Raw genomic sequence first — 57,671 nt, 5'->3', positions numbered from 1 at the left:
CCCTTCGCGGGAGCGCGTATGCAGCGATCGTTGCTGCGGCGGGAGGGCGTATACGCCGGTCGCCGCCACATCGCGACGCTGATGAAGCGCATGGGGATCGAGGCGGTCTATCGTCGCCCGAACACGAGTAAGCCGGCACCGGGTCACAAGATCTACCCGTACCTGTTGCGCGGATTGAAGATCGAGCGGCCCGACCAGGCGTGGGCAATGGACATCACCTACATTCCGATGCGGCGTGGCTTCGTCTATCTCGCGGCGGTCGTCGATGTGTTCAGCCGACGGGTCCTGGCCCATCGCGTCTCGATCACAATGGAGGCGGCCTTCTGCGTCGAAGCGGTCCAGGAGGCGTTGGCGAAGCACGGCAGGCCCGAGATTTTCAACACGGACCAGGGCAGCCAGTTCACCAGCCTCGAGTTCACCGATGTGCTGCTGGACGCGAAGATCGCCATCAGCATGGACGGCAAGGGCGCCTGGCGCGACAACGTGTTTGTCGAGCGGCTCTGGCGCACGGTCAAATACGAAGAAGTTTATCTCCGCGCCTACGACAGCGTGTCCGAGGCGCGAGCGTCAATTGCCAAGTATCTGGCCTTCTACAATCAGGGACGCCCTCACTCGAGCCTTGACGGGCGCACGCCCGACGAGGCTTACTTCGGCACGCAAGCTATGGTGATCGCCGCATGACCGTCGCCGACGATTTTGTCGTCGCTCTGGTCGGGCTACGCCCTCCCGACGCAACGACAAAATCGTAAGGCCCCGCGTTCAGCATAACCCGGCAGGAATCCACTTAAATCCCGCGGGGCGCTGTCCAAACAACCGGCGCCAGCTCTTATCTGAAGGTCGATGCGGACACCGGCGAGCAGGTCGCCAACGAGGACATCGTCAAGGGATACAAGGTCGATACCGACACCTTCATCGAGGTGACAAAGGAAGAGCTAGAGAACGTGGCGCTCGAATCCACTAGGACCATCGAGATCGACGAGTTCGTCGAAAAATCGGAGATTGATCCGCGATACCTGATCCGCCCCTATTACCTGCGTCCGGACGGGAAGGTGGGGCACGACGCCTTCGCCGTGATCCGAGAGACCATCCGCGAGATGAACAAGGTAGCCATCGGTCGGGTTGTCCTGACCAACCGCGAGCACATCATCGCGCTCGAGCCGCTCGACAAGGGCCTCGTCGGCACGCTGCTGCGCTACCCCTACGAGGTGCGCGGCGAGGCGGAATACTTCGACGAGATCCAGGACGTCAAAGTCACCAAGGACATGCTCGATCTCGCCAAGCACATCGTGAACCAGAAGTCCGGGCGGTTCGAGCCAGAGGTTCGAGGACCACTACGAGACCGCCCTGGTCGAGCTCATCAACCAGAAGCGCGCCGGCAAGCCGATCACGCCGAAGGAGCGCCCGCGCGCGAGCAACGTCGTCGACCTGATGGAGGCGCTTCGGCGCAGTGTCGGCGGCGCTGCGGCCGAGACGAAGGCTTCGAAGAAGCCGGCCAAGAAGCGGAAGGCGGCGCCCGGCCAGAAAGAAATGCTCATGCCGATCGCCGGCAAGAAGCCGAAGGAGGCGGCGGCAAAGAAGCCGGCGGCCAAGCCGCAGCGGAGGTCCGCCTAGGAGGCGGGTTTGAGCGGCTTGGCGGCGGGGACGAACTTCTTTTCGGTCACGACCGCGCCTTCTCCGCCCGTGGCGATCTCCATGATGTCGAGCCCGGATTTCTGAATCATCAGCTTCCAGACCTCGTTGAGGTCGTCGTGCGCGTTGATGATCATATCTGGCGAGCACAAGCGCTCCCAATCGCCGCTAAGGTCGATCTTCTTGCCTTTCTGACCGTCAGTCTTGTCGATGAAATCCTTCTCGACTTCGATCGTCTGTGGCTTCCTGTGAGCGAGAGTATCGCGCAGCCGCTTCATGGCGCCGATGGAGCTGAACGGCCGCTTGGACCAATCCGGCGTGATCTTGAGCTTCTGGAAGACCCTGTCGATCTTCTTGTGATAGTCGTCTCTTTCGTTCCAGAGTCCGACGAGCCGGTCACCCATGAAGTTCAGGTAGGCCTCGAACGAGAACGCCAGCATCGTGCCGGCCGCCATGCAGTCGAACGTCAGCGCATCCGTGATCCCGTTCTCGACCTTCTTCTTGACGATCTCGGTGAAATAGAAGGCCGCGCCGTCCAAGTCGTTGTGGATGTTGATACGCTTGGTCTGCTGGACCTTCTTGTGAAACTTCTCTTCCATCCGATCGTCCTCTCCGAACCTTTGCCTTGCGGATTGTACCTCGGACGCGGCGCTCAAGTCCCGCCTGGGCACTCCGGGCAGGTGTCGCCGATCAATTCCAGCACCTCGGCGATCGCGATGGCTGCGGCCTGGGCGGAGATGCCCGCCGGCGGATCCTGACGAGCGACGGCGAAAGCCCGCTCGCGAGCATCCGGGTCGCCACGATCCTGCATCCAGCCGTGCTCCTCGCATTCGCGGATGGCACCGGCCTCCTGCAGCACGGAGATCGCCCAACCGCGCAGCGTTCGGATGGCCGGTCGCTTCTCCCTCGTCATCAGCATCGAACTCGCTCCTGCCCGGGACGAATCCTTCGCGCCCCTCCACCGTTCCGCGCGCTTAACACAGGCCAGGGATTCGACATCGCGGTAGCCCGCCGCTTGTCCACCTGTTCCGCTGTCCTGTGCAAAACCCCTGGTCAGGCCGCGACCTTGTCTTCCTTTTCGGCGCCGCGCATGACGATCTTCAGCGCATCGTCAGGCAGGGGCCGCTGCAGCGCCTTCGCCTCGTCCCACGGTGCGCGCATCCAGACCTCGCGCTCCTCTTTGGTGGTCAGGATCACCGGCATCGCCTTCGAATGGATCGGTTCGACGATTGCGTTCGGAGCCGTCGTCAGAAATCCGTAGACCAAGTGAGGTCCGGGGATCGGCTTGGACTTGGTCCCACGGTCCCCTTTGAACGTGGTCCAGATGCCGGCGAAGCAGAACAGCGGCCTGCTCTCTTCGAGCGCGAACCATACGACGTCCTTCTTCTTGGTATCGGGGTTCGTCTCCGGAGCGTACTCCGCGAAGCTGTTCGCCGGCACCAGGCAGCGGCTCTCCGGCTTCAACCAGCCGCGCCAGTGCGGCGAGGTCGTGTTGCGGATGTTGGTGACCGGCGGCCCGCCGGTCCGCGGCGGCGGAGGCATGCCCCAGCGCATCAGCACCATCTCAAGTGCATCGTCGCTGGTGTTGCGGATCACCGGCGCCGGATAATCCGGGAAGACGCCCGGCATCGGCGGTAGGTTGCCGACATACTGGTTCATGCGCCTGAACAGGCCAGCGATCGCCGCCTGGTTCGTGGTTATCGAGTAGAGATTGCACATGTCAGCGTTGTTCCCCGGGGTACCACGGCTCGAATTCCAAGGTCTTCTCCTTGCGCAGCCGTACGATGTCGGCTGCCGGCCGGCGACCTCGCAGCGCCTCGCTGCAATGCCTGCAGCGGAGCGAAGCCTCGAGCTTCCAGATCGGTGTGTCGGGCTTGCGTCTCACCTCGTTGACCGCGGTCAGATCGATCAGCGAGTGGGTTCTGCAGCGCCGACACTTGACCTCGAGATAGCAGAACCCGCCTTTAAGAGCCTCCCCGATGGTTGGCGACGGCTGTACCGGCCCGCCGAGCCCGATCCTTCGGTAATTCCAGGCCTGGCAGGTCTCGGCGGCGGCCTCCTTCAGTTTTTCGGAGGCTTCCTTTCTTGCGGAATCCGCCCTCATCTTGGCGGCAGAAATCCGCCCGACGAAGAGACGGTCGGGACTCCGCCGCCCCACCGATCACTTCTCGGGTTCGGGCCGGCTCCGCGGCAGGTCCGTGATCAGGCCGGTCTCGGAATCGATGATGCCGACCACCCTGCAGACGCGGGTGAATTCGAGGACGACGGTCTTGTTGTCGAGGGCGCTCGGCTTGGCGCAGGTGACGGTGCGGAGATTGGCACGCAGGCGGATATCGGTCATCTAGAACAAAGGCAAGCGAGGCGGATCGGATATCGTCCGCTCGCCGGGCTGCTGTCTTTCGGCTCACCGATCTGGCATGTTCAGGCGGCTGGCTTCAGGGCTGACTTCTTACCGTCGATGCTCTCGCTCTCGGGCTTCAGCGAATGGAACGGCACGAATTCCTTCGCCTGCTCTGCGAAGAAGTGCGGCCGCAGGATGGGCAATTGCTCGCGAGCCTCGGTGAAGCCGCGGTTCTTCATCTCGGCGATGCGCCGGGCGTTGTCCAGCGTGTAGCGGCCCAGCGGGGCGGTCTGGTCGATCCGCCAGATCGCTTGCCGGTGATGGACGTCGCCGGTCACGATCTTCGCCGTGCCCATCGCGCTGTGCGACTGGCCCGCCATGAATAGGCGCGCCATCGACGTGACCATGGGCAGCTTGCCTTTCCACCGTGGTGGCGCCTTCACGTCGTTGATTGTGCCGATGCTTAGAATCTTCAGCCTATCCGCCGGCAAGTTGAGCATTCCGATGGCCTCGATCGACGCGACGCCGATCGGGTTGTTGGCCCAGACGCCGCCGTCCACGAGCTCGATCGCGTCCTCGGTGGTGTGCGGATCCAGGAACGTCGGGGCCGCCGCCGTCGCCATAGCCGCGTCCACCGCCGAGACCTTGTAGTCAGTCTCGAGCCGCGGATGATGGGCGGTCTTGTATATGTAGACGCGCTCGAGCATCGGATGCCATGCCGGCACGACCAGGCGGGTCCGGCTCTCGCCGAGCCGTCGATCGCCGAGCACGCCGATGAGCGCGTCGTGCAGCGGTTTGGAGGAATACTTCGAGGCGCAGAGGTGGCGCGCCCCTCTCCAGCGCTGCAGCAGGAAGTTCGCGATGGCGCCGTGCTGCTGATCGAAGATGGCGGGGCCTTGCTCCTCGTAGAGCTTGAGGATTTCCTTGGCCGTCAGCCCGAGGCCGAGCGCGATCGCGATGATGCCGCCCGTCGACGTCCCCGCGATCAGGTCGAAATACGATGCGAGCGGTGCATCGAGATGGTCCTCGAGCTTCGCGAGGAAGGCCGCGGGGAAGACGCCGCGGATGCCTCCTCCGTCAATGGACAGGATCTTGTAGGCGGGCGGCATGTCGTCGACGCTCATGCGAGTTCTCCTATTGCGTTTCCGAACGGCGTTTCGGCGGGCGGCTGCGCTCTTGGTCGTGCTCCCGCGGATGGACTCCGCCGCCCTTCCATTCGCCAGACGCCAACCAGTCCTCGAAATACCAGAGCCAAAGCACGCTCCACGGCACGATGGTCTGATCGATGCGCATCCACGGTTGCCACTCCGAGCTGCCCGGCAGGTAGAGGCACAAGCGCGTCGGGTTGCGATAGACGTGGGGCAGGTCGCGCCCGTCGGCGAGCAGCGCGAGATCCGGCGTCTCGACGAACGTGCGCGGCGATCGCTCCTGCGCCATCTCGATGCGCACGCGGTAGATCCTGCTCAGAGGCGAGGGAGAGGCCTCGAATCGCCACGTGAAGCTGCCCGCCCGCAGCACGCCGTCGCCGGAGCTCAAGGGGTTGGCTCGCAGGTTGACGTACTGTTGCGCCGCGGTGAGCGGCTTCCGACGCCCCAATCGCATGCTTCACCGCGGGTCGCCAAAGAAGGTGTTGCCACGGACGGGTGTGGCGCCGGCGGCCGTGCCCACGATCAGCCCCGCCGGCTTGGTGACCGAAAGGCGATTACCGGTCCGGGCCGTGCTGACGCGCGCGGTCAATGCATCGAGCGCGGCGTTCGCCGGCGCGCGCCCCACGACGTCGCCCAGCAGGCGGCGGACATCGTCGAGACCTCGCGCAGCGGCCAGCTTCTCGACGTCGGCGACCAGTTTCGCATGCCACTCGAAGAAGGCTGTGGCGCGCTCCGGATGCTTGTTCCATTTCTCGCAGAAGTTCTCGCCGACGGTGGTCTGGTTCCACAGGTACCATTCCACGCGGTTGCCGTTGACGCGGGTCTCGATCGAGTTCGGCATGCGGCGCAGCAGGTCGACGATCAAGTCCAGCTCGTGGTCGTAGACGAAGTTGCCGACGCAGAACTCGTAGGCCCGCGAGGCCAATGTCGTGACGATGATCGACAGCGGTGCCAAGCCGTCGGTGTCGTCGATGAACTCAAGGTCGCGGTGCCGCTTCGCAATCTGCACGGTCCGGCGCAGCAGGCCCTTCAGCTTCATTTCCTCGGGATAGGGCTCCACCGAGTCTTTGGCGATGGTGCTGTCGAGGATTCGTCCGAAGGCCGAACGGATGCGGGCCTGCAGCTTGGCGCGCCGCTCGAACTTCGCGCGGTACCCCATCGGGTTGGACGCTTTCCAGGATTTCAGCGCTTTGTCGGGGACGAGCTCGCCGCCCATGGCGCACCCGGGGTTCGGGATGCTGGGCGTGATATCCAGGTGGAATTCGTTGGCATAATCGAGCCGCCAGCAGCGCGGCATTTCCACCAGTAGCGGAGCGTAATGTCCGTTGGCCCTGAGGCGGTCGCCGATGCGGTGCTTGAGCATCGCCGGCGAGATGACGGCGTCGATATCGGGAACGTGTGCCACCAGATCCACGTCGTATTCGGCGGCGCCGATCGGCTTGACAGTAGTTCCGATCGCCACGGACCCCTGAAGCCGGATCGCGATTTCGGCCAAGAGCGGGTCTTGGGACTTGGCCAGCCAGTCGCCGACGCCTTCGTAGCGTTGCTGCGCGACCTCGCGCTGGTACGGCGACGGTTCGAGGTGCTGGCAGGCTTCCTCAATGAGGTCCGCCAGTTGCGACTGGCGCAACTGCGCACGTTCTGATAGGTAATTCATTGTTTTACCACCGGTATTCGAGTTGTTGCCCCGGTCGTTTCTCAAAACCGGTCGCCTCACACCTGCATGCCGGCCAGCCGGGTCTTTCGGACTCGAATTTTTTTGTCCGAAAGAAATTTTTGGCCGGCATAGGATGCGTGAAGCTATGGATCACGTCGGCGTGCCTTCTCCCAAAGCATCGGCCTCCGCGCCTGAGCACCTCACATACGAGGAGGTGGCGTCGGCGCTGGATGGGCTGACGCCGCTCGACCTCGCTCGCCTAGACGCCATCGAACGCCGTTACCTTGGTGGGACCGACTTTGCCGAGGGCGACCTGCTGCAGGAGGCCATGTGTTCCGCGCTGTTCGAGGCGAAGCGCTGCCCGCGGACCACTAGGTTCATGGCCTTCCTGGTCCAGTCGATGCGGAATATCGCCGGCCACCGGCGCGATCGTCTGCAGCAGCAGGTTCCGATAGAGGACGGGCCGACCGGCGAGCGCAAGTCGAAGGTCGAGCTGAAGGATTCTGGACCGAGCCCAGAGGATGCGGCGATCCGGGCGGAACAGGAGCGGCGGGCATCGGAGATCTGCGCGGCACTCAACGTGCACTACGGCGCGGACGAGGAGATGAGCATGGTGCTATTCGGCTGGGAAAACGACATGCGGGGCGAAGCGCTGCGGGATTTTGTGGGTGTTGACCAGGCTCGCCTGGATTACGTGATCAAGAAGATCCGGCGCATTGCCCGTCGGGAATATCCGAAGGGGTGGCTCCTATGAGCAGAGATCCGACAGACCTCGAGAAATTGTCGAAGCTCGACCAGGCCATCGACGACAGCATCCTTGAAGCGTCGGAAGCCGATCTGCGCGAGGATTTCAAGGAAGCGGGCGACGATTTCGACAAGGCAGTGTCTCGCGCCAGCCGAGCTCTGGAACAGGCGAAGGCGCGTACCGCTCGCATGCGCTTCAAACGGGCTCAGGACGAGTCGAAGGCTTATCGTGAGCAGGAGAACGTCAAGAGCTTCGATCTCGCGAAGGCACGGCGCCGACTTGACGGGATGCGATCCGGCGAAGTTGAGAACGCGATGATGGCCGCACGCAAGGGCGGGAAGCTTTCGCAACGCGACGAGGAAAACCTGTTGAAGGACTTGGCGCAGCTTGAGGCGCTCGAAAACGACGACAAGGAAGAAGGGGAAGAATGACCCCGGCGGAGCGCCTGCTTGTCGGACTCGGGATCGCAGAACCCGAGGATATCGACCTCGAGGCCATCGCGTGGACGCAGGGCGCAGTGGTCAACTACAGGCCGATCGACAACTGCGAGGCGACGATCGTGGGTTCGAAAAAGCGCGCCGTCATCTCGGTCAATAGCCTCAGCATGCGGCAGCGTTGCCGCTTTTCCCTCGGACACGAACTTGGGCACTGGCACTACGACCGCGGAAAAGTTCTCTTCTGCGGCAAGAGCGACGTCTGCAATTTCAGGAATGACGCGCTCAGTCCGGAGCGGCGCGCCGACGACTTCGCCTCCGATCTGATCCTTCCGAATTTCATGGTGCTTCCGCGGCTTCGGAAGATGAAGCGCCTAACCTTGGCGGCCTCTAGGGAGTTGGCCGACGAGTTCGACGTCAGTCTCACGGCTACTCTCGTGAAGATGACCGCGTTAAATCACTTTCCCATGGTCATCGTCTGCCACAACAAGCGGGAGCGCGTTTGGTACAAGGCGTCACCGATGATTCAACAATGGTGGCGGCCTGTCAGGGCGTTGGACGATCAGACGTTCGCTGCCGACATGCTGGTCCGCGGCGCCGCCGAACAGAACTTTCCCCGAAAGAATCCAGCCGATGCCTGGTTCGATTTCAAAGGAAGCGATCGGTATGAAGTGGAAGAGCAGTCGTTCCTTCTGCCGGACGAAGAGATCCTGACCGTGCTAACGCTGCCCCGCCAAGCTATCGCTTGACGGTGGTCGTCGCTCTTTGATCGCCAGGACCGGCATGGACCGACGGTCGCGTCGCGCAACACGTCGGAACGCGCTAATCCGGTATGCTCATTCCCTCCACGACGATGTATCGACTTTTATCGTTGTGTCAGCGAAGTCGAAGTCCTCTTTCGCCGCCGCTGGCGCCGAGGTCGTGCATTCGAAGGGAAAGCTTTCCTTGAAATCCACGGGGTCATGTTTGCCGCCGGCCATTAGCGTAACGCTGACCGATCCGGTAAAACGGCATCGGATCCTATCTGCGTCCAGCGCCAATATCTCAGGATCGTCGATCAGAACGCCTCCGGTTTCGTATTTTCCTGAGATTTCGTCGAGTTCACTGATGCTTTGATTTATAAATGCGTCTGTGGCGGCGCCGCTCAGCGCTCGCGATAGGGCAGTCGCAACACGATCCTTCATCTCGTCGATCGTTTCGAACAAATCGTCGAGCGCGACCAAGGCGTTCTCTGCGAATTCTTCAATCTCTTCTTCTGTCTTCAATTCAGTCTCTGGTCGGACATGGGTCCGCTTGTTCAGTTCCTGGAAGGCGGGGCCTAGACCCGAGTGAAGCGTTCCGGGTTTTATACCGAGCTTGTCTTTGAGGAAGGCGTCAGTCAGCCCTCCACGGCAAGTGTACAGCGCACGCTGTCTTCGCGTGGGGCCTTCGACGTTCTTATCCTGCTTGAACCACTGGCAACGCATCACGTCCGCATCGGGTGCCATCAGTTCGAGCACGTGTGCCGTCAATTCGCGAAACGAACTTGCGGATTGGTTGGCGCGCGCGGGATTGTTCTCCTGAGTGAGCACCACCAGCGCTCCGCCAAGCTGGCGTCTGGAAAAATCATCAGGGAGGCGGCTTCTGACCTTGTTGATCAGCTCCTGGCTTGGCAACGCTTTGCTCTATCGTGGTCTAGCTTGGGGGTGCTGATCCGCGAGTAGTGATGCCGGATTGGAGCCTCAACTCGTGCGAATCTGAAAGTTCTCGATACTCTCCAGGATGTCGAACTGAGTTGGCTCGCTCGCCTTGTCCGGTGACTTCGCCCACAGGTAGGCCGAGCCTTCATCGAGTTTAACAGATTCCACTTCGAAGCCGCCGCGCTCAACTAGGGAGACGAGATCGTCAGGCGGAATAAGTCCGTAAAAGGAATAACCGCGAAGCGAGTCCATCAAGAAGCCGTTGTCGTACGGCTTGCAATTTGGAAGCTTCCGCATTCGCGTGAAGTCCGAGTTGCGGTAGAGAGATACGAACAGGCAGGAACAACCCGGCTTCAGTTTGGTGCTCATCAACTGAACGATGCCCATCCTAACGTTTGCGGAAGGAATCACCGAAAGTACATTGATGCAAAATCCGCGATCGTACTTCCGACCAAGGGAGGCGAACTGGTTGACGGTGTATGCGTGGACGTGGTTTGACTTCCGTACGTGGTCGCGGATTGTTGTTGAACGACCGCGGATCATCTGAGTCCTTGAAAGTTGGACTTCGGAATCTACAAGGGCGAGCTCGTCGGTGGTCTTCGCAATTACCCGCTCGTAGCGGAGCTTGCCGCAACCAAAGTCAAAGCTGCTGTGTACCGGCTTTAGCCGGGCGATCAGTTTGTTCAGGTAGGATGAACTCTGAGCCTCCGGCTTGGCCGCGTTTTCGCTTCGGATGACAATATCTCTCCCGATCTTGTACCTCATTAATTCGCCTCGAATACCTGGCGGTTTGCGTCGTTCGCCTCGGCGTTGCCGGCGATCTGCTGTACCTCGGGCTCAACCCTTCGTTCCAGCTTGGCGTAGCGGAAGTGCATGAACAGCAGAAACGCCATCGAGACCGACCAAAATAGGATGAGCAGCCAGGTGGAAGCCGCGATGGCCGAGACCAAAGCGCAAGTGGCGAATATGACGAGACCTTCAAGCGCGACCCAATAAAGGGTCCAAGCCTCCAGCGCGCTATCAATGTCGTGTTTGTCGACGAGCGCGTTCTCCTTCGTGCTCGATGCATACTTGTAGAAGGTGTCCCGCATTAGATGCGAGCGATCTCGTTTGATGTTGGCGACCTGACGAGCGTTCATCTTGGCGCCTGACGTGAGGGCCAAGGGTAGAAGGATGTTCGCGTGATCGAATCGAGCGCGAATTCCGAAAAGATCAGAAATGAGGTCGTGAAATCTCGTTGTGCGGCTAAAGAGCATGACCGCAAGAGCGATCACGACGTTTACGACGCTCACCGTGGCCAAATCAACGGAAGTAATCTGCGGCAACTTCGCCAGAGCGGCGAACTCTTTGAGGCCGGGTAGCTCCTCCAGGCGCTTGAAGACCCCATCAATCCACGGATCGTACCTAAGTAGAAACGTGCAAATAAGCGCCAACCAGAAGTCCGCGACCGCAATCGTCCAAAGCATTTCTTGGTAATTCTTCGGGGCTCCGAAGAAAGGCGTCAGAACACGAAAGAAAGAATCCATTTTTGTCCGGAGGTTGCGCAAACAGATCAATAAACGGGGTAATTGATTCAGAAACCGTTAGATTGGTCAATTAGCAAGGGGTCGAATTTCCCCCGCTTCCTCTATCGGCCAGCTAAGCATGGGTTAGGTGGCTTCCCTTGCGAAGAGCACCAGAGAAGGGAGTGAGCTGGTCCCGCAAATCTGAACAGTGCGATAAGTTGTCATTCGGCCTGCAATATTGCCCCCCGCATTGCCTCATCGAAAATGTTACCGAACAATTCCGCTGATGACTGGGGCGGCGTTACCGAATCAGGTCGGTGGCGCCAATGGCGAGCGGGATCAGCATGGGCGCAAGGCGCGAGGTGTTGGCCGCGGTGGCGAGGCGCTACCGTGCGGCTGGACGAGTTGAGAAGGGACGGATCCTTGACGAGTTGACAGCAACGACGGGTTGGCACCGCAAGCACGCGGTGCGAGCACTGTCGGTTGCCGGAAGGGACAGGCCCAGACCACCACTGGACGAAGGGGCAACGAGCCCAACCGAACCAGCGACAAGTCGGCGACGCAAATACGCCAGCGTGCGCGACGCGCTGATCGCGCTGTGGGAAGCCTCCGATCGCGTCTGCGGTAAGCGCCTCGTATCGATGATCCCAGTGCTGTTGCCCGCACTCGAGCGGCATGGCCGGCTGAAGCCAACGAGCGCAGAGCGTGCGCTGCTGACAACTCTGAGCGCGGCGACGATCGATCGGATGTTGATCGACGTTAAAATTGCGGCTGCTGGGGGGCGCCGGCGGCGAGTCGGATTCTACTCGGCGATTCGACGCGAGGTGCCGATCCGCACTTTCAATGACTGGGCAAACCCGCCGCCAGGCTTTTGCGAGATCGACATGGTCGCGCACGGTGGGACCAGCGTCGCCGGCTCGTTTATCCAGACTTTGACCATGGTGGACATCGCAACAGGATGGACGGAATGCCTGCCCCTGGTGACACGCGATGGCAGCCTCGTCGTGGAAGCGATGACGCGAGCACAGGGCCTGTTCCCGTGGGTGATCTGTGGCGCCGACTTCGATAACGACAGCGCGTTCATGAACGACGTCGTCGTTCCATGGTGCCGAGCACAGAAGATCGAGGTAACGCGGTCACGTGCCTACAAAAAGAACGATCAGGCTTTCGTGGAGCAGAAGAACGGTGCGGTGGTCCGGCGGCTCGTCGGATACGGGCGCTTCGACGGGGTCGAGACGGCCCGCGTGATGGCACGTCTCTACGCGGCGGCGCGCCTGCTGGTGAACTTCTTCCAGCCGTCATTCAAGCTCAAAGAGAAGCGCCGCGAGGGTGCCAAGATCATCAAACGCTATCATCCGCCTGCCACACCATACGAACGTGCACTGGGGCACCCGAAACTCCCATCAGCGGTCAAGCGCCGTCTGCGCCAGACGTATCGGACTCTCGATCCCATACAATTGCTTGCCACGATCCGCACGGCGCAGGAAGAGCTCGGCGAACGGATCGGCAAGCGCGGTCTTGCGAAGGTTCCCACCGTATCGCCGGCTGATCCGCTCTCGTTTGCCCGATCGCTCGGCACGGCGGCAAACACCGCCGAAGTGCGGGCCACGCACCGCCGGCCGAAACGGCGATATAAAAAGCGTATTCGCATGCCCTCGAAGCTCGATCCCCATCTCGCGATCATCGAGAACTGGCTCGCCGTCGAGCCACAGCTCACTGCACTGGCCATCGTGGGCAGGCTCGCCACGATCGATCCTTCGATGTTCAGCGACAAGCAGCATTCGATCGTTCAGCGCCTGCTTCGGTCCCTCCGGCGGAAGGTGGCGGAGACAGCCATCGTATCCATGCCCGTGGATGAAATACGGCCCGAGGCTGTGGACGGCGCTGCGTGTGATGAGCACTCCGCCCCGCCCACAGCCTCTCCACCGAGCTGGCCGCGGCTCGAGACCGAGACCTTCATCCCGGGTAACATTACTTCCTGAGGCAATACGCGGGGTCAAATTTGAACGCCGATTGACATGCGAGGCTGCGGTTCGGTTGGACGTAAGCGTAGCTCTGCGGCCCTTTTGAATGGCGCTTGACGCCTATTTTGTTCGCGTGGCGCGTCGCCGCGGTTTCCATGTGTCGGACAACGCGTTGACGGCGGCCTCGAGGGCCTTCCGGTCGATCACGTTGGGATCGAACCGCTCCGGGCCCCAGCGGCGCATATGTTCGTGCTCCGGATGAGCAGGGTCGCTGATGGCGTCGAGGTATTCGGCATAGCCTGGCGCACCGCCGACGTCTTCCGGAGGACAACGACCGGCGGCCTCGAGCAGGAAGGGCAGGCCCTCCGTCGTGGTGTTGTCGAACCATTTTTCGAGCTTGATCACATGGTCCCAGCTGTCGCCGAAGTCATAGAGATAGTGGATCGTCTTGGCGCCGGTCTCTCGAACGATATCGCAAAGCCGCGCTTTACGGGCATCCATGGGCTGGTCGCCGTGATCATTGTCGGGGTCGGGAATCCCCCAATGTGCCTCACCAGCGAAGAACTCGAAGAGGTGACTGTTCGTCCAGCCGAATGCCTCCTGAAGCGTCAGATGCAACCGATCAAGGCGCAGGGTGACGGGTACGACAAGGCGACGCATCACCTCCGGCTTCACATCCTTGAGGGTTACCTTGATCCGGACCGCGGTCGTGTTCAGGCTCATGCCGCCAGCCTCGGATCGTGTGCATGCATAGTATAGGTCGACGCCCAGGGAAGCAGTTCGTCCAGTCGCGCCGCAGGCCAACCATTGACGAGCTTGGCGAGAACGTCAGCGAGCCAGTGCTCGGCACTGACGCCATTGAGCTTACAGGTCTCAATGAGCGAAGCCAGCAATGCCCAATTCTCGGCGCCCTCGTCGCAACCGGCAAAAAGGGAGTTCTTGGCGTTGAGCTTGATCGGCCGCATCGCACGCTCGACAGCATTCGTGTCCATCTCGATGCACCCGTCATAAAGATGGAGCGTCAAGCCGTCCCAATGACGCAGCGCGTAACGCAGGGCCTTCGCCGTGTCGCTCTTCTGTGCAAGGTGATCAAGCTTGGCCTCAAACCACTGCTTCAAGGCTGTCGCCAGAGGTCGGGCATGCGCCTGCCTGCCGGCGTAGCGCTCGTCCGCAGATCGGCCGCGGAGTACCTTCTCGACCGCGTAAAGCTGGGCGATGCGCTCGAGGGCCTCGCGGGCAACCGGAGCTGGCGCCGGCGCAGCCTCCCGCTCGATCTTCACAAACTGGCGCCGCAGATGCGACCAGCTTGCGTCAGGATAAGTCCTGGAAAGGAGGAAGAATGTGACCTGAAACCTTTCAACGTGACCCAGAGGGTTCGACGCCCTCGCGGCAAAGGCGGAGCCCGCCAGCCGGAAGCGAGTCTTGCATGGGTTGTGTTTCGGCATGGAATAAGGACCCCGTTTCGGGGTGATCGGCATCCAATCGGGACCCCGGGATAAGGGTCCACAGTGGCTTCCATCGAGTCATGGAAGCCGAGGTTGGGATGCTGGTGGTGGAGACGATTGGTAAGATCCGTCGCGCCTACTTTGTTGATGGTCGTCCGATCAAGGCGATCTGCCGAGAACTTGGCGTATCGCGGAAGGTGGTTCGCAAGGTCATTCGTTCTCAAGCGACGGAGTTCCGGTACGAGCGCGAGACGCAGCCGCTCCCGAAGATGGGTGCCTGGAGTGCCGAGCTTGATCGGTTGCTGGCAGGGAATGAGAGCAAGGCGGCGCGGGAACGGCTGACGCTGATCCGGCTATTCGAGGAACTCCGCGGCCTGGGTTATGCCGGCGGCTATGATGCGGTTCGTCGATACGCCCGACGGTGGACCAAGGAACGCGGCACCTCGACAGCGTCGGCTTATGTGCCGCTGAGCTTTGCACCAGGCGAAGCCTACCAGTTCGACTGGAGCCACGAGGTGGTCCTGCTGAGCGGCACCACGGTGATGGTGAAGGCTGCTCATGTTCGGCTCTGTCACAGTCGCATGCTGTTCGTGCGGGCCTATCCGCGGGAGACGCAGGAGATGGTGTTCGACGCCCACGACCGGGCATTCGCCCTGTTCAAAGGCACCTGCACCCGCGGCATCTACGACAACATGAAGACCGCGGTGGAGACGATCTTTGTCGGTAAAGGCCGTCTCTACAATCGCCGCTTCCTGCAGATGTGCAGCCACTATCTGGTCGATCCGGTCGCCTGTACGCCAGCGTCGGGCTGGGAGAAGGGGCAGGTCGAGAACCAGGTCGGGCTGGTCCGGGAGCGCTTCTTCACGCCGCGGCTGCGGTTCAAAAACCTCGACGAGTTAAACGCCTGGCTGCTCGACAAGTGCATCGCCTACGCCAAGGCTCATCGCCATCCGGAGCTGACCGATCAGACGATCTGGGACGTGTTCGAAGCCGAACGCCCCAAACTCGTTCCCTATGCCGGCCGCTTCGACGGCTTCCATGCGGTGACAGCATCGGTCTCGAAGACCTGCCTGGTGCGCTTCGACAACAACAAGTACTCGGTCGCAGCCAGTGCAGTCGGACGACCGGTCGAGGTTCAAGCCTATGCCGATCGCATCGTGATCCGTCAGGATGGACGTATCGTTGCCGAGCACCCGCGATCCTTTGGCCGCGGCGATACCGTCTACGACCCCTGGCATTATGTGCCGGTGCTCGCCCGCAAACCCGGCGCCTTGCGCAACGGTGCTCCCTTCAAAGACTGGGTGCTGCCGGCCGCGATCGAGCGGATCCGGCGCAAGCTGGCCAGCACCGACGATGGCAATCGGCAGATGGTCGACATCCTCACCGCGGTGCTGACTGACGGTCTGTCCGCGGTGGAAGCGGCTTGTGCCGAAGCGCTCAGTCACAGCGTCCATTCCGCCGATGTCGTTCTCAATATCCTGGCCCGTCAACGTGAACCCGCCCCACCGGCCAACATCATGACGCCGGCCGCACTGACGCTCCGTCATGCACCGATCGCCGATTGTGCCCGCTACGACAACCTCCGGAGGACCATCTGATGGAACGAACCCAAATCTTCGACCTCATGGGCGAACTTAAGCTCTACGGCATGAAGGCTGCCTTCGACGAGATCATGGCAACTGCCGTCAAGCGCCAGCACGAGCCTCAACGCATTGTCGGCGACCTGCTCAACGCCGAGATCAACGAGAAGCAAGCCAGGTCGATCAAATACCAGCTCACCATTGCAAAGCTGCCGCTCGCCAAGGACATCGCCGACTTCCAGTTCGACGGCACGCCGATCAATCAGACTCTCGTCAATGATCTCGCTGGCGGCGGCTTCATCGCCCAACAACGCAACGTCGTGCTGGTTGGCGGCACCGGTACAGGCAAAACCCACCTGGCCATTGCCATCGCCAGAAGTTGCATCCGCGATGGCGCCAGAGGACGCTTCTACAACGTCGTCGACCTCGTCAACCGGCTCGAGACCGAGACCCGCAACGGTCGGCAGGGACGGCTCGCCGAGCATCTGACCCGCATGGACTTCATCGTTCTCGACGAGCTGGGCTATCTGCCGTTCGCGCAATCCGGCGGTCAGCTCCTGTTCCATCTCATCAGCCGGCTCTACGAGCGCACCTCCATCATTGTCACCACCAATCTTGCGTTCGGCGAATGGCCCAGTGTGTTCGGTGATGCCAAAATGACCACCGCGCTACTCGACCGATTGACCCATCACTGCGACATCGTCGAGACCGGCAACGACAGCTGGCGATTCAAAAGCCGCGACGATGTTCAAACAACCCGCGCTCGCGCCGTCTCCGGTCGAGTCGCCCGGGGGAATTTCACCCCCAGGCGCTCACGAATCCGGACGTGAAGCTCGCGCTTCATCCGGCTTCTATCATCCAGCCGTTGGTCTGATGCCGACTTTCCACAGATACAGCAGGCTTGGCGCTCGTTTTGCGAGACGTCCTAGCCAGGATATGGCCGCAGTTTTCCGGCGCTTGAACCTTTTATATTTCCCCATCACCCACCGGGTGAGCACCATGTTGACGTGACGAAGGACGTTGACGCACTCCGAGCGGTAAAACCGCCCGTAGTAGTTCAGCCATCCTCTCGCGACAGGGTCGATCAGTTTGGCTAGGTCTTCCAGCGTTTGGTTGCTCCTGCTTGTCACCCGCCATTCGCGGATAGCCTGCCGGATTCCCTTGGCTGCCTTGCGGCTGATGGCCGGTGCGAAGCTGACAAACTTCTCACCCTTGCTGTCCCGAGCTTTGCGCGGCCGGAACGTGTAGCCGAGGAAGTCGAACGTGATTTGCTCGTACCCTCCGCTCCGATTGTTGTCCTTGCAGTAGACGATCCGGGTTTTCTCCGGGTGGAGTTCCAGACCGCACTCGGCAAGGCGATTACGGATCGCTCCCAGTACGGCTTTGGCCTCCTCCTCACTCCAGCAATGGACGATCGCATCATCAGCGAATCTTTCGAAGCGCAGGTGTGAGAAGGTCCGTTGCATCCATGCATCGAAACAATAATGCATGAAGAGATTGGAGAGTACGGGCGAGACGACAGAACCCTGAGGGGTTCCTCGTGTTCGCTCGTCGCGGGTCCCGTCTTTCCGCTCCACGGTGGCTTGCAGCCACCGTCTGACGTAGAGACGAACCCAGCCCAATTCCACATGGTGGGCTACAGCTTTTTCCATCAGGTCCCATGGAATCGTATCGAAGAACGACTTGATGTCCAAGTCTATGACCCAATCGAATTTCCAGCAGCGCTCGCGCGCCTTCCCCACCGCATCGAGCGCAGAGCGTCCGGGCCGATAGCCGTAAGAGTCGGGGTGGAAGACTGGCTCCACTTCCTTTTCTATGACCATCTTTGCGACCGTCTGGGCCACTCGGTCTCCGACGGCGGGAATGCCGAGTTTCCTGACACTCTTGCCATCGGATTTGGGGATTTCCACGAGACGAACAGGCGGTGGAAAATACGTCCCCGACGACATGCGATTCCAGACCTTGTAGAGATTCCTCTTCAGGTCCTTTTCGAACGCCGCGACGGAGACGCCATCCACGCCCGCGGCCCCTTGGTTTGCTTTGACCTGTTTCCAAGCCTGCCAAACAAGGTGCTTGGAGATATCATACGGCTTTGCCTCGGACATCAGTTCATCCCCATTGCGGGTTGGCTGTTGTCGTTGGCCAGATGATCGGGTCCCTTCGCTCCACCTGCATTACCAGGCTTCATCACTACTGCGAACCCGTCCGCCCCTGCGCCGTGCATCGGTACTCTCCCCTCAGCGGTGCTGCCGCTTTCAGGTTCTCCCTTGGCATCACGACACAGGTTCCCACGTTCCGTGTAAGAGCCTGCCATCAGGATCGCGCCGCCTCTACACCGGTCGTCACCCATCCAGTAACCAGGCTCCCGATAGGCTTGCTCCCAAGGAAGGGTTGAACCCTTGGTTTCGACAACGTCTGTACTGGTTTTCGATGCTTCATCGGCGGTTCGCTTCCGCTCGCCTTCCTGAGGCTTACCTGACGGGCTTGCGCCCGCCTTTTCCAACAACGCTCACCACCTCGACCGTTGTGTCGAAGCAGCTTGTGGTGGTTTGGACTCTGATCCTGCAATCCGAGCCCGAGGGGCCTACCCTCATCTCTTGCACAGCAAGGCTGCTTGAAGGCTTTAGGTCAATTGATCTACCTCCTTCTTCGCGCCGTCGTGGCGCACCAACCCCGACCAGCTCCGACGACCCGAGCGCTACCAGCAGAGCACGCCGATCAAAGGGGGCCCTTTTGGATGCCGATAGGGGGCGCATTGCCTCATCGAAAATGTTACCGAACAATTCCGCTGATGACTGGGGCGGCGTTACCGAATCAGGTCGGTGGCGCCAATGGCGAGCGGGATCAGCATGGGCGCAAGGCGCGAGGTGTTGGCCGTGGTGGCGAGGCGCTACCGTGCGGCTGGACGAGTTGAGAAGGGACGGATCCTTGACGAGTTGACAGCAACGACGGGTTGGCACCGCAAACACGCGGTGCGAGCACTGTCGGTTGCCGGAAGGGACAGGCCCAGACCACCACTGGACGAAGGGGCAACGAGCCCAACCGAACCAGCGACAAGTCGGCGACGCAAATACGCCAGCGTGCGCGACGCGCTGATCGCGCTGTGGGAAGCCTCCGATCGCGTCTGCGGTAAGCGCCTCGTATCGATGATCCCAGTGCTGTTGCCCGCACTCGAGCGGCATGGCCGGCTGAAGCCAACGAGCGCAGAGCGTGCGCTGCTGACAACTCTGAGCGCGGCGACGATCGATCGGATGTTGATCGACGTTAAAATTGCGGCTGCTGGGGGGCGCCGGCGGCGAGTCGGATTCTACTCGGCGATTCGACGCGAGGTGCCGATCCGCACTTTCAATGACTGGGCAAACCCGCCGCCAGGCTTTTGCGAGATCGACATGGTCGCGCACGGTGGGACCAGCGTCGCCGGCTCGTTTATCCAGACTTTGACCATGGTGGACATCGCAACAGGATGGACGGAATGCCTGCCCCTGGTGACACGCGATGGCAGCCTCGTCGTGGAAGCGATGACGCGAGCACAGGGCCTGTTCCCGTGGGTGATCTGTGGCGCCGACTTCGATAACGACAGCGCGTTCATGAACGACGTCGTCGTTCCATGGTGCCGAGCACAGAAGATCGAGGTAACGCGGTCACGTGCCTACAAAAAGAACGATCAGGCTTTCGTGGAGCAGAAGAACGGTGCGGTGGTCCGGCGGCTCGTCGGATACGGGCGCTTCGACGGGGTCGAGACGGCCCGCGTGATGGCACGTCTCTACGCGGCGGCGCGCCTGCTGGTGAACTTCTTCCAGCCGTCATTCAAGCTCAAAGAGAAGCGCCGCGAGGGTGCCAAGATCATCAAACGCTATCATCCGCCTGCCACACCATACGAACGTGCACTGGGGCACCCGAAACTCCCATCAGCGGTCAAGCGCCGTCTGCGCCAGACGTATCGGAATCTCGATCCCATACAATTGCTTGCCACGATCCGCACGGCGCAGGAAGAGCTCGGCGAACGGATCGGCAAGCGCGGTCTTGCGAAGGTTCCCACCGTATCGCCGGCTGATCCGCTCTCGTTTGCCCGATCGCTCGGCACGGCGGCAAACACCGCCGAAGTGCGGGCCACGCACCGCCGGCCGAAACGGCGATACAAAAAGCGTATTCGCATGCCCTCGAAGCTCGATCCCCATCTCGCGATCATCGAGAACTGGCTCGCCGTCGAGCCACAGCTCACTGCACTGGCCATCGTGGGCAGGCTCGCCACGATCGATCCTTCGATGTTCAGCGACAAGCAGCATTCGATCGTTCAGCGCCTGCTTCGGTCCCTCCGGCGGAAGGTGGCGGAGACAGCCATCGTATCCATGCCCGTGGATGAAATACGGCCCGAGGCTGTGGACGGCGCTGCGTGTGATGAGCACTCCGCCCCGCCCACAGCCTCTCCACCGAGCTGGCCGCGGCTCGAGACCGGTCTGGGTCCCGGGTAACATTACTTCCTGAGGCAATACGCGGGGTCAAATTTGAACGCCGATTGACACCAGCCCCGCTGCGAATTCTGCGGCAACCGGGTGTTCAAGGCGGTGAACGATACTCTTTGGGGAGGCGAGCCCGAACGGGAACGCGAATAGTCGTCACGTGTCTGCTCCGGTCCAGGACGATGTGTCGACCTTCACCTCGGTGTTGTCGGAATCGAAGGTTGACCAGCCAACCAGCCGCCGCAATGGATGCGCCAATTCTTCAGGCGGTCGTCGGAAAACTCTTCGATGATCTGTACGACTCGCTCCTGTCAGGCAGAATTCCACTTATCGTCCTGTGCAGATTTCCGGGACCGGCTCTGTCGGCTACTTGCTACTATGCGCGATCGAGAGCGAACGACCATTTCTGGTAATGGGTGGCACGACCGGTAACGATGTTTTCCTGGAATGACACAGAAAAAGCAATAACGGCGGCTGTTCGTCATAACCATCCGCGCTCGCCGAACGCGGCAAGGTCAACACCCGGCGGAGCATACCATCCACCTGAGCCATAGCGGGCGCCCAGCTTCATAGCGATCTCTTTGTTTCCATAAGGAATCCGCAGCGGCGTCCCTGCCGCCGGATTTGGTTGGGCGGGCATTGATGCATCGGCGGCAGCAGCAGCCTTTCGTTTTCGGGCAATCTTCCTCGGTGCCGTCGATTGAGGTGCAATCGATCCCGGCGGCCGGAAGGCGGTCTTGCGACCGCTCTTGCGGCGCCTCGTGCCTTTGTTCGAGTCAATCCACGCGGCCATTGCAGCCGAGTTGCCCTTGGCCTCGTCGGGAATGACGACGCCTTTCCCGAGCGCGATCTTCTTGGCGTACAACAACTGCGCTGGACTAACTGATTTGGGTTCGAGCTTCCCAGTTGCTTCACCATCGGTTTTCTTGGGCGCGTGCTGCTTGAGAAACGCGCCGCAGATTGATATCGACGTCTTGTAGCCGGGCGGCGGTTTGATGCCGCTTTGCCGGGCGAGGCTGTCGGCAAAGCGTTTCATCGCAGGCGTGGGTGGATATGCTGCAGCGCCGTTGCCGACTGAGGCGCCAAGCAGGGGAGGCCCTCCGGCGGCTGCGCCCTCCTTGAGTTTGCCGATGATGCGTTCGGCAACATCACACACGGCATCGATTGCGCCGACCATCTCCTGCTTGCCGACTACGACATCGTCGAGCAGGCATTCAAGTTGCGCCGTCACGCCCGGATCAACCAGCGCCGGATCTGCCTGTTTGAGAATGCCGAACAGCGATAGGCCGGCCTCGGTCGGCACGATGTGCTTTCCCTGGGCAATCAGAAAACCCTGCTTCTTCAGCCCGCCGATGATCTCGGCTCGGGTCGCCGGCGTGCCAATGCCCTTAGCTTCCTTCAGGCGATCCCGAAGAACCTCATCGTCGACAAAACGCCAGGCATTCTGCATCGCCTCGATCAGCGTGCCTTCGTTGTAACGCGGCGGCGGTCGGGTCTCCTTGGCCTCAATTTTGGGGTCCTGCAGCATTGCGGTCTCGCCGTTGCGCAGCGGCGGCAGCAATTGCGCGTCGTCGCCCTTTTCGTCGGCGGGTTGCCACTCCGGAAATGCTGCTCGCCAGCCGAGATCGATAGGCTGGCGGCCGGCGGCACGGAATTCGAAGCCGCGCACGTCGAGCGTTGCGGTTGTCTGCCGGTAGCGAAAGTCAGGCATCAGGGCGGCGAGATAGGCCCGAGCGATGATGTCGAATAGCTTCTTCTCGTCAGCCGACAGACGAGGCCAGACGTCCCGTAATTGGTCGATCGTATTGACGTTGGGAATAACGGCGTGGTGACTCGCGCCTTCCAACCCCTTGTCGTAAAACGTGCCGCTCGCGCCTCTACGGATAACCGGCGGCACGGGCACCGGAATCGCGCTGAACGATTGGCCCGCCTGCAGGCCGGCCACGATCCGCGGTACGTCCGATATCAAGCTCTGCGGCAGGTAGCGCACCTCGGCGCGCGGGTAAGTGATGATCTTCTTGCCCTGACCGTCATAGAGCTCCTGCGCCACCTCAAGTGTCTTGCTCGCCGACCAGCCGAAGCGTGAGCCGCAGAGTTTCTGCAGCGACGGCAAATCATGCAGTTTAGGCGGTCCTTGACGCTTATCTTCGACGCGCACGGCGAGCGTGCCCTCGAAGCCTTCGGCTGCTTTGACGGCGTCCTCAGCAATTTCGTGTCTAACGATCCGGTCCTGCGGCGCGTGCCGCATCTGGAATTGGCCTTCCGCTACCTTCGCGGTGACGACAACTTCAAAATAGGTGAGGGGCACAAAATCGCGGATTTCCAACTCGCGCTTGCACACAATGGCCAAGGTCGGCGTCTTCACTCGGCCGACGCCGATCACTCTCCGCGTACCTCGACCCAGGATCACGGTCGCAGTGCGAGTGAGTGATAAATTGTAGATCTGATCGGCCTGCCGGCGCGCGACGGCGGCGGCGTAAAGGCGGGCGTATTCGGCATTTGGCTTTGCCCGGCCGAATGCGTCACGGATGGTTTGCGGGTCCTGCGCGGTGAACAGTACCCGCATGACTTCGCCGCGGTATTTGTAGTGCTCGAGAATTTCCTGACCAATTAGCTGACCTTCGCGATCGCAATCGGTGGCGAGCCAAACTCGCTTGGCGGAACGCAGAGCCTCGCGAATCGCTTTGAGCTTGGCGGCTTTGTTTCCGCCCGTTGCCGGGCGAGTGTCGTAAAGACCTTCGGGCCGCAAAAGTATCGGTGACCAGCACTTCCAGACCGGCACAACGTCCTCCGGTTCGAGGAGGTCGAACAAATGGCCCTCGGCCGGGAGGACATCTCCGTAGCGAGAACCAACCGCTGCGCGGACGTCTTTTGCCTGGCTGGTTTTCTCCGTAATGACGATCTGATCAGGCACGTCGCGCTCGTTCGGTAGAACAAATTCGAGGAGGATGTTATATGGAACATATAGTGAACATCGAAGCCTCGCAAGCTAGGTTTTGAAGTGTGTCCCCGCCTTGGTCACTGACGCGCCGCGTTTATGTGAATCGGCGCGGGGTACCATGAACGCTGAGGAGAACCGTGTCTGATAACGGCCACCGATCACAAGCTCGTTGGCGGCATGTGCCGCGATGACCTCGTCGTCCTGCCGGACTAGCTAGACCCTGAGCGGGAGTTCGCGCGGCTAACACAGAAAATCGAAAGCGCGCGCTAGGTTGCTGAACCGGCCGCGTGCGCGACCGCCTGATCCGTCGCAATGGACGCCCGGTTCGCCGCCTCGTGCCGGGCCTTGGCGTCGCCGTCCATCGACCAACTGGTAACGAAGGGGGCCGGACGCCTGAATAATTCTTCCACACATAATATTTACATATGCATTATAGGCACTGAGTCGATGAGACCTGCTGCCTCCGGCCGCCAATATTTCTAATCCGAGCCAAGTTCCTTTAATCCGCAGTAAATGACTAGAATTCTTTCGTTTTAAAGTTTGCACTCCATGGGATGGGGCGGAGATGCACGTCGTTTTTGGATGGAAGCTCGACGGCCCATGTCATCCGCAAACAGCAAATGGGTCGTCAGCCGCAATTGGCCAGCCTGTGGTTGGCCCAAGCGGCTTTCTTAACCTGCTCGAATCCGCCCTCGGCTTGGTTGGCCCCAATACGCCGGCAGCAGTTCGCATTGCCAGATATCAGGGGCGTCTGCGTTCGCACGATGATGGATCACGCTTCTATTCCGGCTCCTTCGTGCGGGATGCCTGGGCAACAGCGAAACATATACTGGCCTGGCGTGACGAGCTCTATGCGTCCGGCTGGCAAGGCCAGCAGATCGAAAGCGCAGGACCGCGCCTCGAAACGATGGCGTCGCTCGAGATGGCAGGGAGCCAACCTCTAGGAAGTTGTCCAGGAGAGAGAATTCACGCCATCTTAGAGGTCCTAACCAACGGGCACGACCTCCCGGTCGAAACAATCGATGTCGTTTCGTCCGAAGAACGGCTCCCATTGATGTGGCGACGCTTGTTAGCCCGTCTCCGCGCCAGCGGAATCACTATCCGCGCGTTGGAGCCCTCGGTGAACACGGGCGACTCCGATCTCGTAGCCATCCAATGCGCGCTACGCGGCGACAAAGCGGAAAAATTCGTTGGAGATGGAAGCCTCGTCATTCTTGACGCCGACGATGAGTGGCAAGCGGCCGATGCCGTAGCTGCCTGGCTCTCCTCAGGAGACAATCGGGAAACAGTCATAGTCCGCGGAAACGGATGCCCAGCTCTTGATGCCGCCTGTCGCAGATTGGGCCTTCCCCGTCCGGGCTGGACCGAAACATCGCCTCAACGCAGCGCACTTCAGGTGTTGCCGCTAGCGTTAGAGATTTTGTGGGACCCACTCGAGCCTGCGAGGATTCTGGAATTCCTAAGCCTGCCACGATCTCCCCTTCCCCCATTTGTGTCTCGGCGATTTGTTCGTGCCCTGATGGACGAACCGGGCATCGGTGGAGAGCGATGGATAGAAGCGTGGCAAGACTGCATCCGCGACCTGACCGGCTGGCGGCGTGCCGACGGGCTGGATGATGCTGCCATCGAGAGCGAAATTCGGAAGGCACAGGACGAATGGAAGTTCTGGCTCGAACCGCAGCGATTTCGTCGATCCGACGGCATCCCCGTTCAACGGGTCCAAGACGTATGCCATCGCATCGCTCAATGGTCCGGGGGGGGGGGGGTGCACAACGCGATAGAGACTACCTTTTCCTGACGGCTGCAGCACATTCCTCGGCGCTCAGCGAATCGATCGCAGCCCTAGGCGTGTCTCACATCCCTGCAATCCAACTTGGCCGCATCATCGATGCGGTAACCGCCGAAGGCGCGTCGGCGCCGGCAGCAACCGAGGAGGCTGCTCCTTGGTCGGTTGTTGATGCCCCCGGTCAGGTTTGGGGGACAGCCGACACCGTGGTTTGGTGGGGATTCTCGGGTGACGTCAGCTCGCCGCCTCGTCAGCCTTGGTCGAGCGCCGAAATCGCAGCACTGGCCGCGGTCGATGCCCATGTCGAACCGATCGAAGACGCCGTCCTGCGCGAGGCCGCCAGTTGGCGCCAAGCGCTCCTAGGAGCACGGTCTCGGGCGATCCTCATAATGCCTCGCCGTCTTCGAGGAGAAACAGCGACGCCGCATCCATTGTGGCACGAAATATTTGCGCAGCTCGAGTTGCTGCAGGCCGTCACTAAAGCGCGAATTCCGGCTCAGGCCATCGCGATCGGCGAAACAGCTCGGCTCGGCGATCGCGAGATCAAGCGTCAAGGAATTAGCCCGCTCGCATTACCGACCGCGCGACGCCGATGGATCGTCCCCGCTTCGACGATTGCCCGCCGACCTATCGAGTCAATCACCAGCATCAAAACGATGATCGAATGCCCGCTAGCCTGGGCGTTGAACTATGGCGCACGTGTTCGTCCTGGCGCCCTCAACGTCTTGCCCGATGATGCGAATCTGGTCGGCATACTTGCCCACGCCGTCGTCGAGAATCTTTTCGCCCAACGAAAGACTTGGCTTCCGCAAGAAGCCGCGAGCGCGTCTGCAAAAATGTTTGATAGCCTTGTGGTCCAAACGGCTGCGCCTTTGCTGCGACTCGGCTATGCCGTCGAATATGAGAGAGCCAAGGCGCGCGTATCCGATTCGATTCGTCTGCTTGTTCAGATGATTTCCGATGCTGGCTTGACCGTTAGGGGATGCGAAGAAGAAGTGGTTGTCGCATTTGCCCCAGGTCAAGACTTCGAAGGTTATCTGGATCTCGTCCTGGAGGATCCGAAGGGAAGATCGGTCGTCCTCGATCTCAAATGGGCAACGCGAGACAAATATCGTCGTGAAGAGGTTCAGGAAGGGCGCGCCCTTCAGCTGGCTGGATACACCTGGCTTGAGGAACAGGCCGGGCGCACTCCGTTGGGAGCCGGGTACTTTATGCTGCGACAACAGAGCCTCCTCTTCACCAGCCCCTATCCCTTCCCCGCCGCCCACCATGTGCCCGGCTCAGATCTTAAGCAGACATGGGCGGCGTTACGTGCGGCATACGACCATCGTATGGAGCAGTTGGAGCGCGGTGATGTTCTGGTAAGGGGCGTTGAGGCTGGAACTGATGATACAGACGTTGATCCCATGCCCCAGGTCGAACCCGGCTGCAGATTTTGCGACTACGGCTCACTTTGTGGCGCGTCGATCGAAGGAGGTCGGCGATGACCGATATGGGGCCGATCTCCGTTGTCAGTGCTGGAGCTGGTACTGGAAAGACATGGCGACTAAGTACGGAATATGTGAACGTCGCCCAGAACGGCGCGTCTCCGGCGCGCATCATTGCGACGACTTTCACCATCAAGGCAGCCGCCGAGTTGGTGGAACGAGTCCGCGCTCGCCTTATTCAAGAGGGCTACGCCGAAGCGGCTCAAAGCGCGCTAGCCGGACTAGTCGGCACCGTGAACAGCGTCTGCGGCCGCTTGGTAAGTGACTTCGCAATCGACGGGGGCCTTTCGCCGGTCGCCGAGGTAATCCCACCGGAGATGGCCAATTCTCTTTTCGGTTTGGCAACCGAGGAAGCGATCCAACAATTCTCGCCAAAGATAGACCCGATCGCGGAACGCCTGCGGCAAGACGACTGGCGAAAGACCGTATTGGACATCGTCAATCTGGCGCGTGGAAGCGGCTTGGTACCAACGCAATTTGCCGACTTTGCCCTTAAATCTTGGCAGGGCATCGAACCACTTCTTGCCCCGGTCGCCGCCAATGAAACCGCGGCCGATCTTGACCGCGCCTTGGTCGAGGCCATTCGGAGTTGCATCTCGCAGATCGACGCGGGCGGCGACGTGACCAAGACAACAAAAGACGCTTTGACAACGCTACGCCGGATCGCGTCTCAGATGTCGAATGGACGTCCCTTGGCGTGGGACGCATGGGCGCGGATTTCAAAGCTCAAAGCTGCGAAGGCATCCGAACCCTTCCTTCAGACGGTTAGGGCGATTGCCGCGCATCATCCGACGCATCCACGTCTGCACGCCGACCTTCGCGAATTCATCGATCTCGTTTTTTCCTGCGCGGCAGATGCGCTTGATCATTTCTCGGAGTTCAAGCGGGCTCGCGGGCTCCTCGACTTTACGGACCAGGAGGCGCTCGCCCTTGAGCTCCTTCGACAGCCCGAGGTGCGCGCTCGGATGCGGGAGCGATTCGACCTTTTGATGGTCGATGAATTTCAGGACACCAGCCCTATACAGCTGGCGGTATTCCTAGAGATGGCAAAAGCCGTCAAGCGCTCGCTTGGGGCGGCGATCAGAAGCAAGCCATCTTTGGCTTTCGGCAGACCGATCCTGCGCTCGTAAATGCGGTGATCGAGAAAATTAGGCCGGCGACAGGGGGCGCCGAGGAATCCCTCGATACGTCACGGCGCTCGCGTCCCAGTCTGGTCCGATTTGCAAATGCTGTCTTCGGCGCGGCATTTCCGCCAAAGGGTGTCCCCGCCGACAAAGTCGTAATCCCGAACTTCCATCGGCCCGAGCCGCCTGGCTTCGGGGCGGCCTTGCACCATTGGAAGTTAGATGGGAAGAACTGGCCGTCCGCGCTGCAAGCCCTGGGCGGGCGTATTCAGTCAATGCTGGCATCGCCAGCTGCAACCCCGGTAATCAACCGCGCGGACGGAACAAGCCGACCACTGAAGCCGAGCGATATAGCCATCCTTTGTCGTCAGAATGAACGCTGCAAGGCCGTTGCCGATGTGCTTGGCGCCTTAGGCATCCCCGCTGCGATGCCGAGAAACGGTCTCCTCGATACAGTGGAGGCAGTTCTGGCAGTTGCAGCGTTGCGCTACTTGGTTGACCCCGCGGACTCGTTGGCTGTTGCCGAGCTTGCCCATTTCAACGAAGGCAATGGCAACTGGCTGGCCGTCTGGTTGACGAAGGGCGCCGGTGTGGTGAAGTCCCAATGCGAGGCGATCGTCGCTCTCGACGAAAAACGCGACAACCTCGCCCATCTGACACCTGCGGAGGCGCTAGAAACAGCAATCGCTGCGGCCCGCATCGACCAGCTCGTCCACCGGTGGGACCGCCCGGGCGAGCGGCTAGCGAATTTAGATGCGCTCCGTAAAGTTGCGCTTTTGTACGAGGATGCCTGTCGAGCCACGCGTGGCGCCGCCACGGCTGCCGGGTTGGTCGCGTATCTCTCGAAGGGCTTGGAGAACGGCGGTGAGCGTCCAGCCTTTGAAGGTGACGATGCCGTGCGCGTGCTCACCTATCATCGCGCCAAAGGCCTGGAATGGCCAGTCGTGATCTTGCTTGACCTCCAAGATGGAGCGAAGCGCTCGCCCTTCGGAGTTTACTCGGAATCGCCTGCCGGCGGATTGGATCCCTGGAACCCATTAGCAGGACGTTGGATTCGATTTTGGCCGTGGCCGTATGGTGACCAGGAGAAGGACGTACATCTCGACGCCACGGCGTCTGCCAGTCCACAGGCTCAGGCTCGAACCGAAGCTGAGCTCGCCGAGCTTGTTAGACTCCTCTATGTGGGGATGACCCGGGCGCGAGATTATTTGGTATTCGCTACCCGACCATCTGCGTCATCGTCTTGGATAGACATCCTGACGCGAGCAGACGGCACGCCCGTCCTGACGCTGCCGGCAACAGATGGCGAAACCCAGGTGAATGTCGACGGCGAAACCTTCACCATGGTGGTGCGGTCTGCAGGTCTTACCCCAGCAGCCGCTGTTCAGGATGAGGCTCCTGCTGTCGCCTGGTTCGCTCCACTCCCTCTTTCGGGAGAGCCGCCTAAATTTCCTCCAGCGCGGCTGTCGCCGAGTGCTGCCTCGCAAGACAATAACGACCATCGCGCCCCTATCGCCGATACACCGATCGAAATCGGACGGCGCTTGCCCATCAGCGGTAACCATGACATGCGCCTCCTTGGAGAGGCGGTTCACGGCTTCCTCGCGGCCGACCGCATCAACCGACCATTAGCAGAGCGCGAGGCCATGGCGAAAGAAGCACTCGATCGCTGGGGCGTCGGCGGGGCCTTATTACCCGCGTCACTAATCGAAGCCAGCAAAAGACTCGACCGCTTTATCACGGATCGCTGGCCCGAAGCCCGGCGGCATCATGAGCTGCCTGTGTTCAGCCGTATCGGCGATCAACGCGCTAGCGGCCGAATTGACCTGTTGCTTGAGACGGCTGAGGGTTTCGTGATCATCGATCACAAGTCATTCCCGGGTGCGCCAGACACCTGGGTCGAAAAGGCGAAGGAATTTTCGCCTCAACTCGCCCTGTACAGTCAAATGATCGCCCAGGCGACGGGAAGCCCCGTGTTGTATAGCTTCATTCACATGCCGATTGTGGGCGCAGTTATTGGCATAGGATCGAATTTATCGCCTTTGATCCAAGCAAGCCCGACGAGCATTTTCTAACGTGTCGGGGCGACGCAGGTGGTCAAAGTTGAAGCATTTTATGCTTGTCGAGGAATGGCTGACCGAGAACGCGCTTGGTACTTCGTAACTACACATACAGGTTCGAGGCCAAAGGCTCCGGCGTGGGATGTACCAAAAACGAGCGTTCTAACGGATACATTGCTAAATCGACCAGTGCTGCTGAAGGAGCAAAATGAACAACGCACCAACTCAAGGCGGATCAAAGGCGACTTGGTTCGTGGGGGCAACTTACGGCGGTACAGAAGATCAGATGCCACGCTTCTTGGCGGAGGGGATCTGGGAAAACGGTTACGAAGACAGGTACCTCGAATTGGTGCGATCTATGCGCCCCGGGGACCGCATCGCGATCAAGTCGTCGTATACGCGCAAACACGGTTTGCCCTTTGATAATCAGGATAAAGCCGTTTCCGTGATGGCCATCAAAGCGATCGGCACGATCACCGAAAACCTGAATGATGGAAGGCGGGTCCGGGTATGCCTATCTTCGCTCACAGGTTGGCCGCGGAGATCCCCTGGCAGATCACGCTCAGGGTTTGCTCTTGCATCCGTCCATCTGGGGAACCTTAGACGAGACGGTTGTCATTCAGGGTCACAGCATAAGGTTCGCGACGGTGGATCTGACCGCATCCACGGGTGAAATTTGATCTCAGCTGCTTCGCGTGTGCGAGCCATCGCTTCTCAAATAACGATTGGCCTCTCGGGTCTACAGTTGTCTTGTGGTGTCCAATGGATGGCGAGGACAGCGCTAAATTCCGCGTACGTACCCCGATTTCGGTATGCATCCAAAAGTGGTGAAGCTATAATTTTGCTCCGGGAGAGCGCGCATGCAAGAGAAGAAAGAGCCAGGTCAGTCAACCGCGGAGTTCTTAGCCGGACTGGCCAAACACCTGTTCGAAAAAGAAGGCGTGGATGTTGGCCTCGCCGACATTCTTGGAGCACATCTCCTACAGGCATCCCCAACGCCAGATGCCGTGGCTAAGGCGAAAACGGCGATAGTCAAGCTCGCGGGCAACCGAGCAAATCCTCCGACGGCGAAGGAAACAAATGGCTGACGCGCTCTATTTCATTCAGACCCTTGGCCTCACTGGATTTCGGGCTTTCCTACAACCGAAGACGTTCGATTTCAGCAAGAAACGGTGCCTCGCGATTTTCGCGCCGAACGGCAATGGCAAATCCAGTGTAATAGACGCACTGGAGTTCATGTTCTCGAAGGACGGGACGCTCGATCGGCTGGGCCTTCGGACGATCAACAACAATGCGGGTTTTGTCGCTCTGGCGCACAATCTCGCTGAAGAGGCCAAGCTCGCGCCGAGCGTTACCATTGGCTTCGCCACCGGCGGCACTGTTACGAGCGGAAGCCGGTCGGCTGCTGGTGCGAAGCGACCAATGCCGGCCATCGTCGTGACGGTGAGTGGATGCCTCGCGGTCAGTCCAATCATCCGGGGACACGTGCTGAGGACATTCGTGGAGGCCCACACCCCCGAGCAGCGCTACACTGACGTTGCGACCTGGTTGCAGCTTGGGCCGCTGGTCGAGGTTCAGAAGAACATCCGCGCGCTGCGATCGCAGATTAAGGCCGCGGCCGATGATCGGACCGCGCAACAACGTGTAGATGGGCAGCTCGCCAAGGAGACCGCCAACGCCGTCACTGCGTGGGACGGGCCGGAGGTTCTGGTTCACGCCAACACCGTCCTCCTTGCGCCTCTCGACAAGGTACTCGTGCTGAAGGCGTTAGATGTTTCCGATCCTGCCTACGTTGAACTGACCAACCGCGCGAAGGCAGAAGAGCACCAGGTCGGACTCGCCGGTCTGCGCCAAATCAGGCAGGCTGCGGCGACTCTCTGGAACGAGGTTCTCGATGAGGAGAGCGGCAAAACCGTTGTCGCTGGCGCTGTACCGATGTTTGAGACCGGTGCGGCTGATCTGTCGAAGGCGGTAAAGGCCGAGGTGGACGAACGCGGAAAAGCTGCAAGCTCTGCCTTTCAGACTTTGTGGAAGGCTGCAGAGCCGTTTTTCACCGAAGGCGGCCCGAGCCCGGAGGCATGTCCGATCTGCATGACTCCAATCACCGAGACCAAGGCCGGAAGCGCAGATGGCATCCGCGCGCATGTGGCCAAGCACCTCGAAGAGTTAGCCGATTATGCCGCCGCTAAGTCGGCACTGAATAGCGCCAACCTAGCGGCGAACAAAGCTCATACCCTGTTGGTGGCGGCGTTGCCGGGGATTGCCGGTCTTCTCGGGGATGCGGAGGGAGAGCTGAAGGCCAAGCTTGCAAGCTATCGAGCCGCCGTTGAAGTCTGGTCGTCCGGGGATCCGCCTGCTTCCGCCGCTGTCGTTGCGGCGATATCCGCACTGCTAGGCAAACTGGGAACGAAGATAGCTGACATCGAGGCCAAGCAGGGTGATCAAACCTACGCCAAGGCCAAGGTGAAGATTGACCGCTTGCTGGAGTTGCAGGCCGAGCGGTTGCTAGCAATTCGGACTCAGGAGGAGTTGAGAAGCCTCTCAGAGGCCTTGACGGCGCAAGCGACGACGATCTCAGGCGAGATCCGCAAGAAGGTCCAGGCGCTGCTCGATAAGCTGCAGACGCCGATGAACAATATCTACAAGGTAATCCAGGGCGCAGGAGCAGCCCCCATCCGTCTGGAGTTGCCGGCTGAAGACGATACCAACCAGCAACGGCTCAATTTGGTAATCGACTTCGCGAAGAACCGGCCTGGAGTTCAGCCGGGTGGGTATCTCAGCGATTCCCAGATTCATTCGGTGGCGCTGGCGCTACGGCTGGCGGCAATCAAGCAGTTCAACCCCTCCGCCCCGATCATCGCACTCGACGACATCGTCACTTCGTATGACGCGGATCATCGCCGCACGATCGGTAGCCTTGTCGCTGCAATGTTCAGCGATTGCCAGATCCTTGTCACCACGCATGATGAGCGCTTCTTCAATTATTTGAAGGATCAGCTTGAGGCAAAGGACTGGCATTTCACGCGCATCATCGGTCTCGATCCAGCGTATGGGCCGCGCTTTGCAGATCACAAGGTGAGCGACGAGATGATCGAGACGCGCTGGGCCGAAGGTCAATTCGCAGCAAATGAGATGCGGCAGGCCGAGGAAGAATGGTTGCTCGGAATTTGCCGTGACTTCGGCGTGAGCGTCCGGATTCGACCTCTGGAGAGAGCCTATTCCTATGAACGGAGCGAACTCGCTTCGGCACTCGCGAGTTTTCTCAGGGATGCGAAGTTGGATCCCAAACCCATCGCCGGCATCAACAACCGCTTCCTGACCAGTCTACAGAAGGGTGAGATCGAGAATTTTGGAAGCCATTTTCAGGATGGCCCCTACGGCGATGGCTCGATCGGCGATGAGCGTGCAAGGTGGGATGAATTCAAAGCGTTCCGTAAGCAATTCGCCTGCCCGAAATGTGAGCGCACCAGGTTTCAAAGGCCATTCACTCTCAAGAAGCCGGTCTGTGCGCATGCCGGATGTGAGGCGCAGTTCGAGTTCCTTGCCGTCGCGCCGTCGGCGCCGGTCGCGAAGGGAACGGTATAGAGATGGGAGCGTTCTGCAGCGCGCGGCTTCCACACGCAGGCCGACTTTCAAGGTGACGTTGAGCCGCTATCGTCCGGCCGAGCGTGTGAGCGATGATTGATCCATGCCGAACGACTTCGTGTTGAACCGCAAAGCGTTTTCAAAGTAAGAGAAAATATATGATCCGTATCTTGCACACGGCTGATTGGCATCTCGGCCAGATGCTCCGGGGATTTTCCCGCGAGCATGAGCACCGCAGAGTTTTCGAGGGCCTTGAAGCGATCGTCGTCGAGCATGATGTAGACGCGCTCATTATTGCCGGCGACGTATTTGAAAATCAGAATCCTTCCGGAGAGGCGCAGCGGCTTTTTTACGACACCCTCGTGAGACTTAGTCGCGCTAGGCCGCGAATGACAACTGTGATCGTCGCCGGCAACCACGACGCCGCTGGTCGGCTGGAGGCGCCTCGGCCTTTGCTGGAGGCGTTTAACATCCGTGTGGTTGGAAATGTTCGGCGGCCCAATGGTCGGATCGAGGCGTCGCGTCATTGCGTGCCGATCACGGATGAGACCGGCGCGGTTGCGGCTCATGTCCTCGCGGTCTCCTACCCCACGGCCGCCTGCCTTCCCAACTTGACGCGGTTGGATGGCGAGGCGGGTTCGCCGATCGTGGCCGGCGTGCGCTCCCTTTATAGCGAACTGCTCGATACGTTACGCCCGCAGATGGACGGTTTGCCGTTTATCGCTACAGGCCATCTTCACGTCGCCGGCGGCATCGAGTCGGAGGGCGCCGAGCGGCGGATATTGGTGGGCGGTCAGCACGCCGTGCCGCATGATGTGTTCCCAGTGGAAGCGAGCTACGTGGCGCTCGGCCATCTGCACAAAGCTCAGGCCGTTGGACGAGATTCGGTCCGCTATTCGGGTTCACTCATTCCGTTGTCGGCCACGGAGCAGCCGTATCATCATGGCGTAACCCTTGTGAAGCTCGACGGGGCGCAGGCTGTGTCTGAAGATATCCCCATCAGCAGACCAGTTCCCTTCCTTCGACTCCCAGAGGCCGGCGATATGCACCTGAACGAGCTTGGCGATTATCTCAGTGCCCTGGATCTCCAGCCAGATCTGGCGATGGACGAGCGACCATTTGTCCAGATCCGCATCGCTCGCGAAGGGCTTTCACCTGGGTTTCGGGAGGAGATCGACCGAATTGCCGAGAGCTTTCCCGTCCGCATCGTCGATGTTCGCGTCACCGCGATGCCCGACGAGCTTAATAAGGCGGTGATCGCCGATCCCTTGATCAGGCTAGCGGACCGGGACCCGGAGGATGTGTTCAAGCTTGCGTTCGAACGTGCGTTCGGCGTGGCGCCGGAAGCTGCGCATCTCGAGGTCTTCCATCGTGCGCGTGCGGAGGCCTGACCCATGCGCATCCTTGCAATCCGGGGCGCAAATCTGGCTAGTCTTGCGGCGCCGTTCGAAATCGATCTGGCGGCCGGCCCGCTTGCCGGTTCGGGCCTATTCGCGATCACAGGCGAGACGGGCGCCGGGAAATCCACTATTCTCGATGCGCTGTGCCTTGCGCTCTATGGCGAATATCCACGTGTCTCTATCGGCCGTCGGGAGAATGCTCCCGATCCCAGCGGGGAGGCGATCTCCATTCATGACGGCCGCGCGATCCTGCGCCGCGGGGCCGGCGGCGGATATGCTGAGGTGGATTTCGTCGGACAAGATGGAGAGCGCTACCGCGTCCGATGGGAAGCCAATCGTGCGCGCGCCCGTGCAAATGGACGGCTCCAAAATGAACAGCGTGCGCTATTTCGCCTTGATGACGGCAGCGCCGTGGCAACGGGTAAGACCCAGGTTCGCGAAGCTGTAGAAGCGCGGACTGACCTTACATTCGATCAGTTCCGGCGAACTGTGCTTCTCGCCCAGGGCGAATTTGATACGTTCTTGCTCGCGGCCGAGAGCGAACGTGCCGAATTGCTTGAGAAGATAACCGGTACGGAGATCTACGCCGCAATCTCGGTTCGTATTCATGAAGGCACGGAAGCGCGTCGGAGAGGTGTCGAGCAGCTTGAGCAGTCACGCAGCGACATCGGCCTTCTCGACGACGATGGCAGACAGCGGCGACTTGAAGAGCAAAGCCAGCTCGCTGAAGCCATCGCCCAAAAGGTTGCAGAGCGCGATCACGACATTGGGCGACTGGATCATTTCAAGCGTGTCGCTACCGCCCGAAGCGATCTCAATCAGGCGGAGGTCCAAGCAGCGGTTGCGGGATCGGCGCGTGAGGCCGCTGCGGATGAGTATCGTTCCTTGGCCGAACTCGATTTGGTCGAACCGCTCCGTCCATTGTCCGTAGATCTGGATAACGCCCGGTGGACTGCTGTCGCAGCCGCGACAAGGCTCGGCGAGTTGCTTATCGCGCGCGAAGACTCGCGGGCGATCGACGAGGCGGCAGCGACTCAACTGTCGGACGCGACCACGGCCGACGGCGCCGCGGAAGACATCTTCAAGCACTTTGGTCCCCTCTGGAGCGAAGCGGAAAAACTCGACGCGGAGCTCGCAACGGCCCGGATCGAGTTCAACGACGCGACGGAGAAATCGCAGCAGGCTGAGACGGTCCTTCGGAATCACGTGGATGCGCTCGCAGCAATTGATCACACTCTTGCCCAGACGGCCGAATGGCACCGCATAGCAACGGCGCAACTGAAGGGTCAATCTAGTTGCGCCCTTCTTGCCGATCGCCTCGACGACGCGACGGCCCTGTTAGACAAGCGGGTCATACTGAAACGTGACGGCGCCGCGGCGGCCTTCGGCGTAGCTGAAGTCGGAAGGACCGTGGCGAGCTTAGAACTCGAAATAGCGGAGCTTTCAGAGAAGCTCGCTGTGGATCGCGATCGAAAAGAGGGCTTCACTCGTGACATCGGCGGCCGCCGAAGCAGTCTTGCTGCAATCGACGAAGCTGTGCTGTACGAACGTGACACGAGCCTGCAGCGCGTTCTTGATGCCGTTCGTGAGGCGAGTGCTGTCTGTGGGCAGCACATTCGCGCATCGGCGGATCTGGCTCGCGGTGTTTCGGCGCTTGCCGCCGCAGCGCAGGAGGTAAGCACGGCTAGCGGCCAGATCGCTGTCGCTGAGTCCGAACAACTCCGCGATCGAACGGCCCGCGCCGAAATCGAGCCGCTCGCTGACCTTGCCGACGAAGCCGTCTCGCCGGAGGCGGCCCACTTGCGCAGTATGTTGGCCCCGGATGCAGCCTGCCCCGTGTGCGGCAGCACAGATCATCCCCATCTTTTAAACCCCAGCGCGCTGAACGACATGGTCGCGGCGATCCGCCGCCGTCGCCAGGAACTAGATGCGGCGCTGGACGCGACAAGCCTGCGCGTTAGCGTAGCCACACGCGCGCTCGCTGCAGCCGAGGTGCGGCAGTCCGAGGCAAAGCGAGGAATTGACGCCGCGCGCAGCCAAGTGTCTGCGGCCGAGGATGTTTATAGTGGGCAAAGATCGTTGCTGCGAGACCTCTGCGCAAAGGCGGGATTGGTGGCTAGTATGCCGATCGTACCGGACGCGCAAGGAGCGTCCGAATTGGCGGCGCTAGCAGTGACAGCAAGCGTGGAGCGGACCGCAGCCAGCGTTCCGCTTGCAGACGCCAGACGTCTCCGGACAGAGATTGATGATTTGCAGCGAGAGCACGACGTGCTCGGTGTGATGATCGAATCGATGATCCGGAACATCGAGGAACGGCGATCGAGACTTCATGCCGCGCAGTTGACGTTCAAGGAACACACGGTTCGGGGAGCGGATATTGCTGAGCGTCTCGGCTCTATCGATCGCGAAATCGCCCCATTTCTCGCCGCAGCGGATAGAACAGCCGAGCAGCTCGACGCCGATCCCGAGGGCGTGGCCGCCTGCCTCTCGACGGTCGCCCATGAGTACGACGCCTTGCGTAAGCAAGTTGGCGAGCTCGATCTGACGTTGCAGCGATTAGCGCCTGATCGTGCAGCCGCCGCCGCTTCGCTGGAACATGCCGGAAAACAGGTGACGGAGTCGGCAGCCCGGCTTAATCAACGTCGTTCTGTTGTAGACGAGAAGATGCTTGACCGGACCAAGCTGCTTGATGGCGAGGCGACGGCCAGTCACCGTACCCGTATCAACGAATTCCGTCGAACAGCTCGCGAAGCCCTAGCAGCGGCGCGCGAGGCAAAATCCACGACCGCCGCCGCGTTCCAAGCGGCCTGCGCCCGCTGCGAGGAAGCCGTCTCTGCATTGGAGGTCGCGACGCTGCGTCGCGCGTCGGCCGAAGATGCTTTCAACGCCGCCTGTCAGAGTGTTGAACGATCGTCTGATCAGGTTGCCGCGCTCATTTCCACCGATCAAGCCGTGTGCCGAGCGCTGCGGGCGCGAATTAAAGAGATAGACCGGGCTCTGATTGATGCCAGTGCGGCGGTCCTGACGCGCCAGAGCGACCTCAGCAGGGCTCTTGAAGAGTTCGACGAGACAACCGACGCGGAGGCGTTGACCGCCGCCGTTGCAGTGCTGACGACGGCAATCGGGGGCTTGCACCAACGCGCCGGAGCGCTTTCAGCTGTGCTGTTGCGAGACGACGAGGCGCGCCGCGCTGCCACAACCCTGTCGGTAGAAATCGACACAGCGAAAGCCGAGCTAGCGATTTGGCAATCCGTCAGTGATGCTGTCGGCTCGGCCACTGGCGATCGCTTTCGTCGATTCGTACAGGGCATCACGCTCGATCATCTAATCCAGCTGGCCAATGATCACCTCAGCGCATTAAGCCCACGGTATCTGCTTGCGCGAGGAGCTGCGTCCGACCTAACGCTGCAGATCAGCGATCGCGACATGGGCGACGAGCTCCGTGCGACACGAAGCCTCTCCGGTGGCGAACGCTTCCTCGTCTCTTTGGCGCTTGCGCTCGCGCTCTCGGGTCTTGAGGGCCGTGCATCGTTTGTCGATACGCTGTTCATCGATGAAGGCTTTGGATCGCTCGATGCGGAGACCCTCGATATGGCGGTGGACGCGTTGGAAACATTGCAAGGGCGCGGCCGGAAGGTGGGCGTCATCACGCACGTCGCCGCCATGATCGATCGTATTGCGGTGCAAGTGCGTGTCGAGAAGCGTGGTGCAGGACGCTCCGATATTCGAATCACGGACGGATTGCGCGATCAAAGTGAGAGATTTAACGGATAGCGCAGCGCGAAATGTCTCATCTGTACGAAAGTCCGCCGTGTTCTATTGGGCGGTGAGAAATTTCACTGGTCGGATGGTTTCATCAATGAAGACGGCCGCAGTAAGCCCTCGCCCGTAGACCGCACCTGTATCAATATTCAGACGGTTTGGGCGCTGGTCCGGGACGCCGTTCTCGGTCGGTGTGTGCCCGTGGACAACGAGACGGCCGAAGTCCTCGGTGCTTGTCAGAAACGGCTTCCGAATCCAGAGGAGGTCATGCTCGTTCTGTTGATCGAGCGGTCGGTCGGGGTGAACGCCTGCATGCACGAAGAAGCGCATCCCGTCGTCGTCAGCTCTTGCCGTCCCCGCCGCAGGCCGGACGCTATGTGTGGATCTCATCCGAGTCCCTCCGCCGACAGCGCGGAGCGCTCTACGCCGAAAAAGATGGTTTGTTCAGGGGTATCAAGGAAAAGTTGGCAAGCTCCAACCATGTCGCCCCAACCAAGTCAGCGCCGCTGAAAAAGCGAACGACACCAAGCCCGCCCAAAGCCGAGGCCGCCCCCGGGCGGCACTGATGGACCGGAGATACAGAAACGCTCCCTTTCCGCATCGTACAGGCAAGCTTGCGCCTTAGCCCTAGCTTCGCTGCGCGAGTTCGTAGACCCAGGGCGAATGGTGATGCTCCTGGAACACCAGGCTCAGCGATTTCCTAGGACGTGTGACGCCGACATAGAAGCGTCGACGCGCCTCGCGAAGACCATGTGGCGTCTGTTTGTCTCTGTTGTTCGGGAGATCAGCGGAGTTGACGCCGTACATGATAACGGCGTCGAATTCCCGTCCCTTCGCGCTGTGCAACGTAGTCAAGGTGGCGCGTCCAGCGCCTTCGACGCGTCCGGCGAAGTGGTTGAGCGGCATGTCCAAATCGTTCGCTGGATCGGTGTTCGAGACCATCTCGGAGCAGACATCCCAATCCTGTTCCGAGTTGCGCGTGATCGCTTGCCACGGTTCGATCAACTCATGTTCGCATCGTTGAAGCCAGACGTGCGTGGTTTCTCTGTTACCGATGGACGAATTCAAGAAAACGATGAGACGGTCCGATAGCTCCTGCACTTCGTGCTCGCTCGCAGTGCGTCCGTAGACGAGCGCGGAGGCGCGTGCGAGCAAGCGGCTGTAGGAAGGATCGGCATCCCGCCATCCGCCAGTCGCCCAGCGCGCGCAGTCCTCTATGAAGCAAGCAAGCCGCGATCCTCGTCGAACCAGTCCCTTAGGATCTGCTCGGACGAAGGGAATGTCCGCCTCTCTCAGGGCCTCAGCGACCTTGTCACCATGCCAACCCGCCCGATACAGGACGGCGATCTCGCCCGGCGGGATGCCCTTCGCGAGAATATTCGGAATGATGGTCGTGGCGATGGTCTGCGCCTGCTGATCCAGACCGAGCGGGACGGCGTAGAACGCCAACTCCCCGTCGGGCGCCCCGTCGATTTCCCGATAGTCGCGCTCCTCGCCGAGTGCACCAAGCGAGGCCCTGATGATTTTCTTGCCGGACCGGTAGTTGAAGCGCAGTCGGATCGTTCGGACATCCGCGCGCTCCGTAAGGCTCGCCAAAAGCTCCGGGTTGGCGCCGTTGAATCCATAGATCGATTGGTCTGCGTCGCCGACCGCGAACAATCGGATACCTCCGCCGAAGCAGAGCAGCAGGACGAGCTCATGCAGCGCGTGACCTAGCCCGTCCTATTCGTGAGAGTGCTTTTTTTAGTCCGATTGATGTGGCCGCACATCTGCTCTGACGAGGCGCGCGGGATTGCCTTCGGCTTTTCACCGCCTGACCGACCCGTACTTTGCAACGCGCTTGAGGTGTAGGTTGGGCGAACGGGGGGCGGACGCCCCGCCGGTCAAGGACCGAGAGGCAGCAGCGCGCCTGGCAAGCCGCGGATCAGGTCGGCTTCGGGACATGCCGCGGCAAACGCAAGGCGAATGCGGCTCGTGGTCTCGACCACACGGGCAGCGAGTTTCAAGAGACGAAGACGCAGCGTCGCGAACTCGGCTGTGGCCAATTCCCGGGCTTTGGGAATCGCGTCGCGCACGGTCAGCATCAGCCAATAAGCGGCGGTGTGGAGAACGAGGCGGACTTGATTGGCGAGCGCCGAACGGCAGCTGGTGCGATCGGAGGCGAGCTGTGTCTTATGCAGCTTGATCAGATTCTCGGCTTGGCCGCGCGCGCAATACAGGCTGTCGTAGATCCACTCGGCCGAGCCGACATCGAGGCTGGTGACGACGAAACGGATGTCGAGGCCGAGCATCGTCGCCTCAATACGGGCGACGGTACGCCGTTCGCGATCCCAGGACTTTGCCTTGTGGCGCGTCTCGGTATAGCCACGCAGAACCGGCAGGTTCTCGATGGCGCGTCGCGTGCGGATGTCGTCGGCGGCCTCGTCGAGTTTTCTGGCGAGCGGCTTGGTGCCGGACAGACCGAAGATGTAGTCGATGCCGTTGGTCTCGCACCACGCCATTGCCTCCGGCCGGGCATAGTGCCCGTCGCCACGGAACGTAATTCGCGTGTTGTGCCACCGCGTCCGGATATGCCGGATCAGGCGGCGCAGGTGGGCACGCACCTCGACGCCGCCCGGCGTCTTGCCGGGCCGCAGCACGACCGCCACGGGCCGGCTCTTCTCCGTGTCGTAGACGTGGATCGGCAGGAAGCAGCGTTCGTCATAATGAGCGTTGAACAGCGAGAGCTGCTGATGGCCGTGGACGACATCGCAGGTATCATCGATGTCGAGCGTGACGGATGCCGGCTCGCGCGGGTAGCTATCCATCCATGCGTCGACCAAAGTGTAGGTCAGTCGGATCACGTCGCGCAGGCGCGGAGCATTCTCCAGCCGCGACAGCGTCGGTTGGGAACACAGATCGCGACCCGTGTCCGGCAGCCGTCCGCAGGCCAGCTTGAATGCGGGATCGGACCGCAGATGATCGAGGTCGTCGGCGTCCTCGTAGCCGCAGCAGATCGCGAACATGCGCGCGCGGAACATATCGACAAGGCTGTGCACGACCCGCGTCGGATCGCGCCGATCCGGGAACACCCGGGCCAAATTGTCGGCCAAGCCGAGACGCCGCTCGGCCATCGCCAGAAGCATCACGCCCCCGTTCGAGGTCAGCCGACCGCCATCGAAGGCAGCTGTGACTTTCTTGGCGTGAACGGCTGGAAACGAGAAGGGCAGAATCGTATCATCGGTCATGGCGGGCCTGGCGTTCGCGGTTGAGGTGATGGGGTTGGCTTTGCAACCGAATCCTACGCCGCATCAGCGCTTTACACCACGCTCGCCAGCCTCTCAGGCGCACTCTGACGAATAAGACGGGCTAGATCCTGATATTCGTCGACGAACAATACCGGGAAGCGCGCTCTGATGGCATCCCCTATCCACCCGTATTCCTTGATCATGCGGTAGGCGAGGAGCGGCATATCGTCGTAGTCGATGAGCCCTCGATTTCGCAGTTCCGCTTCGTAGGCCTCGATGAAGTTCGCCAGTTCGGGATTCTGCCCCCTCCATTCCGGCCGGCTGCGATCGACGTCGCGTCGCCGCTTCTCGACGGCGAACTGCCAGCGCCGATGCGGATCTTCGGCGCCACCGATCACGGCGGCATGGGCTGCTTCCACAGCGGCGCGTGATTGCGCCCGCGTCGCGACTTTGAAGTCCGCGGGTAGGCCGACCGGAACGCAGCGCGCATAGGGCGAGATGACCTGGCTCAACGCGAACCCGTGGACCGTACCGATGAAAGCGCGGTTGCCCGGGCCAATTCCGAGCGTCGACAGACGGGCCTCAAGCTCGGCGACGCACTCGTTGCTGTAGGTGATGCAGGCCACGCCGCGGGGATCGACTACGTGCTCCACCAGGGCCCGAGCCATGGCGGTCGTGAGGGTCTTGGTCTTGCCGCTGCCCGGGCCGGCCAAGACCACGCAGTGCCCGGTTTCGCGCGCGGCGGCGAGCTGCTCGGGGTTGCCCTCGAGTTCCTTGAGCGCTCCGACAAGACGGCGGGGATCAGACACGGTTGGCCACGTTCGTGATCGCGTCGGCGATGTACTGCGGCGGAGGAAGACCGATCATCTTCCTGCTCAATCTCGAGCCCAATCGACCCTTGCCGATATCGGCGATCATGGCGAGCAGCTGCGTCGGATCCACCGCTGACGTGCCGGCGCGCCAAGCGGCAATCCGGTTTGTTCGCGTCGAACCGAATCCCTGTTGGTCGAGAATGTCGAGGAGCGGATGCAGAAGCGCTGGCGTGCTGGCGATCGACACCTCGAAAGTCCGATCGTTCAGGAAGACGCCCGAATTGGCCGCTGCCGGCGCGAACTCAGCAAAGGTTTTGGTCTCGAACTCCGCAAGTTGAACCGGTGTCAGCTCGGGTTGCCGACGCACCTCGAGCATGTCTTGCCAAAGAGCGATCGTCCGTTTTCGGCCCAACGGTGGTTTCGATCCGTCCAGCGGATCCCAATCGGTGATCACGGCATAAGGCAGGCTTAAGGACTCAGCGAGCTTGACGTAAGGGCTGAAGTTGACGCCCGCTACGTTGCAGACTGTGATCCCGAGTTCGTCCAGCGGCCGGCCCATCGACTGCGCGAACACTGGAACCAGGGCTTCCTCCGCGTCGCCTTCGACGAAGAGCACGCCCCGGGCGAAAAGTAGCTCCGCGCGGGTCGCGTTCAGATAGCTCTCGAGATCATCGAGTTGGTCCGCGCCGACCGGGAGTGCCGCCAGCGAAAACGCTTCCGTTGCGCCGTTTCGACCCCTCAGCTGTATGATCGACCGTAAGGGAGTCACCGCCGCCAGCGTCGGCGAATGGCTCGTCACGATCAGCGCCTGCGTGGGATCGACGCCGCCGAATAATTTCTTGAACACCGATCGCTGAAGTTGCGGATGCAGGTGCGCCTCGGGCTCCTCGATGCACAGAAGCGAAAAATTCCGGTCGTTCTTCTTGCGGCGCCAAGCGAACTCCGCGAGTTTCAACGCGAGCAACGCCACGTTGGCTGACCCCAAGCCGGCCTCGGCTATCCCCCGTCTTCCTCCATCGATGAACATCGCGATCGCCCGGAAGAGCCGCAGCGGATCGGAGGGAGCAAACCTAAGCCTGGCATCGATGTCGTGCGCCTTTCCGGACAAGTGAAGGATACCCGCCCTCAATTCGTCTTCGAGCGCCTTGATCGTCGGAAAGCTCTCCAACGCCTTCGTGGCCTTGTCGAGCTCCGCAGCCACCCCGCCCAGATCGGCCGACGGAATGGCGAAGACGGCCTCCTCCAGTAGATGACGGAGAGGCGAATTGCGCCAGCTCGCCAGCTGGGTCTCGGCGTCGCGCAAGGCGTCCAGAACGTCGATCGCGACCCTCCGGCGTACTCGGCCGGGCACGGCGCGGGTCTCGTCTCCACCTCCGAACACGACGAAGTCGAAGTCGGCGCTGGTCTGCGGGACGCCAGTCACTCCGGCCTTCTTGCGGAAGACGTAGCTCAGCCGGACAGTCGTCGGATCGAGAGGCGTTCTGAAGTCGGTCAAAAGGGCGACGAGCGCCGGATCTCCCATGAAGTCGGCGAGCTCGAGGTGTACCTCGATCGGATCGTCGTAGTTCGGAGGACCGCCGTCCCAGAAATCGGACAGCCTGAGTTGACGGGCCGCGTCCGGCAAGGTCGGATCCAGAATGAGTCGGATCGCGAACAGCAGGTTGCTCTTCCCGACGCGATTTTCTCCCAGAACCACGACGTTCCCGGAAAGCGGGACGTCGATCGCGCGGAAGTTTCTGAAATTCCGGATGCTGAGTTTGGCGAGACGCATGATTTACTCGGCGGTCAGGTTCGTCTCCTTCGGCACCTCGTCGGCGCTCGTGCGCAGCAGAGACCGCATCGCGCGCGCCGCCGGCGTGAACGCCCTGTCGTATGAGAACGCGTGCCAGTCGATGTTCTCGCGGGCGCCTAGCTTGTCCTGGTGAAGCTTGTCCCTGACGCCCTTGACGCTGTCGACGTCCGCGGCGAGGCCGAGCTTCTTCTCGGGGTCAAACCTTTTTTCCAGGGACGCCTTCCACTGCTCGATGCCGATGCGTTCGGCCTTAGACCCGTCCAATCCGTTTTCCCTCAGCCAGAGCGCGGAGCCGAGACCCTCGCATACCGAGAACGTGCCGACGCAGAATTCGAAGTCGAGCATGGGGAAGTAGGATTCAAACAGAAGCCTGCCTCTCTTAGCGTGCGGAACGATCAGTGCGGCTTTCATCTCCAGCGCGACCAAGACGTGCTTGAGATTCGAGATCAGACGCAACCGCACGTCCTCATCAAGGCCGTCGGGCAAACATTTACGGATCCAGGCTTGCCAGGCCGTGGCGGTCGACAGGTGCACATAGCCCGAGGCCTCCTGGGACAATTCGATGAGTTGGAACAAGTTCGTCTCCCTGTCTGCTCGTGAAGGTTTTTCGGCACTTATCCGCAGCGCGTCTCCCCCGGCTACGTCGCCGGGCCCGGGTCTTCCTTTTCGCCGCTGGCGACGATCCGCAGCGCGCCGTCCGGCAACGGCCGCTGCAGCACCTTGGCCTCGTTCCACGGCGCGCGCAACCAGACGTCGTACTCTTCGGCTGTCGTCAGGATCACCGGCATCGCCCTTCGGATGCACTCGCTTCACCTCGGCGTTCGGCTCCATCATGAGAAACGCGTAGATTTCGGCGGTAACCTCGCCTTCCCTTGCCCTCGTCCTGGCGAGAAGACCGCCCTTGTCAGCGGCCGTGGTCAACTGCGTCAGACTTCGGCTGGGCACCACCGAAAGCACCGAATTGTCCGATATGGTAGAGATTCGCATCGATTTGCCGAGTGGCCCGACGAACCTCGAAACGACCATGAGCGAAGCCAGAATCAGGAGTCGTTCGCGCCAGGCGATCTTGGCGGCAGAACCCCGCTGCATCTATTGCGATGGCCCACCTCAGACGCTCGAACACATGCCGTCCCGTGGCATGCTGCGGGGCAAGGAGCGCCCCAGCGGCATGGAGTACGCCGCATGTAGCGCATGCAACAACGGCACCCGCGGGGCGGATGCGGTGGCCGCGCTGATGGCACGCATACACCCCGACAATGACGTAGGCAGCTGGCAAGCCGAGGAGATGCGCAAGCTCGTCTCCGCGGTCGATGCTCACGCGCCTGGCGTCAGGGACGAGATGAGCCGGCCGGACAAGGCGCGCTCGGAGTGGCTTCGGACAACCGATTTCGGGCTTCTTAAACGGGTCGTCAGAGTTCATGCCGACGGCCCCCGAATGAACGCAAATCTTTCAGTCTATGGCGCGAAATTGGCGATGGCGCTCTATCGTGAGCATGTCGGAAGCGCCCTTCCGCTTCACGGCCGGGTCTGGTGTCAGTTCGCGTTCAATGGCGGCATGACGCAGGAGCACCTTGATGCTCGCCTGCGCATCGTGCCGGTGCACGAAACCCTACGGCAGGGCCGGAAGAACGTGGCAGACCAGTTCGCCTATCGCTACAATTGCGACGCGCGAACGGTCGTCGCGGCCGTCGTCCAGTTCCACCGCGGCCTCTGGTTCACCGTGTTCGCTTCCAGCGACGTCAGGATCATCGAATTGTTTAACAAGCCCGAGTTTGTCGGCTTGCCGGCCAGCGCCTTGGTGAAACCGGGCGAACTCTTGAACGTGCTGCGTCCGACGATCGTGGCGGCCTGAAGGACTGAGATCGCAATCGACCGCGTCGGCAAAACGAGCATGACCGCTCGGGAGAGGCGCGAAACCGACGAGCAATACCGAGCCCGATCTGCGGCGTTCAAGCAGCTGATGGAGAACCTTCGCTCGACCGGCCGTCGGATCTAAAGCTCGCCGACGCTTGGCCCTGTTCCGTCAGTACGTGACGCGAGGGGGCATCGAGGCGGCGAGGTCGCTCGTCTATCGTATTCGTCGTCGCTCCGACGGCCACAGATATTTCGTGCAGATGGAGCCCTTGCGGTACTCGACCTGATCGAACGTGCCTCCGAAGCTGGAGACGTAAGCCTGACACTGGGCCAAGGCGTTCAAGGGTAGGATATGCCCGGACGTGCCGACGACATCGGCGACGATGTCGACTTCGATACCGTGCTCGCGCGTCACCGTTTTGATTCCGACGTTCGCCCCCCTGGGTAGGACCTTGACCACGCCGGCGATCGTCGTTTGCAGAGCCGCCTTGAACGCGTACGGGTCGGCCATCATTTCGTGGTCCGCGTCGGAATGGACGGTCGCGATCGTGTAGCCATGCGCTTTTGAGGAGTACGCGAAGTTCTTTACGATCTCCGAGGCGATCGAATGAGGGCGGAAAGGTACGACCACCAGCGCGAACGGATCGGCGTCGGCGACCGCGATCATACCGCCCAGAACGTTCTTCAGATGGTCGGAGTTGTTGACGATCGCCGCGCAATAGCTTCGCTCGTCTCCCTTGAGAGACTTGCTTTCGAAGAGCAATCGGGAGGCCGCCGCGATTGAACTGACCGAGGTCATGACGTCGGGCGTCAGTTGCTTCACCATTCCGGCGAAGTCGTACTGCGGAGCGTCGGCGTAGAACCGGGCGAAGTCGTCGCGTGCCCGGGAAACGCCCGCATGTGGCGCGACGAGAGATCTCGCTTCGGTCAATTCGTGCGCGAGAACGCTCTCTCTCTTCTCGAGTTCGTCGATCCTGCGCCGATACATGTCAACGTCGACAGCGAGCCAGAACGTCCGGTCTCCCTCCGACGCCTCGATCACGCGACGTGCGCACCCGTCGGAGTCGGTCAGCTCGCCGAATTCCTCGTCCTGAATCCTGGCAGCCAGGCTTTGCCGCAGGATCTCCACCGGCATCTTTTCGAGTCCGTCCTGCGAGGCTTGCAGCAGCCGGGCGAAGGCTTCGTTGCATCTGACCGTGGAGCCGCGCATGTCGGCGAGCGCCATCGGATACGGGATCCAGTCGCAGAACGCCGGCGGATCCTCTCTACCCTGCCTCTCCAGCTCTTGACGGCCGGAGATAGCTTTCCGTCCCTTGTCCGTGATCCGGATGGTGGCTTCGCGTCCGACCGGGATCCTGTCGATGAGTCCGAAGGCCGCGAGCTTGGAGAGGACGTGCGAAAGGTTGGAGTCCTTGAGGCCAGTTTCCTTCGCGAGGTCGGCGCGTGCGGCCTCGCCCCGTCGCTGCTGCAGCAGATCGAGGACGAGCAGATGGTTCTTGCCAAGTTTCAGCCGTCCGGCTTGGTCCGCGGCATTCGCGGATTGTTCAAGCATGTCCGAAAGCGTCGTCAGTCTTTCGGATATCCCGGATCGATGGACGCGCATGAACTGACGGACGCGCAGCACGAGGTCCATCCATCGGTTGAGATGGGGGCCGCTATCTCCGCTCGAAATGAACGCCCATACCGCACTGCGCAAGGCGGCGTAGACTGCCTCGTGCGCGACTTCGACATTCTTTTCCTTATCGGACAGAAGCGCATAGCAGCTTCGGAGACGCGGAAACACCTCGTCCGGATCCGCCTGAGCCGATGACACGCCATCCAATAGGCGGTCCATCTCGCTTGATCCAGTCGCGTATGTCATTGATTTAGCTCACCTTAGCTGCCGCGTAGGGCATTCATGGCAGCAAACGCTTGAAGAAACTTTAATATAGGAGACCACTTCCGTCCGCCAAGGTGTAAAGTATCTTCAAATATTGTAAATGCCCCATCGTATCCGCATTTCGGTCTGCGGGACCGTCAGCCTAGTATCGTCTCGGCGGCAGAGGACATATCCGATCGGCGGATCTCCGACGCAGCGTTCGTCGAAGAACTGCTGCACCACCAGAGTTCTCGTCTTTCGTACGTCGACGTACTTCTTGGACCGGTCGATATGACCTTCCATAGTCGTCCCGTTGCCGCACGAGGGAACGAGGAAGTAGTCGACGTCCAGATCCTCGTAAGGTGGATCTTCGCCGGAGACGCAGTAGTCCAGGCAGATGCCGAAGGCGATCGTCGCGTCCGGCAGGATGAGCACGGGAAGCTCAATGCCTAGTTCGATCGATTCCGCATCGTTCGCACCGTCGGTGAATTGGAATAGCTTCCGGTGTTCCCCGATCTTCCCGCCGTACCCGTTCAGAATCGAGCAGATGTTGAAACGCTGCCCGCCGACCTCTTCATGCAGCGAGCCAGGAACGAGGAAACTGAGGTCGGACCGCCAGTCTCCGCCGCCGATCCTGGTTTCAATCTCGCCGAGCGTCTCTCTCGTGACGGTGAGCTCCGGGTAGACGACGCCGTCGCACCCCGAATTCGAGGCCGAAGCGAGATCGTCCCGGATAACGTCGATCTGATTCCCTGCGGTGACGCCCTTGACGAAGAAGCCGCCAGCATCGTGACCGAGATCAAAGCTCAGACCCTCGAACAGACCGGCGCCGAGCGACAGGTCGCGCTGCGCGATCATCCGGTCGCGGGCGCGCGGATCCTCGAAGAACAGCGGCTTTACGCGATAGTCGCCGATGTTCAGCGGGAAGATGCTGGATCGGCGGAGACCGCGCTTGCGGAAGGTCTGGCGGGTCTTCGCGATCCGGTGGCGGGGCTGCCGCAGGAGGACGAATCCTTCGCGGCCCTCGTAGGTCGCCAAGCACTGGGCTTCGCTCCGTATGGGCACACCGTCCATCATCTCGTGCAGCAGGTCTTCGACACATCTCAGCCGGACCGCGAGGGCGTACAGAAGCTCCTTCCGCTGAAGCTGATTGGCCGCCGTCAGGGGAATTCCAGAAAAAAGCCCATTCGTACTCAGCCCAGCGGCGTCAGCTACGAGCGTGTCTTCGTCGAACCGGCGAAAGAGGTCGCGCGTCGTACCCGGGGCGCCATCCATGGCTCGCCAGAGCGCGTAGAGCGCGTTCCGCGTCGCCACGATGTCGGCTCCGACGTTCTCCTCAGCGAATTCCAGCGCGCGCCGGACTTCGTCGAGCCATTTCTGCTGTTCGGTGGCGGGGGTTGGCATCGGCGGAAACAATGGTTGCGGACTCTCTCGGTAGCAACCTACATCCCCGCAGGTCAACGACGAGTGTGGGATTTCGACGGTAACGCGCTTTCGGAGATCGGATCGAGCCATCTTGTCGGGGATTCGTCGTTCACGGAGCCTCCGCTTGTTAGCGGAAGGCATTCGCCAGCTCGACCACCACGATGATGACCGGTGACCGCATGCTGCCGGCTTTCGAGATGCTGATCATCCGGGCACGATCGGGTTTGATGGATCTTCCTTCACGCCCCGCGCGACGATCCGCAGCGCCCCGTCCGGCAGCGGGCGCTGCAGCTTCAGCGCTTCGTCGGCCGGCGCGGTCATCCAGGTCTCTACCTCGTCGGGCGTTGTCAGGATCACCGGCATCGCCTTCGGATGGATGGCGCCGACCTCGGCGTTCGGCTCCGTCGTAAGGAAGGCGTAGAGGTCGTTGACGGTCTCGCCCTCCTTGACCTTCCGCACCGACGTCCAGTTGGTCCAGATGCCGGCGAAGCAGGCGAGCGGGCGGGTCTCGTCGAGCGCGAACCAGATGTCGCCGCCCTCGGCCTTGTTGAACTCGCTGAACGAGTTGAACGGCACCACGCAGCGGTGCTCCGGACCCAGCCATCGCGTCCAGTGCTTGGACTTTACGTTGCGGATGTTGGTGGTTCCCGAATCCGGCTCCATCCGGAGCAATTCCTTGAAGTCGACCGCCTTGCCCTTGGCTTGCAGCTTCTCCGCGCGCTTCTTGGTGGCGTCCATCAGCGCCTTCGACGACGACGGCATGCCCCACCGCGCGGTCGCAACCTCGCGCCCCTCGGCGCCCGTCCGGATGATCGGCGCCTTGTAGTCCGGAAATACGCCGGGCATCGGCGCGAGATTGCCGACATACCGGTTGACGACGCGGAACAGCGCGCTGATGGCGGCCTGGTTGGTGGTGATCGAGTAGAGATTATGCCGACTTCTGGATTATGCCGACCATTGGCTCAGGACGGGCTCTGACGGTGGCGATCGCTGCTTTGGAGTCGGCATAATCACAGTGCCTCCAGAAATGAGAGAAGCTTGTCATTCGGTCGAAAACGACCGGGAGTGGCTACCGCTGGATCTGTCGCGGCCAGTGCGCGTTCCTTGATTCCCATATCAGCGTGTAGGTAGATGTGGGTGGTTTCGACCTGCTCATGGCCGAGCCAAAGTGCAATCACCGAAGTTTCAATTCCCGCCCGAAGCAATCGCATCGCGGCGCTATGACGCAACACATGCATGCTGATGGTTTTCTGTCCCAACGACGGACAGGCGCGGGTGGCGATCTGAACGTATTTGGCGAGCCGATGTTCGACGGCGTCACGGCTCAGTGACGTCCCCGATCGGGTGACGAAAAGTGGCTCCGCCGGCTGACCGGCGCGCTCGGCGAGCCAAACACGCAGGAGGGCGACCATGCCCGAGGTAATCGGTGTGATCCGCAACTTCCGTCCTTTCCCCATGCAACTGACGTGGGCGCCAGTGCCGAGATGAACATCGCTGAGGCGAAGGCCGATCAATTCTGACGCACGCAGGCCCGTTTGGGCCGCGAGCGTAAGCAAGGTATGGTCGCGCCGCCCGGTCCAGGTCGAGCGGTCGGGTGCGCGGAACAGCGCATCGAGTTCCGGTTCGATCAGGAAAGTGACGATCCTCCGGTCGAAACGCTTGCGCGGAATGGCAAGCACGCGTTCGATTATGGCGGCATGCTCGGGATGTCGAAGCGCTGCGTACCGGAACAGCGAACGGACGGCGGCGAGTCGAGCGTTGCGAGTGCGCGCACTATTCTCCCGCTGCTTCTCAAGATGGTCGAGGAAGGCGCCGATGAGCGGCGCATCAAGATCGTCGATGTCTAGCTTCGATGGTTCGACGTCTTTCCTCTCGGACGCGAAGATCAGCAGCAGCCGCAGCGTGTCCCGGTAGGCCGCAAGTGTATGGGGACTAGCCTGGCGCTGGCGGATCAGGCGTTCCGTGAAGAACGCTTGCAGGGTTGGGGCAAGTGCGGTCATGCGGCACCTCCGAGGTGCCGCTCCAAACGATCACCAACCAGCGTCAGCAACTCCGGCGCAGCTGAAAGATACCAGTATGTGCTGACAGGATCGACGTGGCCGAGGTAGGTCGACAACAACGCGATCCGGTTCCCCGGCTCCCGGCCATCTCGATATCCATCAAGGATGGTGTTGACGGCAAATCCATGCCGCAGGTCATGCAGCCTCGGACGGCATGAGGCAGAGCGCGGCTTGAGGCCGGCGACCTCCACAATTTGACGAAAGACAGGCTGGACGCCCATGTAGCCGAACCTGGTGCCAACCGTAGTGACCAGCAGTGCGGGCGTATTCGACGAGTTTGCCGGACGGTCGTCTCGACGCAGATAATCAACCAGTGCAGCCACGGTGCTCGGATGCAGCGGCAATTGGCGAGACTTGGCGAACTTTGCGTTCCGAATGGTGAGTAGTCCAACGACGGAGTCAAAATCGTCGCGGTCGAGGCCGATCGCTTCCCCAACCCGCATTCCGGTCACTGCAAGCAGAGCGATCAATGTCCGAAATGTCGCCACTCGGTGCGGCGTCCGCAGCGTCCCGGCTGCGGCGAGGAGGGCCGCGATATCCGCCTCCGAGTATAGGTAGGGGGTGGCTCGGCCTTTTTGCTGCACCAGCAAGTGGGTCGGGGGCACCTCGGTCGCGGGATCGATCCCGCGCAGGTGATTGGCGAAGCGGCGAACAACGGAAAGTCGGGCAAACGCCCAGGTTCGACCGCCCTGAGGGAGTGCCGCCCAAGCGAGCGCCGTCTTGGTTGTTAGATGGTCTTCGCCGCGATCCTCGACGAAGGTGAGAAACTGACCGAGGAGTTTCTCGGCTCGATAGAGCTTAAAGCCGAGGGCGCGGCGAACCGCAAAATAGTCTACGAGAGCCTTGCGGAGAGCGTTCATGCGACGTCTCCCGGCCAAGGGCGGGCGATCGATCGCAGAGCATCGCGATCGACCTTGGCGTAAATCGATGTCGTGATAGCGTTGCGGTGACGCAGAAGTTGTCCGATCTCGGGCAGCGATGCCCCGCCGCGTAGCATCAGAGTCGCCGCGGTGTGACGCAGCCGGTGAGCATGGATCGGTTCAAAGCCGCACCGTTCGCCAGCGTGGCGAACAATCTGCGTTACCGCGCCAGTGGTGAGAGCATGATGCGGAGCTGTGATCCGTACAAACACTGTGCGGCCTTGCGTGCTTGCGGGACGGCCGTGACGCAAGTAAGCCGCAATTGCTTCGCCGACATCCGCTGGCAATGGCAATCGTTCGGTGCGATTGCCTTTGCTGTGGGCAATCACGATCTCGCCGGCTCGCCAATCGATGTGCTCAAGTTGCAGTTTGGCGACTTCGCCTGCCCGCAAGCCCAGGCGAACAAGCATGGTCAGGACCGCGAAGTCACGACAGCCACTTCGGGTGCTGGTGTCGCAAGACGGCAGAAGGCGCTGCACTTGGTCAGAGTTTGCCGCCGTTTTGCGCGCGTTGCGCCTATCTTGAACCACTCGTGATCTTTGTCCGGCTTTTCGATCGCAAGGACGATCAGGCGCTCCTCGCCGGGCAGCAGCGGTTTGCACTCTTCGACGGAGGGCAATGGCAAAGGATGCTCGTTGACGCCACCGGCGTGCAACATGTGATCGCCGCCGAAAGCCGGGTCGGGCCCTGGTGCGCGCGCGTCTCCCTTAACCGCACGCGCGGGCGGTGCGGCCGTGTTTGGCGACGCGGACGGAGTCCATGCGGACACCCGCAGCGGCTCCAAGGCCTTTGTCACCGAAGGAACGCCGGCCGTCACGTGATGGGGAACAACCCGTGGCCTCGCCGTCGGGATCGCAGCCGGAGCGGCTTCGAATTTCACGCTCGCAAGCTCGACCGCCGGCCAGGCGTCGCCACCCGTGTAATAGCCGTACGTCTTCAACACCGCTTCCAGCGGCTTGCCGCTGTCGAACAGGCCTTCGCTGGCGACGCGATCGATGGCCACCTCGATGCGAGAGCTTGGCATCATAAGCACACGTTCGACGAGAATGGCGGAATCTGCGCCTTCCTGGGCTGCAGCAATGCCGTCGCGCGCTAGGAGTTGCATGCGTAGCGGACGGCCGCTGTCTTTGGCCACAAGCGCGAGATCGTAGGTCATGTCGGCGCTGGTATTGGCGATCCGCCAAATCTCGCGCTCGCCCGACTTGACTGTGATGTGCGGGTAAACTTGGCCGTTTACGGTGAAGAGCCAGCCCTTGTCGTCGGCGAAGCAGGTGCCGCGCACCGTCGTTCCGGCGCCGCAAAGCCCGGCATCGTGGTCTCCGACCGGCAGGAAGCTGGCTTTGAGGGTCGCCGGATCGCCTCCCGAGACCGAACCGATCTGGTGATCCTTCAGCATCAGGAAGCGTTCGGTTGGCTGAGCGCCGCTTGTTACGCGCGCGCCACCGCTGGCGCTGCCGGTTGCGCCCTGGACGAAGATGAGCCCGGAGAGGCCAGCGCCGACCTGCGTGCGCGCATTCATGTGGACGTGCGGGTGATACCAAAACAGGCCTTCTGGATGATCCGACGGCAAAGCGATCCGGTAATTCATTTCTGAGGTTGTGTTGCCGTAGTAGGCGCCGTGAGCCGCGCAGTTCTTGGCGCTCGGCGAGGTCGTGCTCTCACCCTCCGGAATCGTGCAAACGTAAACGGTGTCGCCGACCGGCTCGAGGGCCTTTGCGCCCTTGGTGTCGAGGTCTGGCGTAACAAGAAGCCCGTGCGTGTGAAGGTTCGTGGAGCCTGTTTCGCCGGCGCTTAAGTGGTTGACCAGCTTGATCTCGAGCGTGCTGCCGGGGTTCACCCGCCAGACTTCGGGAGCGAGAGCATCATTGTAGAGCATCAAGCCATCGACCGAAATCCGGCGGGCTTCAGAGCCGGGAAAGGTGACGCCGTCGGGCAGATCGAAGCTGACAGAGCCGGCGTCACCAGGTGATTTGTTCAGATCGATCTGCTTTGCCGTCAGCGTGACTGCCAGTTTCTTGTGGTCGGCGGAAGCGCTGCAATTGCCGGAGGCGCCGACGCGATCACCCGCGATCGCCGAGCATGGCCGGGACGCGACCATGTCAATAAGTTCGGCGGCGCTTACGGGCCCCGGGTTGGCCATGAGACCAATCAAGATTGAAAGACTGCCGGTGCTAATAAGGAGTTTCGTGTTTGCCCGCATGTTTGACCTCCTTTCATTAGGTTGCGTTCTTTTTCGTGCTCCGCTTCCTGGGCTTTCGGCGCAACAGCCGAAAACGGGCTTGCTCATCGGCTTTCTCGGCTTCGGCTTTCGAGTTGACCTCGTCCAGGTACCGCTGGGCGTCGTCCCGCGTTTGGATGGACTGGACCTTCGCAAGGATCGCCTGCACCTCGGAGGGCGGCGAGAGCTCCTGATCGAGTCGCGCCGCCGCAAGGAGGACGCCTGGCAGATTGCCGCTGTTGACCGTATCGGTCGGCCGCGGCATGAGCTGCCGAACTCTGGGCGCCTCGAGGGGAACGGGTGTTGGCAATCGTTTCGGGCAGTCGCGCGGCTGTGTCAGCGACAGCAAAGGAAGCACCGTATTGGCTGCTGCGTCTCGTGCCGTCAGCGGCTTGATGCCGAATGCAGCCTCGACGGTCGCCGGGATCGTGGCGTGGTCATAAAGCCTTCCATCGACGACATTTGGCGGGATCAGCGGCGACACCACCACTGCTGGGACGCGAACGCCATACTGAGCGAAAGTGAAACCGAATTGATTGTATTTGGAGCCTGGCTGCGTATCGCCGGGCGGGACTGCCCGCGGCGGAATAACGTGGTCGTAGAATCCGCCGTGCTCGTCCCAGGTGATAATGAGGAGGGCGGTGGCCCAATGGGGCGAATTTCGAATTGCTTCGTAAGTTGACTTGATCAGCGCTTCGCCAGCAGTCACTCCGTCGAGAGGATGCTGGGAGTTGCCGCCTTTGTATGTGCCGCCAGGAACGTCGCCGTAATTTGGTTCGATCCAGGTATAGAGCCAAGGGTAATTTGCGTTGGCTACATCATTGGCGAACGAAGCGTAAGGCGTGACATTCGCATGGTGGATGTTCTTGAGCGCGGTCGCCATCGGCAGATTGTCGCCAGCATAGATGCGCCATCCCGAACCGAACTTCGCCCCGAGGGCATCGAAGATCGAGCCATGGGGCAGCTGAAACCCGGAGACGGTCTCCCACGTAAACAGTTCCCACGACGTCGGACTGTGGTCGAGTCCGCCGGACGAAGCGCCGCAGGCAAAGAATCGGTTTGGGAACGTAGGGCCTGGAATTGAGGCAAACCAGCTATCGCAAACAGCGAAGGTCGAGGCGAGTTTTGTCAAGACTGGCAGTTGATCCGGCGAGAAGCATTTCATGATGGCGCCCGCGTTGCTTCTAACATGCGCGGCGTAGTCGGCGACGAACCCGCTGTTGTTGATCGGCGGATAGCTGCCGCTTGGCGGGTAAGTTGCCGTCGGTCCACAGAGCTGCTCGACCGTATCCGTGAACTCGTGGCCGGGATCGGCAGCCATCGCCGAATCGGCTGGGTGGCTGACCGGGTAGGTTCGTCCTTGATATTGGTTGGCTTCCGACCCGGTAAGTCCGTTGACCGAACGTCGCCGGCCGGTGACAGCGTCCGTTCCGACAATGCCCGAGAAGCCGAGCATGTGATCGAACGAGCGATTTTCGAGCATGAGTACGAAAATGTGCGAAAGAGGAGGACTCACTTCGGCTCTCCGTGGCGGCCTTAAAATCGTCTTTGCTCGCGTGCGCTCTGCAGCCTTCTCGCGATCAGCTTGCGTGCGTTGCACAACTTTTGATGTTAATAATGGGTCGGCTCGCTCAACACGATCCGGCAAGTGGCGTTTGGTGTCAATGGGCGCGCCGAAACATTCGGGGCAAGGGACGCTCACGCGAAGCTGACACGAGTGACTGCTAGACGCTGTTCAGCAGCGTCTGGTCCGTGCGTCCAGAGCGACGACGGGTAATGGACGTTGTCCCGGTGCAACGGGAAGGCAACGACGAGATTGTGCTAAAGGTGAGGATGATCGACACTTGAACTTTCGATTGTCGTTGCTCCGTCGCGACCCTCTGTCCGGCACGCAAGCTCTCGTCCCAGACGGACTCCGCTTTTGCTGCCCAAGTCCGAAAACACAACCTCGCAGCTCGAAACGGACCTGAATTGACGTCCCGGCCGCATGGATTGGGGTTAAACGCAGGTGGTCACAAAATTCGGCTGGGCTTATTAGGAATTCTTCCTTCTTCGGCGGTTTTTTAGCGCAATCGGGGCATCGGGGGAGGAGTCCTACTGTCTACGCCGTCACGACTGCTGGGCATCCGCGCACCGTGTCGTGCGCGCGGTCTTGCGCTCTTCCTTTGCAGCCTTCGCTTGCGCGACCGCCGCATTAGTCCGGCGATGCCTTTTGTGAGGTGCGGCCGGTTCGCATGGGCCTTACCGCAAATGAGATACGGAGTTGGCTATCGCCTATTGCCTGAGTAATTTGCTCTGGAGAGTGATTCTTCAGGCGCACAAGCTTATGGGGATACCATGAACAAGCACTTTTCTTCCCAGCGCATTGTTTCTGAGAGGCGCTCGCGGAGTGACGGCGATGATGTCGTTCTCACAACGCGGATTGGGCGCACCTATAGGTTCGAATCCGCTCATCGCCTTCCCAATCTACCCGATGGCCACAAGTGCAAGAATCTACACGGACACAACTACCGCATGGAAGTCGTGATGCAGGGAGGGTTGGACGGTAGGGGCTTCGTGAAGGACTTCGCTGAGATGGATGCCGAGGTGGGGCCGTTGATTAAACTGGTCGATCATCGACTTCTCAACGATGTCGAAGGACTGGAGAACCCGACCGCCGAGATCATTGCCAGTTGGTTCTTTGAGCGCATTCCTGATTGCGAGAGCGTGCGGATTTATGAGAACGACGATTGTTGGGCGGAGGTTAGCTGATTGAGTTTGGGCCGGTCCGAGA

46 protein-coding genes and 3 pseudogenes (1 of these 49 running past the window's edge) are annotated in these 57,671 nt (G+C 61.0%); 19 read left to right on the top strand and 30 right to left on the bottom strand.

What is annotated here, in order from left to right; all coding sequences use genetic code 11:
• Positions 1–681, top strand: a protein-coding gene (locus tag HAP48_RS49515; RefSeq protein WP_166206328.1) for an IS3-like element ISRj2 family transposase; it begins 449 nt to the left of the window's first position. Within the gene, positions 1–681 belong to an annotated coding region that runs on past the window's edge; the region does not span the whole gene.
• A gap of 146 nt (positions 682–827) precedes the next feature.
• Positions 828–1,611 (top strand): annotated as a pseudogene (ku, locus tag HAP48_RS49510) (non-homologous end joining protein Ku); the annotation flags it as partial.
• Here the strand turns inward: ku and HAP48_RS49505 are convergent.
• The 8 genes from HAP48_RS49505 to HAP48_RS49470 form a co-directional block, all read right to left on the bottom strand.
• Positions 1,608–2,228, bottom strand: coding sequence for a hypothetical protein (locus HAP48_RS49505; protein WP_166309196.1), 621 nt, complete (start codon positions 2,226–2,228; stop codon positions 1,608–1,610). The pseudogene ku and the gene HAP48_RS49505 overlap by 4 nt on opposite strands.
• A gap of 53 nt (positions 2,229–2,281) precedes the next feature.
• Positions 2,282–2,548, bottom strand: a complete 267-nt coding sequence (locus tag HAP48_RS49500) for a hypothetical protein (RefSeq protein WP_166218357.1) — start codon at positions 2,546–2,548, stop codon at positions 2,282–2,284.
• Between the two features lie 134 nt (positions 2,549–2,682).
• On the bottom strand, positions 2,683–3,348 hold the full coding sequence (locus tag HAP48_RS49495; RefSeq protein ID WP_166218360.1) for an SOS response-associated peptidase: 666 nt from the start codon (positions 3,346–3,348) through the stop codon (positions 2,683–2,685).
• Between the two features lies 1 nt (position 3,349).
• Positions 3,350–3,733: a hypothetical protein gene (locus tag HAP48_RS49490; RefSeq protein ID WP_176399281.1), complete on the bottom strand. Its 384-nt coding sequence runs from the start codon at positions 3,731–3,733 to the stop codon at positions 3,350–3,352.
• Positions 3,734–3,790: 57 nt separating this feature from the next.
• On the bottom strand, positions 3,791–3,970 hold the full coding sequence (locus HAP48_RS49485; RefSeq protein ID WP_166309190.1) for a hypothetical protein: 180 nt from the start codon (positions 3,968–3,970) through the stop codon (positions 3,791–3,793).
• 80 nt (positions 3,971–4,050) lie between these two features.
• Positions 4,051–5,094: a CBASS cGAMP-activated phospholipase gene (locus HAP48_RS49480; RefSeq protein ID WP_224497279.1), complete on the bottom strand. Its 1,044-nt coding sequence runs from the start codon at positions 5,092–5,094 to the stop codon at positions 4,051–4,053.
• 10 nt (positions 5,095–5,104) lie between these two features.
• Positions 5,105–5,506 (bottom strand): type II CBASS E2 protein, encoded by a 402-nt coding sequence (locus HAP48_RS49475; protein ID WP_224497280.1) that lies wholly within the window; start codon positions 5,504–5,506, stop codon positions 5,105–5,107.
• Between the two features lie 69 nt (positions 5,507–5,575).
• Positions 5,576–6,775, bottom strand: coding sequence for a nucleotidyltransferase domain-containing protein (locus HAP48_RS49470; RefSeq protein ID WP_176399282.1), 1,200 nt, complete (start codon positions 6,773–6,775; stop codon positions 5,576–5,578).
• Positions 6,776–6,920: 145 nt separating this feature from the next.
• Between HAP48_RS49470 and HAP48_RS49465 the strand changes: the two genes are divergently transcribed.
• Genes HAP48_RS49465 through HAP48_RS49455 form a run of 3 tightly spaced genes read left to right on the top strand, consistent with a single transcriptional unit; the run spans position 6,921 to position 8,703 of the window.
• Positions 6,921–7,529 (top strand): sigma-70 family RNA polymerase sigma factor, encoded by a 609-nt coding sequence (locus tag HAP48_RS49465; protein ID WP_166309178.1) that lies wholly within the window; start codon positions 6,921–6,923, stop codon positions 7,527–7,529.
• A gap of 26 nt (positions 7,530–7,555) precedes the next feature.
• A complete protein-coding gene (locus HAP48_RS49460) occupies positions 7,556–7,951 on the top strand; it encodes a hypothetical protein (RefSeq protein ID WP_166309175.1) in 396 nt (131 codons plus the stop codon).
• On the top strand, positions 7,948–8,703 hold the full coding sequence (locus tag HAP48_RS49455; RefSeq protein WP_166309172.1) for an ImmA/IrrE family metallo-endopeptidase: 756 nt from the start codon (positions 7,948–7,950) through the stop codon (positions 8,701–8,703). Before HAP48_RS49460 ends, HAP48_RS49455 begins: the two co-directional genes overlap by 4 nt.
• An 87-nt stretch (positions 8,704–8,790) precedes the next feature.
• Here HAP48_RS49455 and HAP48_RS49450 read toward each other — a convergent pair whose 3' ends face one another.
• From HAP48_RS49450 to HAP48_RS49440, 3 genes are all read right to left on the bottom strand, one after another.
• Positions 8,791–9,609: a pPIWI-associating nuclease domain-containing protein gene (locus HAP48_RS49450; protein ID WP_166309169.1), complete on the bottom strand. Its 819-nt coding sequence runs from the start codon at positions 9,607–9,609 to the stop codon at positions 8,791–8,793.
• 66 nt (positions 9,610–9,675) lie between these two features.
• Complete coding sequence (locus tag HAP48_RS49445) at positions 9,676–10,398, bottom strand: class I SAM-dependent methyltransferase (protein WP_166309166.1); 723 nt, start codon at positions 10,396–10,398, stop codon at positions 9,676–9,678.
• Positions 10,398–11,159, bottom strand: coding sequence for a hypothetical protein (locus tag HAP48_RS49440; RefSeq protein WP_176399283.1), 762 nt, complete (start codon positions 11,157–11,159; stop codon positions 10,398–10,400). The genes HAP48_RS49445 and HAP48_RS49440 overlap by 1 nt, the downstream gene beginning before the upstream one ends.
• Positions 11,160–11,500: 341 nt before the next feature.
• On the opposite strand from HAP48_RS49440, the gene HAP48_RS49435 reads away from it, so the two are divergent.
• Positions 11,501–13,120 carry an integrase catalytic domain-containing protein gene (locus HAP48_RS49435; RefSeq protein WP_420869926.1) on the top strand — a complete coding sequence of 540 codons (1,620 nt, stop codon included), beginning with the start codon at positions 11,501–11,503 and terminating at the stop codon, positions 13,118–13,120.
• 102 nt (positions 13,121–13,222) lie between these two features.
• On the opposite strand, the gene HAP48_RS49430 is transcribed toward HAP48_RS49435, so the two are convergent.
• Positions 13,223–13,825 (bottom strand): plasmid pRiA4b ORF-3 family protein, encoded by a 603-nt coding sequence (locus tag HAP48_RS49430; protein ID WP_166309158.1) that lies wholly within the window; start codon positions 13,823–13,825, stop codon positions 13,223–13,225.
• Positions 13,822–14,412: pseudogene (locus HAP48_RS49425) on the bottom strand (IS66 family transposase); the annotation flags it as partial. The gene HAP48_RS49430 and the pseudogene HAP48_RS49425, both read right to left, overlap by 4 nt.
• A 233-nt stretch (positions 14,413–14,645) precedes the next feature.
• Here HAP48_RS49425 and istA point away from each other — a divergent pair.
• On the top strand, positions 14,646–16,145 hold the full coding sequence (gene istA / locus HAP48_RS49420) for an IS21 family transposase (protein ID WP_176396414.1): 1,500 nt from the start codon (positions 14,646–14,648) through the stop codon (positions 16,143–16,145).
• Positions 16,145–16,957: an IS21-like element helper ATPase IstB gene (gene istB / locus HAP48_RS49415; protein ID WP_176399284.1), complete on the top strand. Its 813-nt coding sequence runs from the start codon at positions 16,145–16,147 to the stop codon at positions 16,955–16,957. The genes istA and istB overlap by 1 nt, the downstream gene beginning before the upstream one ends.
• A gap of 24 nt (positions 16,958–16,981) precedes the next feature.
• Here istB and ltrA read toward each other — a convergent pair whose 3' ends face one another.
• A complete protein-coding gene (ltrA, locus tag HAP48_RS49410) occupies positions 16,982–18,232 on the bottom strand; it encodes a group II intron reverse transcriptase/maturase (RefSeq protein ID WP_166208664.1) in 1,251 nt (416 codons plus the stop codon).
• A gap of 975 nt (positions 18,233–19,207) precedes the next feature.
• On the opposite strand from ltrA, the gene HAP48_RS49405 reads away from it, so the two are divergent.
• A complete protein-coding gene (locus HAP48_RS49405; RefSeq protein WP_176399285.1) occupies positions 19,208–20,599 on the top strand; it encodes an integrase catalytic domain-containing protein in 1,392 nt (463 codons plus the stop codon).
• A 469-nt stretch (positions 20,600–21,068) separates the two neighbouring features.
• On the opposite strand, the gene HAP48_RS49400 is transcribed toward HAP48_RS49405, so the two are convergent.
• Entirely contained in the window at positions 21,069–23,501 is a 2,433-nt protein-coding gene (locus HAP48_RS49400; protein ID WP_166107309.1) for a type IA DNA topoisomerase, read from the bottom strand.
• Positions 23,502–24,093: 592 nt separating this feature from the next.
• Between HAP48_RS49400 and HAP48_RS49395 the strand changes: the two genes are divergently transcribed.
• The 8 genes from HAP48_RS49395 (at position 24,094) to HAP48_RS49350 (ending at position 38,744) form a co-directional block, all read left to right on the top strand.
• Complete coding sequence (locus tag HAP48_RS49395; RefSeq protein WP_166218118.1) at positions 24,094–25,326, top strand: hypothetical protein; 1,233 nt, start codon at positions 24,094–24,096, stop codon at positions 25,324–25,326.
• Positions 25,327–25,376: 50 nt separating this feature from the next.
• Positions 25,377–26,801 (top strand): PD-(D/E)XK nuclease family protein, encoded by a 1,425-nt coding sequence (locus HAP48_RS49390; RefSeq protein ID WP_166218114.1) that lies wholly within the window; start codon positions 25,377–25,379, stop codon positions 26,799–26,801.
• The gene (locus HAP48_RS49385; RefSeq protein ID WP_166218111.1) at positions 26,798–27,931 is read left to right on the top strand and encodes a UvrD-helicase domain-containing protein; all 1,134 of its coding nucleotides are present in this window, start codon (positions 26,798–26,800) and stop codon (positions 27,929–27,931) included. The genes HAP48_RS49390 and HAP48_RS49385 overlap by 4 nt, the downstream gene beginning before the upstream one ends.
• A gap of 5 nt (positions 27,932–27,936) precedes the next feature.
• Entirely contained in the window at positions 27,937–30,000 is a 2,064-nt protein-coding gene (locus HAP48_RS49380) for a 3'-5' exonuclease (protein WP_166218108.1), read from the top strand.
• Between the two features lie 845 nt (positions 30,001–30,845).
• Positions 30,846–31,073 carry a hypothetical protein gene (locus HAP48_RS49365; RefSeq protein ID WP_166107223.1) on the top strand — a complete coding sequence of 76 codons (228 nt, stop codon included), beginning with the start codon at positions 30,846–30,848 and terminating at the stop codon, positions 31,071–31,073.
• A complete protein-coding gene (locus tag HAP48_RS49360; RefSeq protein WP_166218105.1) occupies positions 31,066–33,570 on the top strand; it encodes an AAA family ATPase in 2,505 nt (834 codons plus the stop codon). The genes HAP48_RS49365 and HAP48_RS49360 overlap by 8 nt, the downstream gene beginning before the upstream one ends.
• 158 nt (positions 33,571–33,728) lie before the next feature.
• A complete protein-coding gene (locus HAP48_RS49355) occupies positions 33,729–34,961 on the top strand; it encodes an exonuclease SbcCD subunit D (RefSeq protein ID WP_166218102.1) in 1,233 nt (410 codons plus the stop codon).
• Between the two features lie 3 nt (positions 34,962–34,964).
• On the top strand, positions 34,965–38,744 hold the full coding sequence (locus HAP48_RS49350; protein WP_166218099.1) for an AAA family ATPase: 3,780 nt from the start codon (positions 34,965–34,967) through the stop codon (positions 38,742–38,744).
• Positions 38,745–38,786: 42 nt separating this feature from the next.
• On the opposite strand, the gene HAP48_RS49345 is transcribed toward HAP48_RS49350, so the two are convergent.
• The 7 genes and pseudogenes from HAP48_RS49345 to HAP48_RS49315 all read right to left on the bottom strand — a co-directional run.
• Positions 38,787–39,062, bottom strand: a complete 276-nt coding sequence (locus tag HAP48_RS49345) for a metallophosphoesterase family protein (protein ID WP_166218096.1) — start codon at positions 39,060–39,062, stop codon at positions 38,787–38,789.
• A gap of 297 nt (positions 39,063–39,359) precedes the next feature.
• Positions 39,360–40,418 carry a 3'-5' exonuclease gene (locus HAP48_RS49340; protein ID WP_224497284.1) on the bottom strand — a complete coding sequence of 353 codons (1,059 nt, stop codon included), beginning with the start codon at positions 40,416–40,418 and terminating at the stop codon, positions 39,360–39,362.
• 197 nt (positions 40,419–40,615) lie between these two features.
• The gene (locus HAP48_RS49335; RefSeq protein ID WP_166204320.1) at positions 40,616–41,959 is read right to left on the bottom strand and encodes an IS1380-like element ISBdi2 family transposase; all 1,344 of its coding nucleotides are present in this window, start codon (positions 41,957–41,959) and stop codon (positions 40,616–40,618) included.
• A 71-nt stretch (positions 41,960–42,030) separates the two neighbouring features.
• The gene (locus HAP48_RS49330) at positions 42,031–42,768 is read right to left on the bottom strand and encodes a UvrD-helicase domain-containing protein (protein WP_166218093.1); all 738 of its coding nucleotides are present in this window, start codon (positions 42,766–42,768) and stop codon (positions 42,031–42,033) included.
• Entirely contained in the window at positions 42,761–44,542 is a 1,782-nt protein-coding gene (locus HAP48_RS49325; RefSeq protein ID WP_166218090.1) for an ATP-dependent nuclease, read from the bottom strand. Before HAP48_RS49325 ends, HAP48_RS49330 begins: the two co-directional genes overlap by 8 nt.
• Positions 44,543–44,545: 3 nt before the next feature.
• Positions 44,546–45,139, bottom strand: coding sequence for a hypothetical protein (locus HAP48_RS49320; RefSeq protein WP_175619906.1), 594 nt, complete (start codon positions 45,137–45,139; stop codon positions 44,546–44,548).
• 62 nt (positions 45,140–45,201) lie between these two features.
• Positions 45,202–45,442 (bottom strand): annotated as a pseudogene (locus tag HAP48_RS49315) (SOS response-associated peptidase); the annotation flags it as partial.
• Between the two features lie 22 nt (positions 45,443–45,464).
• Between HAP48_RS49315 and HAP48_RS49310 the strand changes: the two are divergent.
• On the top strand, positions 45,465–46,415 hold the full coding sequence (locus HAP48_RS49310) for a hypothetical protein (RefSeq protein WP_166218087.1): 951 nt from the start codon (positions 45,465–45,467) through the stop codon (positions 46,413–46,415).
• A gap of 216 nt (positions 46,416–46,631) precedes the next feature.
• Here HAP48_RS49310 and HAP48_RS49305 read toward each other — a convergent pair whose 3' ends face one another.
• The 8 genes from HAP48_RS49305 to HAP48_RS49270 form a co-directional block, all read right to left on the bottom strand.
• Entirely contained in the window at positions 46,632–48,251 is a 1,620-nt protein-coding gene (locus HAP48_RS49305; protein ID WP_176399286.1) for a DUF7343 domain-containing protein, read from the bottom strand.
• A 132-nt stretch (positions 48,252–48,383) separates the two neighbouring features.
• Complete coding sequence (locus tag HAP48_RS49300) at positions 48,384–49,679, bottom strand: hypothetical protein (protein WP_166218080.1); 1,296 nt, start codon at positions 49,677–49,679, stop codon at positions 48,384–48,386.
• Between the two features lie 225 nt (positions 49,680–49,904).
• A complete protein-coding gene (locus tag HAP48_RS49295) occupies positions 49,905–50,618 on the bottom strand; it encodes an SOS response-associated peptidase (protein WP_166218136.1) in 714 nt (237 codons plus the stop codon).
• A 92-nt stretch (positions 50,619–50,710) separates the two neighbouring features.
• Complete coding sequence (locus HAP48_RS49290; protein ID WP_166218076.1) at positions 50,711–51,700, bottom strand: tyrosine-type recombinase/integrase; 990 nt, start codon at positions 51,698–51,700, stop codon at positions 50,711–50,713.
• Positions 51,697–52,620, bottom strand: coding sequence for a tyrosine-type recombinase/integrase (locus HAP48_RS49285; RefSeq protein ID WP_166218073.1), 924 nt, complete (start codon positions 52,618–52,620; stop codon positions 51,697–51,699). Before HAP48_RS49285 ends, HAP48_RS49290 begins: the two co-directional genes overlap by 4 nt.
• A complete protein-coding gene (locus tag HAP48_RS49280; RefSeq protein ID WP_234622386.1) occupies positions 52,617–53,159 on the bottom strand; it encodes a site-specific integrase in 543 nt (180 codons plus the stop codon). The genes HAP48_RS49285 and HAP48_RS49280 overlap by 4 nt, the downstream gene beginning before the upstream one ends.
• A complete protein-coding gene (locus tag HAP48_RS49275) occupies positions 53,093–54,880 on the bottom strand; it encodes a hypothetical protein (RefSeq protein ID WP_210293369.1) in 1,788 nt (595 codons plus the stop codon). Before HAP48_RS49275 ends, HAP48_RS49280 begins: the two co-directional genes overlap by 67 nt.
• 16 nt (positions 54,881–54,896) lie before the next feature.
• Positions 54,897–56,414 carry an alkaline phosphatase family protein gene (locus tag HAP48_RS49270; RefSeq protein ID WP_166218070.1) on the bottom strand — a complete coding sequence of 506 codons (1,518 nt, stop codon included), beginning with the start codon at positions 56,412–56,414 and terminating at the stop codon, positions 54,897–54,899.
• Between the two features lie 821 nt (positions 56,415–57,235).
• Between HAP48_RS49270 and HAP48_RS49265 the strand changes: the two genes are divergently transcribed.
• On the top strand, positions 57,236–57,649 hold the full coding sequence (locus HAP48_RS49265) for a 6-pyruvoyl trahydropterin synthase family protein (RefSeq protein WP_166218067.1): 414 nt from the start codon (positions 57,236–57,238) through the stop codon (positions 57,647–57,649).
• Positions 57,650–57,671 lie beyond the last annotated feature (22 nt).

Origin of the sequence: Bradyrhizobium septentrionale (assembly GCF_011516645.4) — a bacterium.
In the GTDB taxonomy this organism is placed as follows: Bacteria; Pseudomonadota; Alphaproteobacteria; order Rhizobiales; family Xanthobacteraceae; genus Bradyrhizobium; species Bradyrhizobium septentrionale.
The sequence above is the reverse complement of the archived record's forward strand: the minus strand, read 5'-3'. Positions and strand labels throughout refer to the sequence as shown.

Excerpts from the sequence above, each read along its gene's own strand:
- HAP48_RS49355 (WP_166218102.1), top strand. The coding sequence starts at position 33,729 with ATGATCCGTATCTTGCACACGGCTGATTGGCATCTCGGCCAGATGCTC.
- istA (WP_176396414.1), top strand. The coding sequence starts at position 14,646 with ATGCTGGTGGTGGAGACGATTGGTAAGATCCGTCGCGCCTACTTTGTT.
- HAP48_RS49285 (WP_166218073.1), bottom strand. The coding sequence starts at position 52,620 with ATGAACGCTCTCCGCAAGGCTCTCGTAGACTATTTTGCGGTTCGCCGC.
- HAP48_RS49395 (WP_166218118.1), top strand. The coding sequence starts at position 24,094 with ATGCACGTCGTTTTTGGATGGAAGCTCGACGGCCCATGTCATCCGCAA.
- HAP48_RS49480 (WP_224497279.1), bottom strand. The coding sequence starts at position 5,094 with ATGAGCGTCGACGACATGCCGCCCGCCTACAAGATCCTGTCCATTGAC.
- HAP48_RS49490 (WP_176399281.1), bottom strand. The coding sequence starts at position 3,733 with ATGAGGGCGGATTCCGCAAGAAAGGAAGCCTCCGAAAAACTGAAGGAG.
- HAP48_RS49365 (WP_166107223.1), top strand. The coding sequence starts at position 30,846 with ATGCAAGAGAAGAAAGAGCCAGGTCAGTCAACCGCGGAGTTCTTAGCC.
- HAP48_RS49305 (WP_176399286.1), bottom strand. The coding sequence starts at position 48,251 with ATGGACCGCCTATTGGATGGCGTGTCATCGGCTCAGGCGGATCCGGAC.
- HAP48_RS49445 (WP_166309166.1), bottom strand. The coding sequence starts at position 10,398 with ATGAGGTACAAGATCGGGAGAGATATTGTCATCCGAAGCGAAAACGCG.
- HAP48_RS49470 (WP_176399282.1), bottom strand. The coding sequence starts at position 6,775 with ATGAATTACCTATCAGAACGTGCGCAGTTGCGCCAGTCGCAACTGGCG.
- HAP48_RS49360 (WP_166218105.1), top strand. The coding sequence starts at position 31,066 with ATGGCTGACGCGCTCTATTTCATTCAGACCCTTGGCCTCACTGGATTT.
- istB (WP_176399284.1), top strand. The coding sequence starts at position 16,145 with ATGGAACGAACCCAAATCTTCGACCTCATGGGCGAACTTAAGCTCTAC.
- HAP48_RS49455 (WP_166309172.1), top strand. The coding sequence starts at position 7,948 with ATGACCCCGGCGGAGCGCCTGCTTGTCGGACTCGGGATCGCAGAACCC.
- HAP48_RS49350 (WP_166218099.1), top strand. The coding sequence starts at position 34,965 with ATGCGCATCCTTGCAATCCGGGGCGCAAATCTGGCTAGTCTTGCGGCG.
- HAP48_RS49485 (WP_166309190.1), bottom strand. The coding sequence starts at position 3,970 with ATGACCGATATCCGCCTGCGTGCCAATCTCCGCACCGTCACCTGCGCC.
- HAP48_RS49265 (WP_166218067.1), top strand. The coding sequence starts at position 57,236 with ATGAACAAGCACTTTTCTTCCCAGCGCATTGTTTCTGAGAGGCGCTCG.
- HAP48_RS49335 (WP_166204320.1), bottom strand. The coding sequence starts at position 41,959 with ATGACCGATGATACGATTCTGCCCTTCTCGTTTCCAGCCGTTCACGCC.
- HAP48_RS49495 (WP_166218360.1), bottom strand. The coding sequence starts at position 3,348 with ATGTGCAATCTCTACTCGATAACCACGAACCAGGCGGCGATCGCTGGC.
- HAP48_RS49500 (WP_166218357.1), bottom strand. The coding sequence starts at position 2,548 with ATGCTGATGACGAGGGAGAAGCGACCGGCCATCCGAACGCTGCGCGGT.
- HAP48_RS49290 (WP_166218076.1), bottom strand. The coding sequence starts at position 51,700 with ATGACCGCACTTGCCCCAACCCTGCAAGCGTTCTTCACGGAACGCCTG.
- HAP48_RS49385 (WP_166218111.1), top strand. The coding sequence starts at position 26,798 with ATGACCGATATGGGGCCGATCTCCGTTGTCAGTGCTGGAGCTGGTACT.
- HAP48_RS49275 (WP_210293369.1), bottom strand. The coding sequence starts at position 54,880 with ATGCGGGCAAACACGAAACTCCTTATTAGCACCGGCAGTCTTTCAATC.
- HAP48_RS49300 (WP_166218080.1), bottom strand. The coding sequence starts at position 49,679 with ATGCCAACCCCCGCCACCGAACAGCAGAAATGGCTCGACGAAGTCCGG.
- HAP48_RS49345 (WP_166218096.1), bottom strand. The coding sequence starts at position 39,062 with ATGCGCTTCTTCGTGCATGCAGGCGTTCACCCCGACCGACCGCTCGAT.
- HAP48_RS49430 (WP_166309158.1), bottom strand. The coding sequence starts at position 13,825 with ATGAGCCTGAACACGACCGCGGTCCGGATCAAGGTAACCCTCAAGGAT.
- HAP48_RS49440 (WP_176399283.1), bottom strand. The coding sequence starts at position 11,159 with ATGGATTCTTTCTTTCGTGTTCTGACGCCTTTCTTCGGAGCCCCGAAG.
- HAP48_RS49465 (WP_166309178.1), top strand. The coding sequence starts at position 6,921 with ATGGATCACGTCGGCGTGCCTTCTCCCAAAGCATCGGCCTCCGCGCCT.
- HAP48_RS49505 (WP_166309196.1), bottom strand. The coding sequence starts at position 2,228 with ATGGAAGAGAAGTTTCACAAGAAGGTCCAGCAGACCAAGCGTATCAAC.
- HAP48_RS49325 (WP_166218090.1), bottom strand. The coding sequence starts at position 44,542 with ATGCGTCTCGCCAAACTCAGCATCCGGAATTTCAGAAACTTCCGCGCG.
- ltrA (WP_166208664.1), bottom strand. The coding sequence starts at position 18,232 with ATGTCCGAGGCAAAGCCGTATGATATCTCCAAGCACCTTGTTTGGCAG.